This window comes from Marivita cryptomonadis (assembly GCF_002115725.1).
GTDB lineage: Bacteria > Pseudomonadota > Alphaproteobacteria > Rhodobacterales > Rhodobacteraceae > Marivita > Marivita cryptomonadis.
The window spans coordinates 1-56,284 of sequence record NZ_JFKD01000014.1; the positions used below are offsets into that span (position 1 = coordinate 1).

The following is a 56,284-nucleotide window of genomic DNA, read 5'->3' on the forward strand; positions in this document are numbered from 1 at the left end:
ACAATCACAGAAATTCAAAACACCAAAGATCACCAGCAAGCGGCGGCGTGTCTCTTGTGGGTTAGTGAATGTGTGATGGCCGAAAGTATGGGCCTGCATCCCCCAAAAAACGTCTCTAGTCCCGTAGGAAAGAGGGCCGCGAAACGCGCGCCCTCCCTTTCTTTTGCTGGTGACAGGGGGTCGCTCATGCCCGCGACAGATACTCGGTCAACGTGGCGCGCGCGCCGTTTTCCCAGATAAAGGACAGCCACCCGGCGAACGCAGTTGCGAAAGGTTCGTCTTGCGCGAGGTCGCCGTAGATCTGCGTCTGTTGCAGCCATGCGATCGGCTCTGTCCGTGATCGTTCTGCTGCGGCGACGAGATCGGTCCAAATCGGATCATTCGCTTCGATCATGCTGCCGTCCTCGCGGGTGCCGTGACACATCCGGGCCCAGAGCGCTTCGACCAAAGCCAGACCGGAAATGGTTGCTCCCGCCGCCAGCGCATCGCGCAGAATCGGAAGGATGAATCCCGCATGGCGCGATGACCCGTCAAAAGCGACACGTCGTGTGGTGTCGTGGATCTCGGGGTTGGAGAACCGACGTGTGATCAGGTCCAGATAAGCCTCGGGCGTGATGCCCGGCACTGCGGAGACATGAGGCGCGATTTCGTCGATCTGAACTTTGCGGAAGAATGGTGCGATTTGGGCATCGGACATGCAGGCGGCAATCGTCGGCAATCCAAGGATTTCACCGGCATTTGCCAAAATCTGATGACCGGCATTCAACATCCGGATCTTCATCGCCTCAAAACTGTGCACGTCTTGTGTAAACGTGGCCCCCACCTTGTCCCAATCTGGGCGGCCCTGACAGAACGCGTCTTCGATCACCCACTGGCGAAAGTTCTCGTGGGTGACGGGGACCGTATCGGCGATCCCGAGCTTCAATGCGCGCCTGCGCTCCGCGTCGCCGGTGGCGGGCACGATACAGTCGACCATGGAGTTGGGGAAACTGCCGGCGCTGTCGATCCAGTCTGCAAGTTCGGCGTCGATGCCACGGGCCAGCCCGATAAGGGTTTGCCGTAGAATGGTTCCGTTGCCTTGCAGGTTGTCGCAAGATTGTCCGGTAAAGGGGGCGTGTCCGGCCTGTTTGCGGTTGCGCAGTGCGGCCACCATCGCGCCAAAGGCCGTGCGGGGTGTATCCGGGTGTGCGATGTCATACACGATGTCAGGGTGTGCCATGTCTAGTGCGCCAGTCGCATCGAGGTAATAGCCACCTTCGGTCACAGTCAGCGATACAATGCGGATACGTGGGTCAGACATGGCGGCAATCAGTGCAGCATGGCCGTCTTCGACTGGAACGAAATCAATCATAGACCCAATGACTTCGGCCGAGATACCAGCAGGGTCCAGTTCGATCAGCGTTGTCAGGCAATCCTGTGCCAGCAGCCTGTCGCGCATTCGCGCGTCGCCGGGGCGCACACCGGCTCCGATGATGGCCCAGTCATGGGCCAGCCCCTGCTGCATAAGACGGTGGAGATACCACGCCTGATGTCCCCGGTGAAAATTTCCCAAACCGATATGCACGATTCCGGGCGTCAGGTCCGCACGTCTATAGGTTGGACGGCCAACACCGGCAGGCAACTGGTCCAGAGTGTCCAATGACAGCGCCACTGCGGTGCTTCGCGTGTCCTGTTTCAGCTCATCCATTGGCCACCATCCACGTTGTAGCATTGTGCAACGATGTACTCAGCATCGTCGCTGGCAAGAAAGACGGCCATTCCCGTCAGGTCATCAGCGGTCCCCATACGTCCGTAAGGAACTGAGGCTCCGACTTCGCGCTTCTTTTGCCCCGGGGCCTTATTCTCATACTTGGCAAAGAACGCATCCACACCGTCCCAGTGTTCTCCATCCACCACTCCGGGCGAGATGGCGTTCACGTTGATGCCGTGCTCGATCAGGTTCAGGCCCGCCGACTGGGTCAGCGAAATGATCGCCGCCTTGGTCGCGCAATAGACTGCAACCAGCGGCTCACCGCGACGTCCCGCCTGACTGGCCATATTGATGATCCGGCCCTTGATACGGTGGTCGATCATGTGACGCGCCACGGCTTGCAGGGTAAACAGCGCCCCCGCAACATTGATATCAAAGGTCCGCGCGTACTCGGCTCGGGTGATCTCGGTGATCGGGGCGGCGGTAAAGATCGCCGCGTTGTTGATTAAGATGTCAATCTGGCCAAGCTGTTCGACACTCGCAGCAACGGCGCTGTCGATGCTGGCCTGATCCGTCACATCCATATGAACGGCAACCGCTTGGTCGCCGATCTGGGATGCAGTTTCTTGTGCGCGGGGCAGGTCGATATCCGCGATCGCCACACGTGCGCCCTCCGCGACATAGCGTTCCGCGAAGGCGCGGCCGATGCCGCGCGCTCCGCCTGTGATCAATGCAGTTTTGCCGTTCAACCGCATCATTCGATCCGCAGCCCTTGCGCATCGAATTTGTGCATCTGGTCAAGCTGCGGCGTCAGGTAGATCGTGTCGCCATGCCGAACCGAGATGTCGCCGGTGATCCGGACGGTGACCATGTCGGCCAGACCGGTGTCATGCACGTGGATGAACGTGTCAGATCCCAGATGTTCGGCCACACCGACCTTGCCCTTCCATGTGCCGTCACTCATCGACACGTCGATATGCTCGGGCCGGATGCCAGCCGATGCGCCACCGTATTTCTGGGCTTCAGCACCACCGAAGATGTTCATTTTCGGCGACCCGATAAAGCCAGCCACAAACTCGTTGCGCGGTTTATGGTAAAGTTCCAGCGGGCTGCCGACCTGCTCGATATGACCGGCGCGCAGAACGACGATCTTGTCCGCCATGGTCATGGCTTCGACCTGATCGTGTGTCACGTAGATCATGGTTGTCTTGAGGCGCTCGTGAAGTTCGCTGATCTCAAGCCGCATGCCGACACGAAGCGCCGCATCCAGGTTCGACAGCGGTTCGTCAAACAGGAACGCGGCTGGTTCGCGTACAATCGCACGGCCAATCGCAACGCGCTGACGCTGCCCCCCAGACAACTGTCCCGGACGACGGTCCAGATAATCGGTGAGGTTCAGAACAGACGCCGCATTGGTGATCCGCTTGTCGATCTCCGCCGCGTCCATCTTTGCCATCTTCAGCGGAAAGGCGATATTCTTGCGCACCGACATATGCGGATAAAGCGCGTAGGATTGGAACACCATCGCGAGACCGCGTTTGGCAGGCACAAGGTCAGTGGCGTCCTTGCCATCGATCTCGATGTGGCCGGTGGTGATGTCCTCAAGCCCTGCGATCAGACGCAGAAGAGTGGATTTCCCGCAGCCAGAAGGTCCGACGAAGACTGTGAATTCTCCGTCACCGATGGTCAAATCCAGAGGTGGGATGACCTGTACGTCGCCAAAGCTTTTGGTGACCTGTTTGAGTGTAATTTGTCCCATGGGTCAGGTTCCTTGTTTCAGGTCTTTATTTGACGGCGCCGAAGGTCAGGCCGCGCACAAGTTGTTTCTGGCTGAACCAGCCAAGAATGAGGATCGGGGCGATGGCCATCGTCGAGGCCGCGCTGAGTTTTGCGAAGAACAAGCCTTCCGGGCTGGAATAGCTGGCAATGAATGCGGTCAACGGGGCGGCGTTGACGGCGGTGAGGTTCAGCGTCCAGAACGCCTCGTTCCAGGCCAGGATGAAGTTCAGCAACATCGTGGACGCGATACCGGGAATGGCCATCGGTGTGAGGATGTACAGCACTTCTTCCTTTAGAGTGGCCCCATCCATCCGTGCCGCTTCAAGGATTTCTGCCGGGATTTCGCGGAAATAGGTGTACAGCATCCAAACGATGATCGGCAGGTTGATGAGCATCATGACGACCACCAGACCGGCGCGGCTGTCGAGTAACCCAAGCTGGATGAACAGCAGGTAGATCGGGTAAAGCACACCGACCGCAGGCAACATCTTGGTCGAGAGCATCCACAGCAGGATATCTTTTGTCCTGCGTGACGGTACAAAGGCCATCGACCAAGCGGCAGGCACGGCCACGATCAGGCCAAGGATGGTCGATCCCCCGGCGATGATGATCGAATTCATCAGGAACCGGCCATAGTCCGACCGCTCCATGACGACGCCGTAGTTTTCGAGCGTCCAGTCAAAGCCGAGGAAGATCGGCGGGCTGGCAATCGCCTGTGCTTCGGTTTTGAAGCTCGTGAGGATCGTCCAGAGGATAGGGAAGAAGATCAGCAATCCAATCGCCCAGGCAAGGCCGGTATTGATCAGTTTGCGTTGGGGTGTAACAGCGCGGGCCATGATCAGTTGTCCAGGTTCTTGCCGACGATCCGCATAAGGAAGATCGCGACGATGTTAGCGAGGATGATGGCATAGACACCACCGGCTGAGCCCAGTCCGACGTTCTGACTTTCAAGCACACGCTGGAAGATCAGGTAGGACAAGGTACGGGTTCCGAACGCGCCGCCCGTTGTGACAAAGATCTCGGCAAAGATCGCCAACAGGAAGATCGTCTGGATCAAAAGCACAATGGTGATCGCGCGGCTCAGGTGCGGAAGGATGATGTAGAAAAAGCGCTTCAGATGCGGTGCGCCATCCATTTCGGCGGCTTCAAGCTGTTCGCTGTCCAGTGACTGGATCGCGGTTAGCAGGATGAGCGTCGCAAAGGGCAGCCACTGCCAGCTTACGATCATGATGATCGACGGCATCGCGGCGTCGGACAACCAACTGACTGGCTCGGCCCCGAAGAACCGCCACAAATGGGCGAACAAACCGTTCACAGGATCCATGAACATGTTCTTCCAGACCAGCGCGGACACGGTCGGCATGACAAAGAAGGGCGCGATGACAAGGATACGGACAATGCCCTGTCCCCACATTGGCTGATCCAGAAGGATCGCCAGAAGGATGCCAAGACAGACGGTGATCACCAGCACGCCCAGAACAATAACCAATGTGGTCTGAACGGCGGGCCAGAAGGCGCTGGAACTTACGAAGCGGACGTAGTTGTCGAACCCTGTCCAACCCTGATCTCCACCGCGCAGCGGCAGATAGGTTCGGAACGAGAACCAGAGGGTCATGATCAGCGGGACCAACATCCAGCCCAAAAGCAGGATAACCGCCGGGCCCATCATCAATCGGGCCGCTGATCGGGATGCTTTCGTCGCCATGGGATACATCTCCTCTGTTGCCAGCCCGCGTAGATTATCGCGCTGTCAGAATAGGGCCACGTTCAAAGTGATAGCTTTGGGGTGTTTGGGGGGAGAGGGCAGTGCGAAGACCGCCCTCTCCAACTCAAGCCGAAGGATTAACGGTAGCCAGCGGCTTCCATGACTTCGTTCGTGATCGCCTGCGCCTTGGCAAGCGCTTCGTCCACAGTCTGCTGACCAGCATAAGCGGCCGAGAATTCCTGGCTGACTTCAGTTGCCATACCAGCAAATTCGGGGATCGCCACGAACTGGATACCGACATAAGGCACCGGCTTTACAGTCGGGTTGGTCGGATCAGCTGCGTTGATCGAGTCGAGCGTCATCTGAGCAAACGGAACTTCCTGATACTCAGGTGTTGCGTAGAGCGATGTCCGCGCACCCGGAGGAACGTTTGCCCAGCCTTCCTTTGCTGCCACCAGTTCGATGTAGTCCTTGGAAGTGGCCCACTCGATGAACTCTTTTGCAGCAGCTTCTTTCTGAGTACCTGCCGGGATGGCAAGTGCCCAAGCCCAGAGCCAGTTGGCGCGCTTTTCGACGCCTTCTGCGTTCGGGGCCAGTGCGAAACCAACGTGGTCTGCAACGGTGGAGTCGTCGCCTGTGACAAAGGATGCCGCAACAGTGGCGTCAATCCACATGCCACACTTGCCTTGGTTGAACAGCGACAGGTTCTCGTTAAAGCCGTTTGTCGCGTAGCCCTCGGGGCCATAGTCGTTCATCAGGCTGACATAGAAATCCAGCGCGGCTTTCCATTCAGGCTGATCGAACTGAGCATTCCAGTCTTCGTCGAACCAGCGTGCGCCGAACGAGTTGCCTGTAACAGTGATGAACGCGCCGCCTTCACCCCAACCGGCCTTACCACGCAGGCAGACGCCGTTGATGTCTTCGGCAGGGTTATCCATTGCAGCCGCGGCTTCGCGGATGAACTGCCATGTCGGAGCTGTCGGCATTTCCAGACCAGCTGCTTCCATCAGGTCTGTGCGGTACATGACCATGGAGCTTTCGCCATAGAACGGTGCCGCGTACAGCGTGCCGTCATGGGACAAACCGTTACGCATCGCGGGCAGGATGTCGTCGACATCGTACTCAGCCGACAGATCGTTCAGCGGAACAAGCCAGTCGTTCGCACCCCAGATCGGTGTTTCGTACATGCCGATTGTCATGATGTCGAACTGGCCACCTTTGGTGGTGATGTCCGTTGTCACACGCTGGCGAAGCACGTTCTCTTCCAGTGTCACCCACTCGACTTCGTGGCCAGTCTTGGCCGTGAAGTCGTCGGTGTAACCCTGCATGCGGATCATGTCGCCGTTGTTGACTGTTGCGATGGTGATGGTCTCTGCCTGTGCGGCCCCGACCATGATGAGCGACAACGCCGTCGCCGCACGAAGTGCGTTACTAAGGTGCATCCGAATCCTCCCTGATTTTTGGATTACCTGAGGGCACTCAACAACAATTCATTTACTCGCGTCAATCAAAATTTTACCCGCGTAAATTTTATCAGGCGGAATCCCGCATGATCAAACGCGCTGGAAACAGACTTTCTGTCCTGTTTTCAAGGCGCCCACCACTTTCGATCAACCGAAACAAGGTTTCGACCGCATTGTCGGAAACCGCTGTGTAATCATGTGCTGCGGTGGTCAGTGATGGGCAGGTAAAGCGGGAAAACGGGTGATCGTCATGCGAGGCGACTCGCAATTGGCAATCCGGGCCACGCCCGACTCGTACACCGCTCTCGTAACAAGCCGATAGAAACCCGATCGCCAGACGGTCATTGCTGCATAGCACGGTATTGGTGGGCAGCGACTTTTCCGCCAACACCCGGAACCCGCCCTGGCGTCCGATCTCTTCAAAGCCCCAGCCGGTGCCGTCAATCTTGACCACATGAGGTTCAAGCCCCAGCCGTTCCATCATCGACAGATATGCTATGCGCCGTTTGTTGGCGTTCGGGTTGGCGGGGGTCCGCATCTCGAAGAAACACGGCGTCTCACCGGTACGGCTTAGATATTCGACGGTTTGCGACACAAAGCTGTGGTTGTCGGACCCGACAAACGCCTCGCCCATCCCTTCGATGTTGCTGTCGAACAGAACCGTTGGCACGTGTTTGCAAAAGGTCTCGATGGCCGATTTGTCGGATTGCCGCCCAAGCGGGGCCAACAAAACCCCTGCAGGTTTCATCGATCGCAAACTGTCGAGGATGTCATTCTCATGCGCCTGATCACCATGCGCGCTGAACAGTGACGGCGTGAAACCTGCTTCGATACAGCGCCCCTCGATCATCCGCACGATTTCACCAAAGAACGGGTCCGCAAGGTACGGCACCACGATGCCGATATTCTTGGTCAGCTTTCGGTTCTGGTTCATCGCATAGATGTTGGGCCGGTAGTCGTACTTCTCGAGCGCCGCCTCGATCCGCATCCGCGTGGTCTTACGCACGCTGCTGGGATCGTGAAAATACTTCGACACGGTAGGCCGGGAAATGCCGCTGATGGCGGCGAATTCTTCCATGTTCCGGATCTCGGATTGTGACATGGTGGGCCTCTGCTTACGTGACGGGTCTGGTTGTATCTGTTTGACAGTTTCTTATCGCGCGCAAAAAATCAATATTGCACGTAAAGAATGTGACCGGCATGCCAGCCGTGCTGCGCATTGCGGCAGGACGCACGGTTCTCGTTATTTTGAAGGCTGGCTTAACGGTTTGAGCGCGATGTAGAGCGCGCGGTAGGTCTGCAAACGGTCGCTCAGGTCGTGGACAGGCGCAGGCTCGAACCAATCTGCGACGTCGGGTTGCTGTCCCAGATCAGACAGGCTCAACGCACCCAAACCACACGCGGCCAACCGGGCCGCCCCCATCGCCGGACCAGCGTCGGACCCAGCCGTACGCCCAATCCGCTGCCCTGTTGCATTGGCGATGAGTTGCAGCAGAAACGGTGATTTGCTGCCGCCTCCAATCGCAGCCAGATGCGGAAGGTCAGCAATGGTATCACCAAAGCTCTCCACCGCGTCCGCAAAGGTAAAGGCCACCGCTTCAAGCACGGCACGACACAGCGCAGCGCGATCTGTGCTGTCCTCCAGCCCAAAAAAGCCCGCGCGGATATGCGGATCACCATGCGGGCTGCGTTCGCCGGTCAAGTATGGCAGGAACGTCGGCACACGTGCCGGGTCCGCACTTTCGGCCAGCGCCACGACGTCACCCGCGCTGATCCCCAACTGGCCTGCCAGCCACGCTATTGGTCGCGCCCCGTTCAGCATGGCCGCCATCTGATACCAACGCCCGGGCACAGTATGCGCAAAGGCATGGACGTATTTCGCAGGGTTCGGATGATAGGCATCGCCCGCAACGAACAATTGCCCCGATGTGCCAAGCGAGATGAACCCACGGCCCGGTTCCGTCGCACCCAGCGACACCGCTCCTGTAGCCGCATCGCCGCCACCGGCCACAACGGGAATGCCAGCGGGCAGCCCGGTCTCTGCAGCTGCGGCAGCCGTGACCTGACCCACCACCTCGTGGCCATCGGCAAGCCGTGGCAACCAGCCGGGATCGGTGTCGCTGGCCTCGGCCACCACATGGCTCCAATCGCGCGTCGCCTGATCCAGCCACAATGTCCCCGCCGCATCCGACCGATCCGTGGCAAGCTCACCATGTAGGCGCAGGCCGATGTAATCCTTGGGCAGCAAGATATGCGCAATCCGCGCATGAACGTCAGGCTCTTCCCGCGACACCCACATCAGCTTGGGCGCGGTAAAGCCGGGCAGGGGCAGCACACCTGCAATGGTCCCGATCTCTGGCAACGCCGCTTGCAACCGTGCGCAATCCTCGGTCGACCGGCTGTCGTTCCACAAGATCGCCGGGCGCAACACCTCACGCGCGCTGTCCAACAGCACCGCTCCGTGCATCTGCCCGGACAGGCCAATCCCGGTCACACCAGACAGCGGCATCGTTTCGGCAATCTCGGCCAGCGCCGCACGGGTCGCCATCCACCATGCGTCAGTCGTCTGTTCAGACCACCCCTGATGCGGCGATTGTACCGTCAGATCGGCGGTGGCTGTTGCGTGAATCGCCGTGCCATCGGTGCAGATCACCTTGACCGCCGAAGTGCCTATGTCGATGCCCAAAAACATGCCGCACCATTACGTCAGCGCTAACATCGACGCAAGCGGCCTGATCGCGTTCTGGAACTGGCACAACGCCGGAAGCCGGGCTAGATAGGAACCCAACACTAGGGAGGTGAGCATGAGCAGTCTTGACGCGAAATTCGCACGGCTGGGCGCAGACAACGCACCGGGGCAAGAGGTGCGCCAGAATGCGGACGATCTGAAATCGGTGATGCGCGGCGATATCCTGCCGGGAATGCCGGTGGATTTCTCGCATGGCGATGTCGATGCGTTTGAGCCAACACCAGGCGCACGTGCCGCATGGGAAGCCGGGTTCGAGGAAGGTGGCGCACAAGCCTATACCGAATATCGCGGGGCCGCTGCGATCCGCCAAGACGTGGCCGCCAGCCTTGCCGCCTTCACCGGCGCGCCAGTCGATCCGGTGGATGAGCTGATCATCACCCCCGGCACCCAAGGCGCGTTGTTCCTTGCCCTTGGTGCGGTGGTGGACCGGGGCACCAAGGTCGCGATCATGGAGCCGGATTACTTTGCCAACCGCAAACTCGTCGCCTTCTTCGGCGGTGAGATCATGCCGGTCGCGCTCCATTATCACGAAGACGCCTCCCGGCGCGGCCCGGACCTTGGCCAATTGGAAGCCGCGTTCAAAGCTGGGGCAGAGGTGCTGGTGTTCTCGACTCCCAACAACCCGACCGGCGTTGTGACCCCCGAAGACGCGATCACCGAAATCGCCCGCCTCGCGGCAGAACACAACGTGACGGTCATCGTCGATCAGCTCTATTCCCGCTTGCGCTACAGTGGCGAAAGCTACACCCACATGCGCGCCTGCGCGAAGAGGCCCGAGAACCTCATCACCATCATGGGGCCGTCCAAAACCGAATCCCTCAGCGGGTTCCGCCTTGGTGTCGCGTTCGGTTCGGCGTCCCTGATCGACCGGATGGAAAAACTGCAAGCCATCGTGTCCCTACGTGCCGCAGGCTACAGCCAAGCCGCGCTCAAGACGTGGTTCCATGAACCCGAGGGCTGGATGGACACCCGGATCGCGCAACATGAGGCGATCCGCGATGACCTTCTCAAGATCTTCCGCGACGCCGGTTTCCCAACGGCCAGCCCTCAGGCAGGCAGCTATCTCTTCCCGGAACTGCCAGAGCTGGTGGTTTCGCCCGAGGATTTCGTGCGCCTCCTGCGCCTTCAAGCCGGGGTCACGGTCACACCGGGGTCTGAATTCTCACCGCACACGCGGTCCAGCGTGCGGCTCAACTTCTCACAAGATCACGCGGCGTCGGTCGCCGCAGCACATAGAATTGTCGAAATGGTCGAAAGGTACCGGGCATGAAAATCGGAATAGCAGGACTGGGCGCGATCGGGCTGCACGTCGCACAGGAACTTGACCGGGGTGGTATCCCGGGTTGTGAATTGGGCGGCATCAGCGCCCGCAACGCAGACCGCGCGGCCGAGGCCAACGCGACCCTGTCAAAACCCGCCCCCGTCTATACGCTGCACGAAATTGCAGATCATTGCGATATCGTCGTCGAAACCCTGCCCCCGCAATTGTTCATGGATCTCGCGATCCCGACTATTGAGGCAGGCAAGGAACTGATCGTCCTTTCCGCAAGCCAACTCATGGGCCAGCAGGCGCTGTTTGATCGCGCGGCTGAAACCGGTGCCAAGATCCTCATCCCTTCGGGTGCCATCCTTGGTCTTGATGCAATCAAAGGTGCTGCGGTCGGTAATCTGGTGTCGGTGGTGATCGAAACCCGCAAACCCGTCGCTGGCCTCGCAAAAGCGCCTTATGTGATCGACAACAACATTGACCTTAGCAACCTGTCCGAACCGAAACTTGTGATGGGCGGGGCCGTGACTGATGTGGCCAAGGTCTTCCCGGCCAACGTCAACGTTGCCGTTGCGGTCAGTCTTGCCGGCTACGGCACCGACAAGACCCGAATGGAGGTCTGGGCTGACCCGTCTTTGGAAAAAAACCAGCACACGGTCCGTGTGGTGTCGGACTCGTCAGACTTCACAATGACGATCCAGAACCGCCCAACCGAAGAAAACCCAGCCACCGGTAAGATCACGGCTCTCAGCGTGATCGCGATGCTGCGCCAGAAAACGTCAGTGCTTCAGGTCGGAACCTGACGGATCAGTTGCCCAGACGCACATTGGAAGGGGAAGCGCCTTGTTCAGCGGCGCTCCACCCCATCTGATCCAGCGTATAATCAGCGCCAACGGCGATCACGGCGATGGCGACAAATCCAAAAAGCATGGCTTTCACTGCGAACTCTCCTCAGGCGCGGTTTCTTTGCGCAGATAGGTCACAAGATCGGCGCGGTCCTGCGCCCCCGTGATCCTCTGCATCGGCATCTTGGTGCCGGGAACATAATGCTCTGGTCCGATATCGAAAAGAGCATCAATCGTATCATCGTCCCAAATTATCTCGGACCCGTTCAAAGCGTCGGAATAGGTGTAATCCTCGACCGTTCCCGCCTGACGGCCGAACAGGTCATAAAGGCTGGGTCCGGCGCGGCGGGCGCTGCCCGGGGTCAACGTGTGACAGATCGAACATTTCCGCATGAACTGCCGTTCGCCATTTGGCATCGTATCGGCGGCCTGAAGGAAGGACGGTGATCCAGTGGCCATCGGGTCGGCATCGCCCATCGCGGCAATGGGCCATGAATACATGCGCGGGTCCAACCCGCCTGCGTGGATATTGGTGCCATCGTTCGAAAAGGCCAGCGCCCAAACCGGGCCGCGCTCTGTCGCGCGAAAGTCGCGGGCGATGCGCCAGTCGGGGGTTTCGACCACCATAATGTAGCCTTCGCCATCCCCAACGGCGAGCAGCGCCCCATCCGGGCTAACAGCCATCGACAGGATAGGACGACGCTCCAGCGTCAGGTCGGCCAGCGTATCGCCGGTCGCAATATCCAGAACCCGCGTTCCACCATCAACCGCGCCGTAAGCCAGCCATCCGGCGTCATCGTTCAGCTCCAGCTCGTTCACGCCAAACCCGTGTTCGATCACCCGCTGGCGTTCGCTATTGATGCTCAGATCCCAAAGCCGGATGCTCCCATCGGCTGATGCGGAATAAAGCCCCATGCCGTCACGGGTAAACGCCACATCATTCACCGGCCCGCTATGCCCGGTCAGAAACACTGGCGCGCTGCCGTCCACAGGCCAGATCCCGATGCTCCCGTCCCAACTGGCCGAGGCAACCGCCGTACCATCTGGTGAAAGCGCCAATGACACGACCTTGCCTTTGTGCCCTTCCCGAACTGCGTCCGCAGTCCCGTCGGCACCCCAAACCCGCAACGTGAAATCGTCACCCGCAGAGTAAATCCGACCATCCGGCGCAAAGAGCACGGCGTTGACCGCTGCCTCGTGCCCGTCGAACCACACAGGTGTCTCATCCGACCAAAGCCCCACCGCGTTGTCGAAACTCACGGTGGCGATTTGGTCGGTGTCGGCCACGGCGATCCCCATGATGGGGCCGCCGTGGCCTTGCAACGTAAAGAAATCGCCTGCGGCCCCAGAGGTTGCCCAAAACAGGGCCGCAGATGTGGCCAAAGCCTTACGCATGTTACTCGGCAGGGGTGGCACCGCTTGGTGCCTTGCCTTCGCGCTGCTTGACCTCTTCGACCCACAGGCTGTGGTGCTCTTTCGCCCACTGTTCCTCGACCATGCCAGAGCCCATCGCGTCATAGGCGCCTTCCATGCCGACCGAGCCGATATAGATATGCGCCAGAATGATCGCCATCAGAACAAAACTGACAATGGCGTGCCAAAGCTGCGCATATTGCATCTCTTCATGCGGGGTCATGTTTTCGGGCAACACGCCAAAGCCCAGCATTTCGGGCAGACCAGTACTGTTGAGAATAACGAACGTCTTGGCAAACATCGGCAGTTCGAACGGGAACAGCAGCGACAGCCCCGAGACCGAGATCGACCCGCCCAGTACAATCACCGACCAGAAGATCAGCTTTTGACCCGCGTTGAACTTCTTGGCCGGGGGATGCCCGCCACCGAACAGCCCGCCACCCTTGGCCAGCCATTTGATGTCGGTGCGGTCCGGCAGGTTGTGGATGACCCACATCACGAATATCATGATCAAAGCCAGCATGAACGCCCAGGACACGTTGTTGTGCACCCATTTAGACACGGTGGCCAACCAAGCATAGCTTTCATGTCCGAAGGCCGGGATCAGGAACTTTCGACCCATCAGTGACACAAGACCCGTGATGCCCAGCAAGATGAACGATCCCGCCAAAAGCCAATGGCCAAATCGTTCAAAATTCTTGAACCGCTCGATCCGGCGTCCGGTCTTTTCTCCGTCGATCTTGACCCGACCACGCAGCAGGAAGAACAACACCAGTGCACCGATCGTCCCCAAAAGTAGATAGCCGCCATAGGTCAGCAAGGGGCCTTCGCGGAAAATGACCCACCACATGCCGCGATCCTGAATCAGCACTTCTGCCGCGGGTCCGCGCACCTGTGTGGTCACGTCTGCCGCATTAAACCGCATCCCGCGCCAAAGATCGGGATCGGACGCGCCGCCAAGGGTTCCCAACTGGTCCGTGATCCCAGCTGCCGCCTCGGGACTGCCCACGTTTTCGGCCCGGAATGTGTTGTCCACCGGCAAGCCCTGCTGTCGGCGCATGATGTCCTCGAGCGTGGTCGCACCGCCTGTGGCAGAGCGATCAATCTCGGTCTCGGCTGCAACGGATCCGGCTTCTTGTGCGTTGGCTTGTCCTGGGGCCACCCATGACGCCAGAACCACAACGGCCATTGCGGCCATAATGCAACCAAGGATGAAGTGTCGAATGTCACGCATATCCCTGCGTCCTCCCTTATGAGCGATCAAAACGCTCGGCCTTGCGAAATGCAGTCTTTTTGGGTCAGGTTTGACCGTATCTGATGGCGAACATGCCCTTAAAAAGATGGGCGATCGATACACCTTAGTCAGGATACTCAAGATGATGCCAACAGCAAGCCAATACGCTTGGAAAAAGGTCTCGGATCGCCAGACTTATGGCTGATTTTCTGACCGCCACAAACGCCGCCATCGCAGCAGGTCTCGCGGTCCTTGCTTTGGTGGCCTCGTACCGCGCGCTGTTGACCTCGCGCACGCCGCAGGGCGCGACCGCGTGGATTCTGCTGATCCTTCTTTTGCCCATTTTCGGTACGCTGCTGTACCTCGTGTTTGGCCATGCCAACTACAAAAGCTTTGAACGCGAACGCCGCAAGTCGGATGAAGACATGTTCGATATGGCCTCTGAGGCCAGCGTCACACTCGAACCGTCTCGGCTTGATACCTTTGCTCGCATCGCGCGCCTGCCCGTAACCGAGGGCAATGACATGTCACTGCTTGTGGATGGGAAAGCCACCTATGACGCGGTGCTGGGCGCAATCCGGGGCGCGCAGCACACGCTCTTCGTGCAATTCTACACGATCAAGGACGACGATATCGGGCGTGACCTGCGCGATGCGCTGATCGACCGGGCCAAGGCGGGGGTGTCGATTTGGCTTCTGCATGACGAATTGCCGTTCTTCGGCCTGCCAAGCGGCTTCAAGACCAAGCTCGAAGAGGTTGGCATTCGGCTTGCCCGACCCAAAGGGCCGAAACGGCTATTGGGGCCGTTCCAGTTCAACTACCGCAACCACCGCAAACTGGTGGTGGTCGACAACAAGCTGGCCTTCACCGGCGGGCTGAACGTGTCGAAAACCTATGTCGGGCGCAATCCGTCCATCGGTCCGTGGCGCGACACCTTTGCCAGCTTCCGTGGGCCTGTTGTCGCCCAGCTTGCCCTGCATTTCTCGTCCGACTGGATGTGGGCCACAAGCGAAGACCTGAGCGAAATCGCAGCCGCCACGCCAGCGCCAAGCGGCCCGCTGCGGGCAGTCGCTCTTGCCCCATCCCCAGCCGAAGATATCGCGGCTGGCAATCTTTACTTTATCGCACTGGCCCATGCCGCGCGAAAGCGGCTCTGGATCTCCAGCCCCTATTTCGTGCCCGACCGCGACGTGCTCACCGCACTGCGCTTTGCCGCGCTGCGCGGGGTCGACGTTAAAATCCTCGTTCCGGGGCGGGCCGACCACTACATCACGTATTTCGCCGCGATGGCCTATTTCGACGACTTGCGTTCGGCCGGAGGTGAGGTCTGGACCTATGATCCGGCGTTCATTCACCAGAAAGTCGCGTTGGTGGATGACGACATCGCCTCCATCGGGTCAATCAATCTCGACATCCGCTCGGGGCTGCTCAATTTCGAACTGACCGTGCTTATGGAGGGCAAGAGCGCGGCTTCTGCGGTCGATCATATGCTGACCACCGATTTCGGACACGCGACCCGTGTCGACATCGACCTGCCGGATCGCAACCTGATCGTCGGTATGCTGGCGCGCATCGCGCGGTTGTTTGCGCCAGTGCTGTGATGCGGATCGCCAGCTACAACATCCGCAAGGCGGTGGGGCTTGATTGGCGCCGCGATCCGCTGCGGATCATTCGCGTTCTGGCCGATCTCGATGCCGATGTGGTGGCGTTGCAAGAGGCGGACAAACGGCTTGGTGCACGGCCCGCCGTGCTGCCCGAAGATGCGCTGTTCGACCAGACTGGGTTGCGTGTTCTCAATGTCACCAATGGCCCAAGCTCTGGCTGGCATGGCAACGCGCTTTTGGTGCGGGACGGGTGGCGTGTGGGCGCGACCGAAAGGCTCAGCCTGCCGGGGATCGAACCGCGCGGGGCATTGCTGGCCGATCTGGAAGGGCCGGGCCAAAGCCTGACGCTTGTGGGCACCCATCTGGGGTTGCGACGGGGATGCCGGCAGTTGCAACTGGCGCATCTTTTGGAAGAGCTGGAGGCGCGGACGGACCGCGCGGTGATCGCAGGGGATTTCAACGAATGGTCGCCGCGCATCGGCTTTGATATTCTGGAACACGCCTTTGACGTGATCAGCCCGGGGCGCAGTTTTCACGCCTCGCGCCCGATCGCACCGCTGGATCGCTTTGCCGTCGGGCGCGGGTTGCAGGTGGCCGGGGCAGGGGTGTTCGAGCAGGGCGAGGCGCGGCGCGCGTCAGACCATCTTCCGGTGTGGATGGATCTCGACCTTTGAGGTGGCGCCGCATTTTCAGAAATGCGGTTCAGAGCCTTTGAAGGCTCTGAACAAGACCTTTCGAAAGGTCTTGGCACCGCACGCACCGTTTGTCGCTCCTTAACCAACTCTCCGCCATACCCGCCCCCACAAAAGCTTTTGAGCGGGAAGGGTCACTCCCATGCCGCGTAGACGACACTGACTCGCGAGGTTTGCGAAAAACAAACACTGTGTGTTGCCAATGTCCCGAGAGCGCGCAGCGCGGCAGGGTATTGGCGATCCATGATTTCGCAAAACTCGCATTTCTCTCGTATGCCGAAAGGCTGACCTTGAGAGACCGGTCTGAACAGGCTTCGGCACCCCCGGAGTACAGGTCACGCGTTAAATCGCGGACGCGAGAGAACCGTCAGGCCCACGGGGCGGCGCCGCTTCTTTCTTGAATGACGATCACATGCCGGGCAAATGCCCGGCCTACACCAAGACCACCCGGCGGGATGACACCTGACCGGACGCACCTGCGTAGGCCGGAGCTTGAGTCCGGCACACCCCAACGAAAAAGCCCCGGAGCGAACTCCGGGGCTTTTCTTTGGTCAATCGTGTGAAACGACGATCAGCCGTCTTTCTGGTCGTAGGCCGTACCCCAGCCCCATGCGCCAGAGCCGAAGCCACGGGCGACAACGCGCTCGCGGTAGATCGACGCGACGATGTCGCCGTCACCGGCCAGCAGGGCCTTGGTGGCGCACATTTCCGCACAGATCGGCAGCTTGCCTTCGTCGATCCGGTTGCGACCGTACTTGGCGAACTCGGCTGTGGAGTGGTTCTCTTCCGGGCCACCGGCGCAGAAGGTGCACTTGTCCATCTTGCCACGGCTGCCGAAGTTGCCCGCTTGCGGGTACTGCGGTGCGCCGAACGGGCAGGCATAGAAGCAGTAGCCGCAGCCGATGCACAGGTCCTTGGAGTGCAGGACCACACCTTCTTCGTTCTGGTAGAAGCAATCCACCGGGCAGACGGCCATACAGGGCGCGTCCGAACAGTGCATACAGGCCACCGAAATCGACCGTTCACCGGGGCTGCCGTCGTTGATCGTGACCACCTTGCGGCGGTTGATCCCCCACGGAACCTCGTGCTCGTTCTTACAGGCTGTGACGCAGGCGTTGCATTCAATGCAGCGTTCGGCGTCGACAAGGAATTTAGCTCGTGCCATGTCTCATGTCCTCCTTAAGCTGCCATGATCTTGCAAAGTGTCGCTTTGGTTTCCTGCATCTGGGTCACCGAGTCATACCCGTAGGTCTGCGCGGTGTTGGTCGATTCACCCAAGACATAGGGGTCTGCACCCTCCGGATACTTGGACCGCTGGTCCTCGCCCTGGTAGTGCCCACCAAAGTGGAAGGGCATGAACGCCACCCCAGGTGCGACCCGTTCGGTCAGCATGGCCATAACCTTGACCTTGCCGCCCTCTGGGCCTTCGACCCAGACCTGTGCACCGTCACGCACACCAAGGTTGTTGGCGTCGCGCGGGTTGATCTCGATGAACATGTCCTGCTGAAGCTCGGCCAACCATGGGTTCGACCGGGTTTCGTCGCCGCCACCCTCGTATTCGACCAACCGGCCGGAGGTGAGGATGATCGGGAAGTCTGCCGAGAAGTCTTTGGCCTGGATCGACTTGTACATCGTCGGAACGCGCCAGAACTTCTTGTCCTCGTAGGTCGGGTAGTCGGCCACGAGATCGTAGCGGTTGGTGTAGAGCGGTTCGCGGTGCACCGGCACCGGATCCGGGAAGGTCCACACGACGGCACGGGCCTTGGCATTGCCGAAGGGCGCACATTCGTGCTTGATCGCCACCCGCTGGATGCCGCCCGAAAGGTCGGTTTTCCAGTTGGTGTTCGGTCCCGCCACAGCATCGATCGCTGCACGTTCCTCGGCGGTCAGATCGCCATCCCAGCCAAGGTCCATCAGCATCTGCATCGTGAATTCAGGGTAGCCGTCCTGAATTTCCGAGTTCTGCGAATAAACACCCTCGGCCAGCAGGTTGTCGCCATCTTTTTCCACACCAAAGCGGGCGCGGAAGGTCAGGCCACCTTTGGAGACGGGCAGCGACATGTCATAGAGGTTCGCTGTTCCGGGATGGTTCATCTCGGGTGTGCCCCAGCAGGGCCACGGCATCCCGTAGTAATCGCCATCAGCCGGACCGCCATTGGCCCGCAATGTGGTGCGGTCAAAGGTGTGCTGGTTGGCCATGTGCAATTTCATCCGCTCTGGCGACTGGCCGGTATAGCCGATCGTCCACATACCGCGGTTGAATTCGCGGGTGATGTCTTCGATCACCGGGGTCACGCCATCGTCTTCCAGTGCGATATTGCGGAAGATTTTGTCGTGGAAGCCGAATTTCTGCGCAAACAGGCCCATGATCTCGTGGTCGGTCTTCGACTCGAACATCGGAGCCATGACCTGATCCCGCCACTGCAGCGACCGGTTCGAGGCGGTGACAGAGCCACGCGTTTCGAACTGCGTCGTTGCCGGCAGCAGGTACACGCCATCGGTGCGGTCATGCAGAACGGCGGAGACTGTCGGGAAGGGATCGATCACGACCAGCGTGTCGAGCTTTTCCATCGCCGTCTTCATTTCCGGCAGACGGGTCTGCGAGTTGGGCGCATGCCCCCACAGAACCATCACGCGGGTGTTGTCCGGCTGATCGAGGTTTTCCTTATCTTCCAGAACACCGTCGATCCAACGAGACACCGGGATACCCGTCAGGTTCATCATCGGGGTTTCCCCGACTGTTTCCTGCGAGAAGCGGCCCTTGAGGTAATCAAGGTCTTCTTCCCAGACGCGCGCCCAGTGAGCCCACGATCCCGGAGCCAGACCGTAGTAGCCGGGCAGGGTGTCCGCGAGAACGCCAAGGTCGGTTGCGCCCTGCACGTTGTCGTGGCCACGGAAGATGTTTGTGCCGCCGCCTTCGGTGCCCATGTTGCCAAGGGCAAGCTGCAGGATGCAGTAGGCGCGGGTGTTGTTGTTGCCGTTGGTGTGTTGCGTGCCACCCATACACCAGATCACGGTGCCGGGACGGTTGTTCGCCATTGTCCGCGCGACGCGCTCAAGCTGCGAACCAGGTGTGCCGGTGACGCGCTCGACCTCATCGGGGTTCCACTTGGCGACTTCTTCCTTGATCTGGTCCATGCCCCAAACGCGGGTGCGGATGAACTCTTTGTCTTCCCAGCCGTTTTCGAAGATGTGCCAGAGAATACCCCAGACCAGCGCCACGTCGCTGCCGGGACGGAAGCGGACATATTCATCGGCATGGGCTGCGGTGCGGGTGAACCGCGGGTCGCAGACGATGAGCGGTGCGTTGTTCTGCTCTTTCGCCTTGAGGATATGAAGCAGGGACACCGGGTGCGCTTCGGCAGGGTTGCCACCGATCAGGAAGATCGCGCGCGACTTGTGGATGTCGTTGTAGCTGTTGGTCATGGCGCCGTAGCCCCATGTGTTCGCCACACCTGCCACAGTCGTCGAGTGACAGATCCGCGCCTGGTGGTCGATGTTGTTCGTGCCCCAATAGGCCGCGAACTTGCGCATCAGGTAGGCTTGTTCGTTGTTGTGCTTGGCGGAACCCAGCCAGTAGACCGAATCCGGGCCGCTTTCGTCGCGAACCTCAAGCATCTTGTCACCGATCTCGTTGATCGCCTGTTCCCACGAGATACGCTTCCACTCACCACCCTCTTTCTTCATCGGGTATTTGAGGCGGCGTTCCCCATGGGCGTGTTCGCGAACAGCAGCCCCTTTGGCGCAGTGCGCACCAAGGTTGAACGGGCTGTCCCAGCCGGGCTCTTGCCCGATCCAGACGCCATTGCTGACTTCGGCAACAACGGTACAACCGACCGAACAGTGCGTGCAGACCGATTTGACGGTCTCGACCGCGCCGTTGACGGCGGATTGCGCGCTGGCTTGCGTGACCGCACCACCTGTGGCGCTGATCGCGGCAAGGCCACCGATGGCAAGGCCCGATCCACGCAGGAACGAGCGTCTGTCGACAGATTTATTGGAAATCTCGGAAATCAGGCCTGTCCGCGCAGTGCGCCGTGTCAGCCCTCCGGTTTTCTTTCTTAGCATGGTATCCCTCTTAAGCTACCTGTGGCGCGTCGCGCCGTCGGCTGGGTTGCGATCTGTATCCGAGGCGACCCGGATCACAGAGGAGGTGATGTACGAGGTCTTAGAACCGGGTACTGGCGAGGTAGGCGCGCGTATGTGCAGTGTCCTGCATCCGACCGTCTGCCTTGGGCGTTTCCGCCGCTTCGGCTTGGGTGCCGGACACGGCAACTGCCGCGACAGCAGCCGGGGCTGCGGTGCCTGCCAGTTTCAGAAAATCACGGCGACTTGCGGACGCCTCGGTTTTCTCAGTCATGGAAGGTTCCTCCCTTCTTCCTGTTTGGTGCGGCGCGTGTGCCGCAGGGCGACGGTTGCCCGTCAGGTGCAATCCCGGTTTAGGCCGGGGTCAGTCTGAACGCTTCGCGTTCGATGGTCATGAATGCCTTTCCCACAGATCCGACGGCGCTATAGAGCATCGCGGTTTTTGCGGTTTCCAGATCGGCATAGAAATGTCCCGCCCAAGGCGCGATGTGCCGGTTGAAGAACGTCTTTTGATCTTCAAGCGAGGACGATGTGGAAAAACGCCCGACAATCAAACCGCCCATCACTTCCATCAGTGTGGCGATGTTGTCTTCGGGTTCATAGACATTGGGCGCGCGTTCGATCCGGCGCGCCGACAGATCACTGCGCAGCACGGCAAGCGGCTTTTCGTGCAGAAAACCCGTCAGGTAAAAGCTGGCATAGGGCAGCAATTCGCCCCTGCCCAAACCGATGAACAGTTTGTTGAATTCGCGTTCCGCCTGTTGCGGTTTCGTGGTCCGGGCGCAATCTGCAAGCCGCGTGATCGCCTGACCCAATTCGGTATCGTCGCCAGTCAGACCCGCAGTTTGGGCCAGCAAAAGCTCATCGGGCGGCGCCGACAGGATCAGGCCAAGATAATTGTAAAGGTCCGCGCGAAGGCGGTCTTCTTCTGACACCGATGGCGAGGTCTGAGCCGCGCTCATTGTCATCCTGTCTCACTTTCAATTCTGAATCGCATCCGTCGTGGACGCATAGGTTCCTCGGATACTGTATCCAACGGTGTGCCGTTGGCATATTCAGACCCGTCGCTCAGGCCTACGACCATGGTCGCAGATGCGGGTGCGGCAATTGCATCTTCCTGCATAATTTCCGGAATAGATTCATTTTCCGCAGATGTTTTGCAGTCTGTCTCGGCCAGACTGATTTCCGACAGATTCTGTGGGGTATCAACGTGTTCGCCAGACTGCGCCGCGATTTTGGCCCGCTCCTGTTCCTCCAAAGCCTGCACATGGCGCAGCAATCCCTTGCCCACCTGATAGGCGGTTTTGACCCCCGGCGCGTCGGTCGCGGCATTGGTGAAATCGCCATCGTAATCGTTCAGACCGTCCAGATTGGCCAGCACCGGATTGAGCCGCCACAACTGCCGCATCGCGCGGCGGCGCAGGCGTTCGGGGACTGCCTTGTTCATGAAACCCGCGATGTCCTGACCGGGTTCGAGGTTGTCCGGATCGGGGAGGCCGAACTCTTCTAGGATCTCGGCGTCTGTCTTTTCTTCAAGCTGCTTCTGCTGCGCCTCGACTTCGACAGCTTCGGCGCGGCGGGCCTCTTCGGCTTGCTCTGCTTCGACCCGCGCCTTGCGGCGGGACCAGAAATCCGACCCGCGGCTCATGACTCGCGCGCCTTCCGGGCGCTGGACGGCGCGCGATAGACGTCGCTGACCTGTGCAATGCGCGGATCGCCTTTGCCGTCTTCGACCTTGTCTTCGAGATACCGCTTGCGCTTGCGTTTTACGAACGGCTCTTCCACGAAATGCAGGTCGGTCCACTCCTGCACCCACGCCACAAGGGCAGGGGGCATCGGGACTTTTTCGACGACGTCCTCGCCGCCATCGGTGTATTGCATCGCCTCATGCGGATTGGCTGTGATCAGCTTGACCTTGTAGGGCCATTCGTCGTCGGAGGGTTGCAGCACGACATACGCGCAGACCACTTGCTCTGCGAGGCCGATGCGGTAGGCTTCGGCATCGGTGCGCCAGAGTGTCAGCGTGCGGGTGCCCACATGATATTCGGAAATATCGCCTTCTTCGCGCAACATTTTCCAATGCGCAGGCCCGGCACCGGGCAAAAGTGCGATGGGCGCATAGGCCCATTTCTGCCATCGGGTCACACCGGGGCGGCGCTGCATCACAACGCCCACCGGCATGTCGATGGAACGGGTGTCTGTCGTGGTCAAACTCTTGTCCTCCCAATCCGGCTTCACGGGCGCGGTTGACATCTGCCTAGCATAGCCCTTGGGTATGTCCAAATATCAACCAACGAAAAGAGACCACGCGGGCAACCGCCGCGAAAGGGCCAACATGGGAACCAGACTGCTTCTTTGTGACTGCCTTGGCAGCCAGACCGTCGACGCCACCGCCATTGGCGGCGTCGCATCGCTTGATCCGTCAAAGGTGTATACCAACCTTTGCGGCACCCAGACCGAAGCCGCCGCCAAGGCGATCGAGGCCGGGGACGTCATGATCGCCTGCGCGCAGGAAAGCGCATTTTTCGAGATGCTGGCCGAAGAGCTGGGCGTCGATGCGCCGGGCTTCGTCGATATCCGCGACCGCGCCGGGTGGAGTGATCAGGGCGCCAAGGCCGGGCCGAAACAGGCAGCGTTGGCGGCCGAAGCGGCACTGACCCTTCCCGCACCCAAGGTCGTGGATGTCATCAGCGAAGGCACATGCCTGATCGTCGGCGCGGGCGAGGCGGTGTTCGCCGCCGCGGCGCAACTGTGTGACACGCTTGCCGTGACCGTTTTGCAAACGGACACATCGGATGTGCCGCTCGACCGTCGGTTCGACGTCGTGCGCGGACAGGTGCGCAATCTGAACGGAGCGCTTGGGCAGTTCGAAGTGCGGATCAACGGGTTCGCGCAACTGTTGCCCGGCGGGCGCGGCGCGTTTGCGTTCAGCGATCCCAAGGACGGCGCGGTGTCGGAATGCGACGTGGTGGTCGACCTGACAGGTGATACCGCCATGGTGCCCGCGCCACACAAGCGCGAAGGGTATCTGCGGGCCGATCCGCGCCAGCCCGTTGCTGTTGCAGCGGTTCTGGCCGAGGCGGCGCAGATGGTCGGCACGTTCGAAAAGCCGCTTTATATCGCGTTGGAGCCTGCTTTGTGCGCCCACAGCCGAGCCGAACAGACAGGCTGTTCCAAATGTCTCAACATCTGCCCCACGGGTGCGATCACATCGGACGGTGATCATGTCGCCATCGACCCGATGGTCTGCGCGGGCTGCGGCGCCTGTGCTGCGTTGTGCCCGTCCGGGGCCATCGCCTATGATGCGCCGCCGGTCTCGGCGGTGTTCCGGCGCTTGGATGCGCTGTCCTCGACCTATCGCAAGGCGGGTGGAACCGCGCCGCGTCTACTGGTCCATGATGCCGATCACGGCGGCGAAATGATCAGCCTTTCCGCGCGGTTTGGCCGGGGTCTGCCTGCGGACGTGATTCCCTTTGCCATGGACAGTCTGGCCGCCTTTGGCCATGCCGAGATGATGGCCGCGCTCAGTTGTGGCTTTGCGTCGGTCGATGTTTTGCTCGCCCCGCGCACCGAACGGGATACGCCAGAACATGAGGCGATGCTGGCCAATGCTCTGTCTGGTGGCGGCCGCGTGCAGGTGATCGACATGGTCGATCCCGACGCGCTGAGCGATCACCTTTACGTCGGTGCTGCGCCGAAGCCCGTCGCATCCCCCAGCCTGCCCATCGGGACACGTCGTCAGGTGGCGCGTGTGGCCGCCAAGGCGATGATGCCCGAGGCCGAGATCCTGCCACTGCCGGAAAACGCACCCTACGGTGCGGTACTGGTCAACACAGATTCCTGCACATTGTGCCTGAGCTGTGTGTCGCTTTGCCCATCCGGTGCTCTGGGCGACAACCCGGACCTGCCGCAATTGCTGTTCCAAGAGGACGCCTGCCTGCAATGCGGGATCTGTGCCACGATCTGTCCCGAGACCGCGATCACGCTCGAGCCGCGGATGAACCTCACCGATGCGGCGTTCAGCCAGGTGGTGCTGAACGAAGAGGAGCCATTCGCTTGTATCGAATGCGGCGCGCTGTTCGGGGTGAAATCGACCATCGAAAAGATCACCGAAAAGCTGGCGGGCAAGCATTCAATGTTCGCCACCAGCGACGCGGCGAAGATGATCCAGATGTGCGACAATTGCCGCATTCAGGCGCAGTACCATTCGAAGAACAACCCGTTCGCACTGGGCGAGCCGCGCATTCCACGCACGACGGATGATTACCTGAAAGAGACGCCGTACTCGAAACGCAAGGATCATTGAGCGGGGAAGCCGTTTCGAAACGGCTTGGCAAGCGCGTTTGAACGCGCTTCACCCGCGATTTCGAAATCGCGGGTGAAGTGCCCTTCGAAGGGCGCTTCCTTGCCTGTCAGTCCTGCATTGACTGAACCGGCCGACCGAGATCCGCTGGCGCGATGCCCTGCACGAAGGCCATGATGTTCTCCAGATCGTCCAGCGTCATTTCGACGGCCGCGATGGGTGACGGGCGTGTTGGATCGAACGGCTCGGTCACGTCTTCGATCTGGGTAAAGGCGGGGTGCGGTTTCAGCACATAGAAGGCCTGAAAGCGGTCCTCCCAATCGCGCAGCGTGCGCAGCACGGCGAAGGACGGGGTGGAACCAATGGAGTTCATGCGGTTCTTGTCGCTCACCACATGGCAGCGCCCGCAATGTGACAGCGAGACTTCCTCGCCGCGCAGCACGTCGCCGTCATAGGTGATCTGGACCACCACTTTTTCGACCTTGATCTCTGAGTTGAAGGGCGCAACCCCGTCCACCTGATAGCTGTCGACCGTGTTGCGCCCCACATCCGAGCGCAACCAATCGGCAAAGCGCTGGGCGTCCGGGTCGTCGCCCGCGTCGAACTTCCAAACTGTGTCCAGCCCCGCAAACGCGATAATCCCCAGATCCCCGAACTGTGCATCGGCGGGGGTGCCTGGCTCTGCTAACGTGATCCGCGTTTGGGTCTTGAGCGAAAACCGGGGCAGGATGAATTTGAGCAATCCGCTGTCTAAAAGCGCATCCGGCGCGGCCAGAGTGAAGGTTTTGTCCTGCGCTTGGGCAGGTTGCATCAGCAACACGGCGGCAATCGCGCCGAGGCTGAAACGCCAAAGATGTATGGTCGCGGTCATTCTACAGCGCCTCCTCGCTTGAAAGCCTACTTGCGCTGGCTTACACCCGTCAACGCTTCACCTCGCAAAGAACGAGGGGACGCCCAAGGGAGAATACCGATGAGCGATGATTTCAACATGTCCATGCGCAAGTTTCTCAAGCAGGTTGGGGTCACGTCCCAGCAGGCGATCGAAGAGGCGATGCGCGACGCAAACACCAGCGGCAAGACCTTTGATGCGAAGGTCGTGCTGACGATTGACGGGCTCGATTTCGAGCATGTCGTAACTGGCACGATCAAGGGACAGGACTGACCGTGGCGCTGACACGTGACGCGGTTCTAGCCGCGCTGAAAGCTGTGACTGACCCTGCTTCGGGTCAGGATATCGTGGCCGCAGGCATCGTGCGTGCGCTCAACGTCGATGGTGACGCGGTGCGCTTTGTCGTCGAGGTGGCCCCGGATCAGGCAACGGCCTATGGCCCGGTCCGGCAGGCTGCCGAGGACGCGGTCAAGGCGCTGGGCGCGTCTTCCGTATCGGCGGTGATGACCGCGCATTCCGCGCCAAAAGCGCCGCCTGACCTCAAAGGCGGGGCCAAGCCGAAACCGGCCGGGCCCGAGAAAATTCCCGGTGTGGATCGCATTCTGGCGATTGCTTCGGGCAAAGGGGGCGTGGGCAAATCCACGGTCTCTGCCAACCTCGCGTGTGCGCTGGCCGCCGAAGGCCGCCGCGTTGGCTTGCTCGACGCGGATGTCTACGGTCCGAGCCAGCCGCGCATGCTGGGTGTGTCGGGGCGTCCCGCCAGCCCGGATGGCAAGATCATTCTGCCGATGCGCAATTTCGGCGTGACGATGATGTCGATGGGGTTGATGGTCAATGAAGGTCAGGCGGTGGTCTGGCGTGGTCCGATGCTCATGGGTGCGTTGCAGCAGATGCTGATGCAGGTGCAATGGGGCGCACTGGATGTGCTGCTGGTTGACCTGCCGCCGGGCACCGGTGACGTGCAGATGACCCTATCGCAGAAAGCCTATGTGGACGGTGCCGTTGTGGTGTCCACGCCGCAGGACGTCGCGCTTCTGGATGCCCGCAAGGGGATCGACATGTTCAACCAGATGAACGTGCCGATTGTCGGTCTGATCGAAAACATGTCGACGCATATCTGCTCCAATTGCGGCCACGAAGAACACATCTTCGGCCATGGCGGTGTGGCGGCAGAGGCGGCCAAGATCGGGGTGCCGCTTTTGGCGGAAATCCCGCTGCATCTTGATATCCGCAAGGCGGCAGACGGGGGCGCGCCCATCGTTGTGTCCAAGCCCGACAGCGCACAGGCCGGAGCGTTCCGCGACTTGGCCCGCACGCTGATCGCCGCTGGCAAGGCATGACCTCTGGCCCGATGTTCCCGCCGCTGATGCAGGGCATCAATGCGGCGGGGGCGGACCCGTTCGAGGCAGCCTGTTCCGAGGCGGCAAATGGCTGCGATGCAGGGACAATCCTTTACGACGTGACGCCAGAACGGTTGAGCGCTGCCATCGTGCTGGCCCCCGAAGTGGCGCTTGCGGACGCGGCGGCGATGCTGCCGCTGACCGGGGTGGCGCTGCAGAACGCGCTGGGTGCCTTGGGGCCGTCTGAACTTGCCGTGCATCTGTGCTGGGATGGGCCGATCCGGGTGAACGGGGCGGTGTGCGGTGGGCTGCGCGCAGCGACGGATACCGCTGACACGGGCGCTGAGCCGGGATGGCTTGTCACCGGGTTCGAACTTGTCTTTGCCCGGCCGAACGTGGCGGGCGGCGACACGCCGGACGAGACCGACCTGATGAGCGAAGGCTGCGGTGACCTGACGCCGACTGACCTGCTGGAAAGCTGGTCGCGGCACCTGCTGAACTGGATCAGCCGGTGGGAAGACGAGGGCATGAGTCCGCTTCACACCGAATGGTCCGGTCTGGCGCATGGGATGGGGCAGGACGGCACCTTCCTTGGCAAATCCGGGCACTTTCTGGGGCTTGATGAAAAGCTTGGCCTCTTGCTTCGGACCGACGGGCAGACCATGCTCTTGCCGGTGACCGACCTTTTGGAGATCCGCAAATGAAACTTGCTCGTGCCATTCATTTCGACGAAAGCGACCAGCGCGTCTTTCATTCTCCGGCCCGTACCGGCGAATGGTGCGTCTCGGGAGGGTTCGAGTTTTCCAACTGGTCCGAAGGCGATCTGGTGGGCCGCGCGAAACAGGCGTTTTCCAATGGCTGGCTTGGGGCGGAAACCTATGGTCGGGTGAGCTTTGTTGCCGTGACGCAGATGGAGCCGGCAGAGCATGAGGCTCTGGTGCAGGGACTCGCGCAGCATTTCGTGGATATGTATGGCGCTCCGTCGATTGACGCCGCGCGTCCGGTGGCCGAGGCTGAGATCGCGCATATGGCCGAACTCTGTGATGAACATGCGCCGAATACGTTGCTTACCGTCAGCCGCGAGTTGACTGAAGCGGGTGTCAAAGAAGCGTTCCGTGTGATCGAACCACAAGAGGCGGACATGGCGCTGCTGGCTGTGCACGGGTCGCTGGACGAGTAAAGCGTCTTCGAAGAGGCTTGCGCTGCGATTTCGAAATCGCGGTCTAAGGCTCTTCGAAGAGCCTTTGCGCCTCTGCCACCTCGCGCGACGGCATTTCGCCCGAAATCTCCAGGATCAGCTTGCGTTTGACCGCCTCGGCGAATGAATCGCGATTTTCGGCTGTCACGACAAATGCACCCAACCCGCCGATGATCTGCGCCTCGTATTGCGCCTCAAGCCCGCCTTGCGCGCGGCCCGGATCGTCAGGGCGCAGGATCGGCAGGGCGTTGATGGTCACGCCAGCGGCCACCACGGTTGCACGGGCTTCGGCAATGGACGGGCCGGAATAGCTGCGCACGGAGTCGCCGGAAAAGTCGATCACCCGCCGCCAGCCGTCGAAGTCGTTGGTGTCCATCAGCCGCAACCCTTCGAGCAGCGCCGCCCCGATGGCGTTGCGCCCATAGGCCTGTCGCGGTTTGTTCAGCAATTCAGCGGCGAAGAGCGTTGCACTCTCCGGCCCGTCGATGCGCGTCCAGTCGGCGACCACCGCCTGATTGGCGGCCCATTCAACATAGGTGACGGCAATGCTGCCATAGGCGGTGTTGGCAATGGCTGCGAGCACTTCGGGATCAGTGATTGCCTGCGCGTAGCCCTGGCGTTGAAAGTCGATCTCGCGCTGGTCGATGGAGCCCGACGCATCTGCAAGCAGCACCAGTTCAAGGTCGGTGTCTTGCGATATGGCCGGGCTGGCAAGGCTTAGAAGAAGGATCAAGAACAGGCGACGCATGGCAAATCCTCGTGCTGCAATGGTCTAAAGCTAGAGCGTTTGAGCCAGACCTCAAAAGGATTGATCCGGATCAACGCGGGATTGCAGCATCTCGTGCAGGATTGCGTTATCTTTCGTCAGACGGAGTGTTTTCCATGCGACGTTCTTTTGCCTGCCTCACCCTACTTGCCCTGACTGCTGCGCCTGCCGTGGCGCAGGATGTCGATCACGGGCGCGCATTGTTCCAGACCCATTGTGCCACTTGTCACGGTGCCGATGCCAAGGGGCAGGGGCCATTGGCAGGTGCGTTGGTTTTGCAGCCTGTCGACCTTACCGCGCTGGCGTCGCGCAACGGGGGCGCCTTTCCGCTGGAGCGGGTGCTGAAACGGATCGACGGGACCGACCCTCTGGTCAGTCACGGATCGCCCATGCCGGTCTATGGCCCTTATTTCGAAGGGGTCGCCAATACCCCGATGAAACTTCCCAACGGGCAGCCGATGCTGGTGTCCGAACCGATCGCTGATCTGGTGGGCTATTTGCAATCGGTGCAGAGCGGAGACTAAGCGCGCTCAACGCATGGTGTTTTCGCGCATCGCTGTGCTTCGCTATCGGAAGGGGCGGGTTGCATTGCCCTGCGTCCCGGCGGATGGTGCCGATCAATTGTGATTGGTGAGAAAATTCCATGTCGATACCGGATACGTTGGGCACGTTGCTGATCGAAACCGTCAAGGGACATCAGCTTGGCGGGGCGTTTCTCATGTTGGGACGACAAGGCTTTGTTGGCAGCCGACGGGGGCAATCGGCCAAGGATTTCGAAGCGGCGATCGCCACCCATCTGCCGGGCCTGACCGAGGATGATCTGCGCAACCCGGACAATGCCTACAGCGAGACGTTTTTTGCGAAGCTGGGTTTCGACAGCGTGGATTCCCTCGATTTCTCGGATTTCGAGAACGCGAGTGTCATCCACGACCTGACCCAACCTGTTGGTGAGGACCTGACCGCGCGGTTCGATGTGATCTATGACGGGGGCACCTGCGAACATGTGTTCGAACTGCCCACCGCCTATCGCAATATCGACCGGATGCTGCGCCCCGGTGGTGTTCTGATCGGGCATTCGCCCTGCAACAACTGGATCAATCACGGCTTCTACCAGATCACACCCGAAATGGTGTACGGGTTCTGGCAAAAGGCGATGGGGTACGAGGTGCTCGACCTGTTGTTGCAGCCGATCCGCCCAGCTCATGCCGCCAAGACGGCGCGGACGACGAACCCGAACGAAACTGGCGTGCGCCCGCGTATCCGGGGCGAACTTCCTGCCGGGTCTCCGGTGATCCTGCACTACGCCGTGCGCAAGCCGTTGACCGAACAGGCGCAAGGCGGCGTGTACCAGACCGACTACATGAAGCGCTGGTCAGACGACGATTAAGTATCCTTAGTCAGTCTGCGCCGCACGTTCCGCAATGCGCAGGCACAGGTCCGTGGCTTTCGTCATGTCCTGAACGGACACCCATTCAAGTGGTCCGTGCACGTTTTGCATGCCGGTAAAAAGGTTTGGGCAAGGCACCCCCATTTCCGTCAGTCGCGATCCATCGGTCCCTCCGCGGATGGGGGCCGAAATTTCGGGGATGTTCAGATCGGCCAATGCCTCTCGGGCCAGCGTGACCGGTGTCATGTCATTCTCCAGCCAATAGCGCATATTGCGGTATTGCGGGGTGATGGTGCAGGTGATCTGGGCGCGGGGTTCGGTGGCGGCGATGGTGTCACAGACCTGCCGCAAAAGCGCGCCTTTGGCGTCCAGCGCGTCGCGTTCGAAATCCCTCAGGATAAAGCGCAGCTCCATGTGGTCGGCGCTGCCTTTCATGTCGACAGCGTGGATAAAGCCTTGGGTCCCATCCGTGGTCTCGGGCGTCATGGTGACTTGTGGCAGGGTGTCGATGATCTTGGACGCAAGGTGAATGGCGTTCACCAGTTTACCTTTGGCCCAGCCCGGATGGATCGACACGCCGGTCACAGTCACCACGGCGAAATCGGCTGAGAAGGTCTCATAGGTGACTTCGCCCAGATCGCCGCCGTCGAAGGTGTAAGCGAAATCGACACCCAGATCGACGGGCAGCTTGGGATCGACGCCACGCCCGATCTCTTCGTCCGGGGTAAAAGCCACCCGGATCGTGGGGCGTTTGATCTGTGGGTTCTGCAACAGATGCCGCGCGGCTGTCATGACGATGGCGACGCCCGCCTTGTCATCCGCGCCCAGCAGGGTCAGGCCGGAGGCGGTGACGATGTCATCCCCGACCTTGTCCGCGAGATAGGGGAAGTCGTCTGGCGACAGCAGCAGATCGGGATCGTCGGGATAAGTGATCACCCCGCCGTTGTAGCCTTCGATCACGCGGGGTTTGACACCCGTGGCGTTGAACTGCGGGGCGGTGTCCACATGGGCGAGGAACCCGAGGGTCGGGCCGGGGGCAGTGCCGGGGATCGTGGCGATTACGGTGCCATAGGCTGTTTTGGTCACGTCCTGTGCACCCATCCCGGTCAGTTCGGTGACCATCAGGTCAAGCATGTCGTGCTGGCATTCAGTGGATGGAGCCATGCGGCTGTCCATGTCCGCCTGACTGTCGATGGCGCAATAGCGCACGAGGCGTTTTTTCAGCTCATCGTGAAACGGGTGCATGAATGGCTCCTATGAGGTTTGGAGCGAAGGGGCCGGAGGACGCGGGAAGAGTCAAGAGAGTGGCGATGCGAAGACCTGCCAATTTTGAGCGGATGGCAGCCTTGTCGCCTACGGTGCCCACGTTGCATTGCAGGATTGCCTCAGGGCGCAGGACCACTGACAACGCGAGGCCCAGTGTTGCCCTGACCTGATCCAGGTCTTCACCCGCCGCCATCTGGAGCAAAACGCCAAGCGCCCGAGCATTGCCCTGTACGCTTGGTCGATCTTTGATCGAGGTGAGCTTTGCGGTCACCTGATGCTGTCGATGGCCCGTCGTGCAATCGTCGCGATGAAACCGAAGAGAAGCCCGAGCACATATTTCAGAAAGCCAAGGGTCAAATCTTCTGCCGTGTTTATTGCACGACCGAGAAAATGCGAGATGCCACTGATCAGTTTCCGAACCGCGTCTGCCACGAGCTCCCCCAACTTGATCCCCTTGTGGATCATCTGCGCGATACTATCCACCAGCGTAAGGCCAGCGGTCACAACGCCGCCGACTGCGGTCCCCATGAGGCTGAGTATACCTTTAATGGCGTTGCCCAATGCCCAGATGCCCAGTGTGCTCATCGGCAGGGCGGAACAGGCTTTGCCAACCCAGAAGTCGATGCTTTTCTTGTCTTCAATCTGCGCACTGTCAGAGGTGAGCTCGTTCCAGTTTTTCAGGAACACCGCTGGTTTATAGTTCGACATGAAGTGTGAGTTTATCGAAAGAAGTTGCCCACCGCGGTCAACACGAAGTCCTCCGGGGTTCATTGGAGCGTGATAAAACGGAAAGATCGGCAGCATCGGGACGACATCCGACATGGCGTAAACACGCTTGATGTTGCCGTTGGGAATCGCGGTGTGCATACGAAACACGAAGGGGGGTGTTCCCGGACGAGGCGCGCCAAACGTGTAAAGGCAAATATTGGCGCGTTTCTGCAAGGCAAAGCGCATGGCAAAAAGGTTTGCAATAGCGCCACCAAGTGAGTGACCGACTACGTGGATCGTGCTTGGGTTGCTGCCGCGCAAGGCATTTTCAATTCCCTCGACCATAGAGTTGTAGACACGGCAAAACCCCGTATGCACGGGTAGGCCACCCGGACCAACAGACACAGCAGCGTTGAAGTTTGACAACCAGTCCTGATTGATGGCGGTGCCCCGGCAGACAACTGCGATGTCGCCCGAGTGTTTTCCTTTGCCCGGCACAACCATTCCAAACCCTGTTTTGGAGGCAAACATTCCGGCGCCAGAGCGCCCGGCCACTGCACTGCCGGACAGATCAAAGCTGTCAAAGGTTTCGACTGCGCCAGTGGGTTGCGGCCCTTCAAGACCGGGGGTCACAGCGCCAAGCCGTTCCGCCGTGCCTTGGCGAACATCGGCAACTTGACGTATCCCGTAGACGGCATCAGCCAGCGTGGACGCAATGGTGGGTGTGATCAATAATCCTGACGACATAATGTGTTCCTATGAATAAAACTGTGGATTTCGAATTTATGGATCGTACTCGCAAGTCCCCCAAAAGAAACCGCGGGCATCTGGCTCCAGATCTGTGCGGCAAGCGATGCGCAGCGGCTTCCCGCCCAGTTCGCCATTCGTCTCGTAATTCGACTTTTGCAGGCTCAAGAGCGTCAGGCTGCCCCCCGGCAATTCGGCTGTGATTTCCTGACGCACGTTGGGTTCATGTGGGACGAATTTTGCAGTGAGGCTGCGACCGACGACCTCTTGAAACCGAAACCGTCCCTCGGAATCTGTCACGGTTTCGTCTGAGCCCTCGCGATTGGTCCAGGCCCACGACCAGTTCCGCTTGATCGTTACGCCGGACACCGGGTGCCCACCCTCACCGTCGAGAAGGCGTCCTTCGAGCGCTGAGGCCAGAACGAGTGAACCGCCAAAAGCCATGCTGGGACCTCCTGTGAATATTAAAAGAGCGAGTGAAATCGCTTTGAAGAATTTTAACAAATAGCTCCTCCCGACCCAGTCCTCTGACAGGCCCGTAGAAAAGGGCTTCAGGGTCGCGTGCAATTGCCCTTTGGTCAAGCAAAGTTTTGGATCAGCGCACATGTGCTGAAAAGACAGGGGCGCCAAACGGAAAAAAGCCCCGCATTGCGGGGCTTTTCCTGTTCAAGACCTGTGCGCCCCGATCAGTTCGGGATGTCGCCGGTGATGCCTTCGACGTAGAAGTTCATGCCCAGCAGAGTGCCGTCATCAGCAGTCTCGCCTTCGGCAAGCCAAGCAGAGCCATCCTGCTTGTTCATCGGGCCGGTGAACGGGTGGTATTCGCCAGCGGTGATGGCGTCGATCATTGCCTGCGCCTCGGCTTTCACATCATCTGGGATGGCATCGTTCATCGTGCCGATGACCACTTCACCCTCGGGCATGCCCGCCCAGCTGTCGATCTGCTCGTAGGACCCGTCCATCAACTGGCCCACGCGCTTGACGTAGTAGGGCGACCATTCGTCGATGATAGAGGCGATGCGGGGGCCGGGGGTGCCGTCATCATTGGTGGTGAAGGCCGCCATGTCAGATGCCTGACCAAAGCCCCATGCAGAACCACCTTCCTTGGCGATCTCGGCCAGCGGCGCGGTGGAGTCGGTGTGTGCGGTGATTACGTCGACACCCTGATCGAGCATGGCGCGTGCCGCATCCGCCTCTTTCGCGGGGTCAAACCATGTGTAGGCCCATGTCACCACCAGCTCTACATCCGGGTTCGCCAGCTTGGCGTGGTGGTAATAGGAATTGATGCCCATGATTACTTCGGGGATCGGGAAGGAGCCGATGTAACCGATCTTGTTGGTCTGGGTCATCTTGCCAGCGATGTGGCCAACTACGGCACGGCCTTCGTAGAACCGCGCGTTATACGTCGATACGTTCGGATGCTCGCGCTTGTAGCCGGTGGAATGCTCGAACTTCACGTCCGGGAACTTGGCCGCGACATTGTTGGTCGGGTCCATGTAGCCAAAGGACGTGGTGAAGATGATATTGCAGCCCGACAGCGCCATCTGGGTGATAACACGTTCGGCGTCGGCGCCTTCCGGCACGCTTTCCTGCCACGCGATTTCGACCTTGTCGCCGTACTCTTCCTTGACGGCCAACGCGCCCTGGTGGTGCTGATAGGTCCAGCCACCGTCGCCGATGGGGCCGACATAGACAAAGCATGCCTTGGTCACGTCTTGCGCCATGGCGGGTGCGCCAAAGGCCAATGTCAGGCCTGCGGCGGCTGTCGCAAGTAAGGTTCTGCGGATCATAGGTAGTCTCCCGGTTGGTGGGGCGGCAGCGGCCCCGTTTGAGTAAGTACGCCCGATTTTATCACCGGGTCGCATGGAAGGTCTGTCCAAGGTTTGCGGGCGCATCATGGCTGCTGCGGCTGCGGTTGGACGAGATGAAAACAAGCACAAGGATCGTTATCAGATATGGCGACATGGACAAGTACTGCACCCCCCATGTCATTCCAGCGGCTTGCAAATTCAGCTGCAACACGGTGATGCCGCCGAAAAGATATGCGCCGATCAGAACACGTCCCGCGCGCCAGCTTGCAAAGACCACGATGGCCAGTGCGATCCAGCCTGCGCCTGCCGTCATGCCCTCGGTCCATTGCGGAACGCGCACAAGGCTTAGGTAGGCGCCGCCTAGCCCGGCACAGGCCCCGCCGAACATGATGGCCAGCAGGCGCACGCGGATCACCTTGTAGCCCAAGGCATGCGCGCTTTCGTGGCTTTCACCGACAGCCCGCAGGATCAGACCTGCGCGGGTGTATTTCAGGAATGCCCAGACGGCGACCACGATGCACAGGCTGATATAAACCATGATGTCATGCGAAAAAAGCATCCGGCCCACCACGGGCAGGTCGCTCAGGATTGGGATGTCGAGCTTGGGCAGAGTGACGGTCTTCTGCCCCTCGTAGGGTTTGCCCAGCAACGAAGACAGGCCAAGCCCCACAAGTGTCAGGCCCAGCCCGGTGGCAACCTGGTTCGACAGGAACACCTGCGTCAGCACGCCAAAGGTCAGCGACAGCAGAGCGCCCGCAATCGCGGCGGTGGCAAAGCCCAGCAGCGGCGCGCCGGTGTTGATTGCCACGATAAAGCCGATCACAGCGCCGGTGATCATCATGCCTTCGACACCGAGGTTCAGAACTCCCGACTTTTCGACCACCATTTCCCCGATGGCGGCCAGAAGGATCGGAGTGGCCGAGATCATGATCGAGGCGATCAGAAGGACGGGGTTGATGTTGCTCAGGTCCATACGGGAGCTCCGTGTGTCAGGTGAATGACAGCGGCAGTAAAAACCGCCACACCCGACATCAGCCAGATATGTCGCCACGACGGGCGATGGCGCAACACACGCGCCAGCACAGGCCAGCGCCGATGCAGTCCAAAGGCGACGCCCACCGCGGCCAGCCCGAACACCGCCACATGGGCAAGCACAAAAAGCAGGCCCGATGCGCCACCGTCGCCGGTCAACACGCCATGCAGCATCATCAACACCATCGCACCCATCATGATCCCCATGCCTATTGGCATCATATCCGTGCGTTTCATGTTGACACCTCTCCCTTGCCGATCCGCACACGGTAGTTGGTCAAAACATCCACCCCGAGCAGGAAGAACAGCAGCATCCCTTGGAACAACTGGATCGACGCGCCCGGTACGCCCAGCATCAACTGCGCCAACTCACCGCCAATATAGGTCAGCGCCATGAGCAGCCCTGCCAGCAGGATGCCAACCGGGTGAAGACGGCCCAGAAAGGCCACGATGATCGCGGTGAACCCGTAGCCCGATCCGAAGTCGATGCTGACTTGGCCCGCCGGCCCCGTCACTTCGAACAGTCCAGCCATCCCGGCCAATGCGCCCGCAAGGCCGAGGCAGAACAGAATGGTACGTGCGGGTGACACACCTGCGAATTTCGCGGCACGCGGGGCCTCTCCGGTCAGGCGGATGTTGAAGCCCTGAATATGCCTGGTCAGCAGCACATAGGCGAGGATCACCGCAATAAAGGCTGTCAGCACACCCAGATGCATGCCCGTGTTCGGGATCAGTTCGAGGTTCTGTGACGACGACCATTGTGACAAGTTGCGCGAGCCGGGAAACCCCATGCCTTCGGGGTTGCGCAGGATGCCGGACGACACTGAGGCCAGCAGGTTCTCGGCCACGTAGACCAGCATTAGGGACACAAGAATCTCATTGGTGCCGAATTTGACTTTAAGCAACGCGGGTATCATCGCCCAGGCCCAACCGCCCAAGGCACCCGCAACGATCATCAGCGGCAGGATCAGCACCGAGTCCATCGGATAAAGCGCAAGTCCTGCACCTGCCCCGCAGATCGCACCCATGATGTACTGGCCTTCGGCCCCGATGTTCCAGATGCCAGCCCGGAACCCGATGGACAGGCCGATGGCGATCAGGATCAACGGTCCTGCCTTGACCAGCAGTTGCGGTCGCGAGAAATTCGCGAACTGCGGGTGGAACAGGGGATCCCAGAAGATTGTCCGGATCGCCTCGAAAGGCGATGTGCCGATCAGGCCGAACATGATGCCACCAAAGATCATCGTCAGGATCACCGCAAGGATCGGCGTTGCGACGGTCCAGGCTTTCGACGGCTGCGGGCGTTTTTCGAGACGGATCATCTGCACCTCTCCCGTGTCGCGAGGTGGCTGTCGTTGGAATGTGCATATTTGGAAAAAGAAGAAGCGGGCAGGATAGAGCAACCTGCTGGCTTCTTCTTTTCAAAAATATGCAAAAGCACGGATGTCCCGGTACGCCGAATTTCGGCAAGGGCGTCACGCATCAACATGGGCCACCTCCATATCATGCGCACCGCCCATCATCAGGCCGATCTCTTCCATATTCAGGTCAACAACCGGCTTGAGGGCCGAAAGGCGTCCTTCGTTGAGAGCGCCAAAGCGGTCCGAGATTTCCAAGAGCTCGTCCAAATCCTGACTGACCACAAGGATCGCGGCACCTTTCGACGCCAGATCGAGCAATGCTTGTCGGATCGCGGCTGCGGCCGCGGCATCCACGCCCCAAGTCGGCTGATTCACAACGAGGATATCAGGATCCTGCGCCACCTCGCGCCCGATGACGAACTTTTGCAGGTTGCCACCCGACAATGCGCGCGCGGCCACATGGGTGCCTGGGGTGCGCACGTCAAAGCGTTTGATCACGTCTTCGGCAAACCGATCCGCGCGGCCCCAATTGATGAAGCCCTTTTTCACCAGATGTTGGCGGCGTCCTGCGGTCAGAACCGCGTTTTCCGTCAGGCTCATATTGGGTGCTGCAGCATGGCCCAGACGTTCCTCAGGCGCGGTCAGAAAGCCCGCTGCGCGTCTGTCTATCGGCCCGTCGCGGCTTATGTCCGCACCCTTGACCCAGATCGTGCCGCGTTTGGTGGTCCGTTCGCCCGACAGCGCCAGCAAGAGTTCATCTTGCCCGTTGCCAGCAACCCCACCAAAGCCCAGAACTTCGCCCGCGCGCAGTTCAAAGCTGATGCCGCGCAACGGGGTGCCGAACGCGCCGGGGGCGGGCATGGTCAGGTTGTCGACCCGCAAAAGCACCTCGCCCGGTGTGGTGTGTTTGGCGGCTGGGGATGCAAAGCTCGACCCGATCATCATTTCCGCCATTGCGCGCGCGGTGGTCTCGGACGGTGTGCAGGTGGCGACCTTCTTGCCCAACCGCAGGATCGTCGCGTGATCGCAAAGCGCGCGAATTTCCTCGAGCTTGTGGCTGATATACAGGATCGCTGTGCCCTCGGATTTCAGCTTGCGCAGGGTCTGGAACAGGATCTCCACCTCTTGCGGGGTCAGAACCGAGGTCGGCTCGTCCATGATCAGCAGCTTCGGATCTTGGAGAAGACAGCGGATGATCTCGACCCGTTGCCGTTCACCTGCCGAGAGCGTGCCGACGGTGCGGGACGGATCAAGCGGAAGGCCGTAGGTTTCCGAAACCTCGCGGATCTGTTTGGCCAGATCGCGGCGGGGTGGCGGGTTCTCCATCCCCAGCGCCACGTTCTCGGCCACGTCGAGCGCGTCGAAGAGCGAGAAGTGCTGAAACACCATCGCGACCCCGGATTTGCGCGCGGCACTGGGCTCTGATGGCGCATAGGGCGCGCCGCGCAGCGTCATGCTGCCCTTGTCCGGTTTCACCAGCCCGTAGATCATCTTGACCAGCGTGGATTTTCCTGCGCCGTTCTCGCCCAGCAACGCGTGGATTTCGCCTTCGCGGATGTCGAAGGACACGTCGTCATTGGCGACGACGCCGGGATAGGCTTTGGTCAAGCCTGAAAGGCGAAGGAGGTCGTCGGGCACAGGGCACCTGCTTTGGTCGTTGAAAGGCTCAATAGTTGTGCTGCGACCCCAACTGCAATCGCCTGAGGATGCTTGCCAAGGGACTTTTGCCCAATCGGACAGCAAATGCGAGAAATTTGGGCGTCTGGGTGCCCCATCTTGCGAAGTCGGGATGTGAACCGCGCCCATTTCGTGTCGGACCCGATCAGACCTGCGAATTCGAACCCGTGACGCATCAGAGCATCACACAGGCTCAGGTCCAGCGCGTGGGAATAGGTCAAGATAAGATGTGCAGCGTTGCCTGGCGCATGCGGGACGACGCGCAGCGGATCGCTGGCGGGCAGGGCGTTGACACGCTCTGGGATCGTGTCGGGAAAGCGGTTGGGGGCGGTATCGACCCAAGTGATTTCGATCTCGGGTACCGGATGCAGCACATCGACCAAGGCCCGCCCGACATGTCCCGCCCCCCAGATCCAAAGCGGTGTCGTCGGCTGTGCCACAGGCTCCACGAACCAGCCCTGCACCATGCGCGGGCGCAGGTCCACGCCCTGATTGCGGGCGCAGGTGGTCAGGCGTTTGACAGCCAGAGGCATCTCGCTCGGGCCACGGGCAATGACAGTTTCGCCGTCCAGTGTGGCAAGGCGGTTGGCATCGTAGATCTCGGTCAGGAGCGTTACTGCACCGCCGCAGCATTGGCCCAGTTCCGGCCCCAACGGATGTCGGCTGAACCCCTCTCGGGAAAAGGCCTGTTGCGCCGCCTGATATTCCAACGCGCCGCCGCCGATGGTGCCCGATTGGCCACCGTCCCAGACCAGCATCGCAGCCCCCACCTCGCGCGGGGACGAGCCCTGCACCTCGGCGATCACCACGCGGGCGACTTGGCCATGTGCCGCGATGGCGGCGTGCAGGGAAGTAAGATCAAACGCCATCACGCACCCTTTCGATGGCCGCCAGCACCCGTTCTGGTGTCGCAGGCGCGTCGAGCGCCGGGTAGCCGTCACCGCAAGACCCCACAGCGTCTGACAGGGCCAGAAACACCGACATGCCCAGCATGAAGGGTGGCTCTCCCACCGCCTTGGAGCGATAGATCGTCTCCTCGCGGTTGGCCCCGCCCCAGAGGGCCACGTTGAACACATCAGGCCGATCCGAGCAGGCGGGGATCTTGTAGGTTGAAGGCGCATGGGTGCGCAAACGACCGGTCGCGTCCCAGACCAGTTCTTCTGTCGTCAGCCAACCCGCGCCCTGCACAAACCCGCCTTCGATCTGCCCGATGTCGAGGGCCGGGTTCAACGACGTTCCGGCGTCATGAAGAATGTCGCTGCGCAGGATGCGGTATTCGCCGGTCAGCGTGTCGACCGCCACTTCGCTCACCGCAGCGCCGTAGGCGAAATAGAAGAACGGGCGACCCTGTCCCTTGATCCGGTCCCAACTCAGCTTTGGCGTGCGATAAAAGCCTGTCGCCGACAGGCTGATCCGCGCCTCATACGTCATCTGCGCGACCTTTGCGAAGCTGTAGCTTTCGCCCTGAACAGTCACCTGCCCACCTGCAAACACCACATCGCGCGCACCGCATTGGTGCAGGCTGGCCAGATGGTTCGCCATGCGGTCGCGGATCGTGTCGCAGGCCGCTTTGACCGCCATACCGTTCAGATCAGACCCGCTGGAGGCAGCGGTCGCAGACGTGTTCGGCACCTTGCCGGTGTCGGTCGCGGTGATCTTGACCATCTCCAGTGGCACGCCAAACCGATCGGCGGCCACCTGCGCCACCTTCTGGAACAAGCCCTGTCCCATCTCGGTGCCACCATGGTTCATGTGGATTGAGCCATCCTGGTAGACATGCACCAGTGCCCCTGCCTGATTGAGATGGGTCAGTGTAAAGCTGATCCCGAACTTTACCGGAGAAAAGGCGAGGCCCTTCTTGATGATGGCATTGCTTGCGTTCCAGTCAGACACTGCCGCACGTCGTGCATCGTATTCACACGACGAAAGCAAGCGGTCGGTCATCCGGTCAAGAATGAAATCTTCGACCACCTGCCCATAAGGCGTGGTCTGCCCTGCAATAGCGCCTGTCGCGCCCGTGTTCTCAACCAATTCCTCGGACCCGCGCGAGGCGATGTCCTGCTGCTTCATCTTGCCCGGTAAACTCCGGGGGGGCGCCGAAGGCGTGGGGGGCTGGCCCCCCTCGACCTCGGCCGCATAGTAATTCGCCCGCCGCACCGCGACCGGGTCCATCCCCAGATCATGGGAGATGTGGTCCATCACTCGCTCCATGCCCAGCATCCCTTGCGGGCCGCCAAAGCCGCGAAAGGCGGTGGCGCTTTGGGTGTTGGTCTTGAGCCGGTGGCTTTCGATCCGCGCGTGGGGCAAGTGATAGGCGTTGTCGGCGTGCAGCATGGCGCGGTCGGCCACTGGGATCGACAGATCCTGTGCCCAGCCGCAGCGTGTGTATTGCTCGAACTCGATGCCGGAAATCACGCCGTGATCATCGAATCCGACGCGGTAGGCGATGCGGAAATCATGGCGCTTGCCGGTGATCATGAAATCATCGTCGCGGTCGTAGCGCATCTTGGCAGGTTTGCCGGTCGCGGACGCCACTACGGCGCAGGCAATCGCCAGCGCGTTGCCTTGGCTTTCCTTGCCGCCGAACCCGCCGCCCATGCGCCGGGTTTCGACCCGGACACCGTGCATGGGCAGGTGTAGGGCGTGCGCGACCTTGTGCTGAATTTCGGTCGGGTGCTGGGTTGAGGCATGTACGACCATGTCACCGCCTTCCTGCGGCAGGGCCATGGCAGATTGGCCTTCGAGGTAGAAATGCTCTTGCCCACCCATTTCGATCACGCCGCTGATCTGGCGCGGGGCAGTGTCGATGGCTTCGCCCGCATCGCCTTTTTCCCAGATGCGGGGGCCGTCCTCGAAACGGCTGTCGGCGGCCAGCGCCTCGTCGATGGTCAGGATCGCGTCGCGTTCGGCAAAGCTGATCTGACCCAGTCTTGCTGCCTTGCGGGCGGCAAGATGGCTGGTGGCGGCGACAAGGAAAACGGGCTGGCCGAGATAGTGGATCGTGGCCCCCGACAGCATCGGCTCATCATGGTTCGACGGCGAACAATCGCAGTCGCTGGGCAGGTCCTTGGCTTCCCAAACACCCACCACACCTGGGGCGGCGCGCACCGCTTCGAGGTTGATCGCGGTGATGCGACCTGCAGCGATGGTGCTTAGGCCAAAGGCCAGATGCAGCGTGTCTTTCGGCGTTGGGATGTCATCCACATAGCGGGCTTGTCCGGTGACATGCAGATGTGCGGCGTCATGGGGGAGGGGTTTTGCGACTGTCATGCCGTCACCTCCAACACATTGGACGCGATCCCCTGATCCTCGTGCCAGTAGCGCAAGAGCATGTTTTCCGCTGCGTGCAGACGGTAATCCGCAGAGGCGCGCATGTCCGACAGGGGCGCGTAGTCTTCGGCCATCTTGGTCATCGCAGCGCGTATTGTGGTCTCGGACCACGGCAAGCCAATCAAGGCGGCCTCAACGGTGCGGGCGCGTTTGGGGATGCCAGCCATGCCGCCAAAGGCGATGCGGACGTCTGTGATTGTGCCATCAGAAACGGTGATGTTGAACGCGCCGCAAACGGCGGAAATGTCCTGATCAAAGCGTTTGGACAGTTTGTAGACTTTCAGCCCCGGCGCGTGGCGCGGGATTGTGACGGCCTCGACAAATTCGCCTTTGGCGCGGTCCTGTTTGCCGTAGTCGATGAAGAAGTCTTCAAGTGGCATATCGCGGCTGTGATCGCCTGCGCGAAGATGCAGCGTCGCCGCCATCGCGATCAGCGCGGGCGGATTGTCCCCGATGGGCGAGCCATTGGCGATGTTACCACCGATGGTCGCCGCCGCGCGCACTTGCGCAGAGCCATAGCGGCGGATCATTTCGGCGTAAGATGGGTGCAGGTCTTGGACGGCGCCCAGAACCCGGTCCATCGTTACACCTGCGCCGATGCGCAAGCTTTCGTCGGTTTCGTCGATCTGTTGCAGGTCCGTACAGCGGTTGAGGAAGATCACATCGTCCAGATCGCGCAGCGATTTGGTCACCCAAAGCCCTACATCCGTCGCGCCTGCGATCAAAGTTGCGTCCGGGCGGGCGGCGTAGGCGGTGGCGAGATCGTCCAGCGTTTCAGGGGCGGATAGGCTGGGGGGCTGTCTGCCCCCCAGACCCCCCGAAGGTATTTTCGAGCCCAAAGAAGCAGGGGGCGTGTCTGTCATCCAGGTGGGCACGGGCTGGTCACTGGCGGCTTGTGCAGCGCGGATGATCGGGGCGTAGCCGGTGCAGCGGCACAGGTTGCCGGCCAGCGCATCGTCATGGTTCTGGTCACCGTTAAGATGCGCCACGGCCATCGACACGACGAACCCCGGCGTACAAAAGCCGCATTGCGAGCCGTGATGGTCGATCATCGCCTGTTGCACCGGGTGAAGGTGGCCATCCGGGCCGCCGATGCCCTCGACCGTGCGCACCGCGCACCCGTCAAGTTGGGGCAGAAAGAGGATGCAGGCATTGAGGGCGCGAGCGCTGCGGGCGTCGGTGACCATGACGGTGCAGGCCCCGCAATCGCCTTCGTTACAGCCTTCCTTGGTGCCGGTGAGTCCGCGCTCGTCGCGCAGCCAATCGAGCAGCGTTGCCGTGGGGGACACGTCTCGCAGCTCCACGCTCTCTCCGTTCAGAAGAAAGGTGATATCCATGTGAAAAAACCTGCCGCCTTACCATTATGCCCCGTGATGTGCGCGCCCTCGATGCGGCGTAGAAGATGCGCGGGGTGTTCCCTGTCGTTCATCGAAGCTAGGCAAGCGGGGCGCGGTTTGGCAAGAGAATTTGTGCAGAAGTCGCGAGTGGTTCTGTTCCAGTGCCTGTTTCAAAGGCGTTGAGCAAGCGCTGCCAACTGCTCGAGAGTGGTGCCCCATCCGTCGAAAAAGCCCATTTTTTCGTGTTCGTCACGCTTTTTCGAATCGGAGTGCATGACATGAGCAGCGTAAAGCGTGCCGCCGTCCTGTGGGATCAGGCGAATGTCGGCGGTCATGAAGGCGGGGTTGGGGGAGGGGCGAAAACCGGACAGAACACCGTCGGTGAAGACCAGCCGGGTGTACCGATCGGCCAGCAGGAAACACCCGTCGTTTTCCATCAGCGTCCCATCGGGCAGCTTCATCACGTTGAAGGCGCGCCCACCGGGGCGCAGGTCGTTGTCGACCTCGGTCACTTCGACAGGATGCGGCACGAACCATTGTTTGAAAAGCTCCGGTTCGGCCCAGCAGCGCCAGATGGTTTCGGGCGCGGCGTTTATCAGGCGTTCGATCTTGAGATCTGTGTCGGGGTTGAAGGTCATGCCAGCGTTCCTGTGCTGATGAGATGCTCCAGCCGGGCGAGGCCGCTGGTCCAGCCAGATTGGAAATCGTCCTGCATGTCGTCGCCGGTCATCGAGGCGACCGCGACATCGACTGTGAGGGTTGTGGCCGGGCCGTCTGCCTCCAGCACATAGGTGACCAGCGACACGCCGAACCGTTGCCCACCTGCCGTTACCGTCTCGCTGAAACAGGCCCGGGTAGGGCTTTCGATGTGATACCAATGGGTGTCGACGGTGAATTCCGGGTTGTCCGCGGGCCCGCAGCGGTGGCGTTCCTGCCCGCCTTCGCGCAGGTCAGTGATTTCCAGCACCAGCACAACGTCGTCTGACGGTCCACCCCAGAGTTCACGTGACTTGGCGTCGGTTAAAAGGTGCCAAAGGCGGTCTTGCGCTGCGGCGATGGTGCGGGTCAGGCGGAAAGTGGCGATGGGGGCGGTCATGTTTTGGGCCTTTCAAGGGCTTCGGCCAGCGCCTGCAACCGGTTCAGACGACCCTCCCACAGCTTGCGCTGTCGGGCGAGCCAGTCTTCGGCGGCGGCCATGGGGGCGGCTTCGATGTGCAGGACACGGGTACGACCGGTTTTTTCCGACCGCACCAGACCGGCGCTTTCAAGCTTGCCCAGATGTTTGAGGAAAGAGGGCAGCGCCATGTCATGTGGTCTGTGCAGGTCAGAAACACTGGCGGGGCCGTCGAGCAGGCGTTCGATCACCGCCCGGCGGGTCGGGTCGGCCATTGCAGCGAAGATAGAGTCGAGATGGTTAGCCATGTGGCTAAGTAATTCTGCTTGCAATCGGCTGTCAAGATTAACTTAGCCATACGGCTAACAATTGGGAGTGGTCAGATTTCAAGATTGCAATGCTACTGTGCTTTTCGCTGACCTGTGGCACACACAAATATCTGGAAAGAAATGGTTTTCGGAGTTCTCAAACGATCACGCGCCAAACGCGAAGATTGCCAGTGGCACGGGCAAAACGGCAATCGCAACAGTGAGCAGGAAGGCAGGCACAGAGAATACGCCGCTCATTCCGGCGGCAAAGGCGAGCCCACCCCCACCTCCGATCACGGCATTTCCCGGCACGTTGATCAGGACGGCAAGTGCGACGTATCGGTGCCGTGCCAGCCGCCGCAGCGCCGGCTGGCCTGTCATGGCGATCAGCATGTCGGGGCGATCCTTGCGGTCGATTGCGCAGAGCTGTTCCAGAAATTCGGCAATTCGCACGATACGCAGCGCGCGCAGGGTCCGGGCCGCTGCATCAAGCGGCACCAGACGGCCCACACCATAGGCCAGCGTCAGGCTGAGGATTGTCGCCAGATAGATGAACGGTGCCATCTGCGCGCCGAACACGGTAAGCAGAGTCATGCCGATTTCGGCTCCGGGTACGAAGGGCAGTGCTGTGATCAGGACGTAGCTGAGCAGCCCCAACAGGATCATCTTGTGCATCAACGCTTCGTTGTGCGGCATGACCTCGAACCCGAGGGCGTCCTTGACCTGCGCCGACAGGTGCACGGCCCCCAGCAGGACAGCGATCAGCACTGCAAGGCGCAGCGCCAGACCAAGGTAAAAGCGCAGGTCCGCCGTCTGGTCGTCGGTCATAGGTTGGTCAACACCTCAACGGGCTGATCCGACAAACTTCCCTTGAACTCAAGCACCTGCTGCGTGTCCCAATACCAGCGCGACACAGTCCACGTGACGGTGCCATGAACCGTGTCATCCCGGACCGTTCCGCGCCAGACCATGGTTGTGTTTTTGGTGGGACAGTAGGCTTCGACGATGAAATCCGTGCCGCCTTCGACCTCGCGCACCAGATAGGCGCTGGGCGGGTAGTTGCACCGATCGGTGCATTCGCGTGACATGAACAGCCCGTGGCTGAATTGCACATAGTCCTCAAGTTCGGGTGGTTTGCCCTGCAATCCCATGACTGTGTCGAACCGCTGGCCGTCCAGTGGCCCTGTGCCCGACGGATCGCGCAGCGCCATGAGCATCGCGCGCGGGGTGGCAGCCGCGTGATCGGCATCGCTTGGTTCCTTCAGGATGAGCGTTGTCACACCGCCGAGCATCAAGCATCCGATGAGGGCAAAGATCCATTTCATGCACGATTCCTTTGTGGGGCAGCTTAGGGCCTTGTTCCGCTTAAGGATACAGCCAAGCCTTTGTGCTGTCTTTCAGGGAGGCTTGAGCCGGTCACATGTAATCCTGTGGAAAACCGAGATCTGGGGCTTTCACACAGGCCGACCCCAGCATATCGTGGACGTCATGGCTGATCCCCGATTCATTCACCTGCGTGTCCATTCCGAATATTCGCTTTTGGAAGGGGCGGTGCGGCTCAAGAAGCTGCCCGATCTGTGCACGGCCAAAGGTATGCCAGCGGTGGCGCTGACCGATACCAACAACCTCTTTGCGGCGCTGGAGTTTTCGGTTGGTGCGGCGGGGGCGGGTATTCAGCCCATCATCGGCTGTCAGGTCGACCTGCGGGTGGCTGACCCCGTGCCGGGCGAGCGGGCAAAGCCGCCTGCGCCTGTGGTTCTGCTGGCGCAGAGCGAAGTCGGGTACGAGCATCTCATGAAGCTCAATTCCTGCCTTTACCTGCGTCGGGATGGGGAATTGCCGCATGTGACGCTGGACGAGCTGGAACAGCACAGCGACGGAGTGATCTGCCTGTCCGGTGGGCCGGATGGGGCGGTGGGGCGTGTCCTGCAACAGGGCAACCGTGGTGCCGCCGAGGCGGTGATGCAGCGGTTGGCCGGGATATTTGATGATCGGCTTTACGTCGAGTTGCAGCGGCATCCGGGGGAGAACGGTCTGCCGGAAAATGAACGCCTGACAGAACGCCCTTTTGTCGAAATGGCCTATGCGATGGGTCTGCCCTTGGTGGCGACCAACGATGTATATTTCCCCAAATCTGACATGTACGAGGCGCATGATGCGCTGATCTGTATTTCCGAGGGTGCCTATGTCGACCAGCAAGAACCGCGCCGCCGTCTGACGCCGCAGCACTACTTCAAGTCGCCGCAAGAGATGGCGACGCTGTTTGCCGATCTGCCCGAGGCGATCCAGAACACGGTTGAGATCGCCCGGCGTTGCGCCTTCATGGCCTATCGCCGCGATCCGATCCTGCCGAAATTCGCGGATGACGAGGTCGAGGAACTCAAGCGGCAGTCACGTGCGGGTCTCAAGGATCGCCTTGCCGTAATCCCGCACGCCGCGTCGGTCGAAGAGTATGAAAAGCGGCTTGAGTTTGAGTTAGGCATTATCGAAGGCATGGGCTTTCCCGGATACTTCTTGATCGTTGCCGACTTCATCAAATGGGCCAAGGATCAGGACATCCCGGTGGGGCCGGGACGGGGCTCGGGGGCTGGCTCTCTGGTGGCTTATGCGCTGACCATCACCGACCTCGACCCATTGCGCTACCAGCTTCTGTTCGAACGCTTCCTGAACCCGGAACGTGTGTCGATGCCGGATTTCGACATCGACTTCTGTATGGACCGCCGTGAAGAGGTTATCCGCTATGTTCAGGACAAGTATGGCACCGACAAGGTGGGCCAGATCATCACCTTTGGTGCGCTTTTGTCCAAGGCGGCGGTGCGCGATGTGGGGCGGGTGTTACAGATGCCCTATGGGCAGGTGGACCGCCTGTCCAAGATGATCCCGGTCGAAGGGGTCAAACCTGTCAGCATCCAGAAGGCGCTGATCGACGAGCCGCGCCTGCGCGAGATGGCGCGCGAGGAAGAGGTGGTGGACCGGCTTCTGACATATGGTCAGCAGGTCGAAGGGCTGCTGCGGAACGCCTCTACCCACGCCGCCGGTGTGGTGATCGGGGACCGCCCGCTGGACGCGCTGGTGCCGCTGTACCAAGACCCCCGCTCGGACATGCCGGCGACCCAGTTCAACATGAAATGGGTGGAACAGGCCGGGCTGGTCAAGTTCGACTTCCTCGGCCTCAAGACGCTGACCGTGATCCAGTATGCGCTGGACATGATCTTCAAGACCGGGCGCGACCTGCACATCGCCGCCGATGGGACCGAGCTTTACCAACCCGCCAAAGGCGCAGAAAACGACGTCAGTCATATCCCTCTGGATGACGAGAAAAGCTACAAGCTCTACGCCGCCGCCAAGACTGTCGCGGTGTTCCAGGTGGAAAGCTCGGGCATGATGGATGCGCTCAAGCGCATGAAGCCAACCTGCATCGAGGACATCGTGGCACTTGTGGCGCTGTATCGTCCCGGTCCGATGGAGAACATCCCGACCTATTGCGAAGTCAAGAACGGGCTGAAAGAGCGCGAGTCGGTGCATCCACTGATCGACCACATCCTTGAGGAAACGCAGGGTATCATCGTCTATCAGGAACAGGTGATGCAGATCGCGCAGGTCATGGCGGGCTACAGCCTTGGCGGTGCCGACCTGCTGCGTCGGGCGATGGGCAAGAAGATCAAAGAGGCGATGGACGCCGAACGCCCGAAATTCGAAAAGGGCGCGGCAGAGAACGGCGTTGAGGCGAAAAAAGCCTCCGAGGTGTTCGACCTGCTGGAGAAATTCGCCAACTACGGCTTTAACAAATCCCACGCTGCGGCCTATGCCGTGGTCAGCTACCAGACAGCATGGCTCAAGGCGAACCACCCGGTCGAGTTCATGGCAGGGGTGATGAATTGCGATATTCATCTGACCGACAAGCTGGGTGTGTTTTTCGAAGAGGTGAAGAAGGGGCTAAGCCTGCCTTGGGTGCCGCCTTGCGTGAACCGGTCGCAGGCGATGTTCGATGTACAGGACGGGGCGTTGGTTTATGCGCTGGGCGCTTTGAAGAACGTTGGCGTTGAGGCGATGAAACTGGTCGTCGACGGGCGCAATGATAAACCATTTGTTAATCTGTTTGACGTCGCCCGACGGGTTGATCTGAAGCGCGTGGGCAAACGCCCGCTGGAAATGCTTGCGCGCTCTGGTGCCTTCGACCAGTTGGACCGCAACCGCCGCCGCGTGTTCGAAAGCCTGGATGCGCTGGTCGGCTATTCCGCCGCGATCCACGAACAACGCGCCTCGGCGCAGGTGTCGCTGTTTGGTGAGGCGGGTGACGACCTGCCAGAGCCGCGCCTGTCGCCGGTAACCGATTGGCTGCCCGCTGAACGCCTTTCAGAAGAGTTCAAGGCTGTGGGCTTCTACCTTTCTGGTCACCCGCTCGACGATTACATGACCGCGCTCAAACGCAAAGGCGCGATGACGCTGGATGATGTGCTGGCCAAGGCACAGAACGGGCCGTGTGTGGTCAAGATGGCGGGGGTCGTGGCGGGGCGACAGGAACGCAAGTCAGCACGCGGTAACCGCTTTGCCTTTGCGCAGCTCAGCGATCCAACCGGGGCGTACGAGGTCACGCTGTTCTCGGACACGCTCGAGGCGGCACGTGATCACTTGGAAACCGGATCGAAGGTCATGGTCACCGTTGAGGCGACGCTTGAATCTGATCAGCTTAAACTGCTTGGGCGGTCCGTGGCGCCCGTGGATATCGCCGTGGCTGACGCGGTGAGCATGGGGCTGCGCATTTTTGTCGATGAGATCGAAGTTGTCCCGCACGTGGCCTCGGTGCTGAGCCGTGCGGCGGATCAATTGCCCAAGGCCGGCAAGGGGCCGATCCGTATATGCTGCCTGAACGCGCCTGGCTTGCCCGGTGAGGTTGATGTGGCGCTGGCGCGCGAGTTCCCTGTGACGCCGGAAATCAAGGGCGCAATCAAGTCGCTGGGCGGTGTACTCGACGTCGAAGAATTGTGATCCTCGCACAGCGGAAAGTCGCGTGCGGCTTGCTGGACGGGAAGAACGCGCGTCGCTAGGGTGCCGCATCGGAGTTGGGGGAACAGATGATCCGTATCGCGGCAATCCTGATCGTGTGCAGTCTTGTGGCCGGATGTGCCAGCGATCCTCTCAGCGGTGTGCCGCGTTTATCCGAAACCGACGTGACCGACAGCGACATCCAAGCGGCATTGCGCAGCGATGCTGACATCGTGGACGACGCAGGTGTCGCGCCAGAGGCAAAGCCCACAGGCTTTTTCGGACGCCTTTTCGGAGTGGGCGATGGGGCGTCGCAACCAGCGGTGGCCGAAGCAGCGGCTGACGTGGACGCCACGATTGTAGAGTCCGAAAATGCAGATGCGACAGCCGAAGTACCCCAACCTGCCAGCGAGCCTGCGCCGCGCCGTGGCTTGCTTGGGTTCTTGAGCCGGGCTGCGCAGACGGCTCAGGCAGATGATGGCACCCAATTGGCCGCCGCCCCGCCGCAGACGCAGAGTGATGCCGCTCCTGCGGTGGAAATCGCACGGGCCCGAGGCCCAAAACCAGACGCGCCGGATTACCGGATTGTCCCGATGGGCACCGCTCTGCCTTACGGTGTGCTTGCACGGGTATGTGACGTACCGGATCGGCAGCTTGGTACTCGGGTCGAGAGATATCCCGAGTCGCGGTCTGTTTATGCGCTTTACGATTCACAACCCGGCAACACCGCCCCGCACACATTCTACGTGACTGGGTTTGATGATGGATGTGCGCGGCAGTTTACGGCGGCGTTGGCCTTGTTCGGCAGCCCCGAAACACACGAGCAGTTGCGCTATGGTTTGCCGTCCAAGGTTCAGCCCTATTCGTCGACCGATGCCGCATACGAGACCCTGAAGTCGCGTGTGTGTCGTGTCGGAAAGGGCAAGCCGTGCGGGTCGTCCATGTCGCAACTTGCGCGCACGACAGCTTTTGTCAGCGTCTATGAAACGTTTGGATCGAACCCAGAATGGAAGACGATTTTGCTGCATGACGGCGAAGTTGTGGAAACCGACATTCGCAGCAATTAAGCTGCGGTCTAGTAATGTGGCGGGCGTTCATCGCCAAGCACCATACCGCCAGATCCTTCGGCTTCGCGTTCTGCCTCGCGCATCAACAACATTTCGACCCGCGCCGTCAGGCGGTCGATTTCCTTGGCCTGTCGCGCCACGGTGTCAGACAGGTCGTCGGTAATGCGCATCAGATGCGCGATGCGTTCTTCGAGGGCGGTGGTATCCATGTCCCACAGATGTGCCGACTAAGCGGCGATGGCAAGAGGCAATGGGTCCGCAAAGTGACCTATTGTTTCGCGCGCGAAACATTGGGTCCGATCCGGCCCATTTAACCTTTTGTTAACCAACGCGCCTATACGGGAGGTGCGGCTCTGCTTGCCCCCTCGGGTTCCAGCGTTTAGAGGAGGCGCGACACTCAAGCCCAGGCGGGAATTGACCATGGCCAAAGAGAAAAAAGCCCCCAAGCCCAAGGCGCAGACGCCCAAGGGCTTTCGCGACTATTTCGGCACGGAAGTAACCGAACGCGCCGAGATGTTGGCGCAGATCGCAGGGGTCTATCATCGCTATGGGTTCGACGCTTTGGAAAGCTCTGCGGTTGAGACCGTTGAGGCGCTGGGCAAGTTCCTTCCCGATGTGGATCGCCCGAACGAGGGCGTGTTTGCGTGGCAGGAAGATGAGGACGGCGATAAGGGCGATTGGCTTGCGCTGCGCTATGATCTGACAGCGCCTTTGGCGCGGGTCTATGCACAACACCGCAATGATCTGCCGCTGCCCTACCGGCGTTATGCTATGGGGCCGGTGTGGCGCAATGAAAAGCCGGGGCCGGGGCGGTTTCGCCAGTTTTATCAATGTGATGCGGATACGGTTGGGTCCGGGTCTGTTGCCGCGGATGCAGAGATTTGTGCGATGCTGGCGGATACTTTGGAAGTCGTGGGCATTCCGCGCGGAGATTACATTGTTCGAGTGAACAACCGGAAGGTTTTGAACGGTGTGCTTGAAGCCATGGGCCTGAATGACGACGCCCAACGCGACGCAGTTCTGCGCACCATCGACAAGTTCGACAAGGTGGGTGAAGCCGGTGTGCGCGAGTTGCTGGGCAAGGGTCGGTTGGATGCCTCAGGTGCTTATATTGACGGTGTGGGTCTGAGTGATGCGCAGGCCGAGCCTGTTATCGCGTTCTTAACCTCCAAGGGCGAAACTGCGGCGCAGACGATTCAAAATCTGAAGGCGGCGATTGGTGATAGCACGATTGGGGCAGAAGGTGTGGCAGAGCTTGAGCAGATCGCTGATCTGCTGGCTGCTGGCGGCTATGGGCCGGATCGCATCGTCATTGATCCATCCGTGGTGCGTGGTCTTGGCTATTACACCGGCCCGGTGTTCGAGGCCGAGCTTACCTTTGAAATCCTCGATGAAAAGGGCCGAAAGCGGCAGTTCGGGTCGGTCGCTGGCGGCGGGCGGTATGACGATCTGGTCAAGCGCTTTACCGGCCAGCCGGTCCCCGCCACAGGGGTCAGCATCGGTGTGGATCGCCTTTTGGCTGCCCTGCGTGAAAAAGGCCGGATCGGCAGCCAAAGCGCGGGTCCGGTGGTGGTTACCGTCATGGATCGCGACCGGATGGGTGACTATCAGGCGATGGTGGCCGAACTGCGCAGCGCAGGCATCCGGGCCGAGGTCTATCTGGGGAACCCGAAGAATTTCGGCAACCAGCTGAAATACGCGGACAAGCGCAATTCGCCCGTAGCGGTGATCGAAGGTGGTGACGAAAAGGCCAATGGTGTGGTGCAGATCAAGGACCTGATCCTTGGGGCCAAGATCGCGGAAAGCGCGAGCCTTGAGGAATGGCAGGACCGACCAAACCAGTTCGAAGTGCCGCGTGATCAGCTTGTTTCCAAAGTGCGCGAGATCCTCGAAAGCTATTCCTGATGGCGCAAGACATTCCTTATAAGTCCCGCGTCCGGATCGAGGCCGAAGCCATCTGCGACGGCTTTGTGGCTGCTGGGGCAGCACGGTTTGAAACCGACATCCTGCTGTCCGCCGAGGTTCTGTTGGACCTATACGGTGAGGACATCCGGGCGCGAGCCTATGTGACGACAGACCCGGAGCGCGGCGAGATGATGTTACGCCCGGATTTCACCGTGCCGGTGGTGCAGTATCACATGTCGGGTGATGGCCTGCCTGCCAGCTACACCTATTTCGGAGAGGTTTTCCGCAAACAGGAAGACCACCCGGACCGCCGCAGCGAATACATGCAGGTGGGGTACGAAGAATTTGGTGGCGCCAACGCGGCGGCGGCGGATGCTGATGTGTTTGGGCAGTTTTCTGACGCTTTGGCGCCGCTTGGCCTGCGCGCGGCGACTGGGGATATCGGTATTCTTATCGCCATGGTCGAAGGTCTGAACACCACCGAGGACCGCCGCGCGGCGTTGATGCGGCACATCTGGCGGCCTGCGCGATTTACCGCTTTGGTCAAACGCTTTGCAGGTCTGACACCGGTGCCACCGTCACGGGCGGCACTGCTGGCCTCGGATGTAGGATTGCCGGAAGACGGCGTGATGATCGGGTTGCGCAGCGAACGCGAGATCGCAAACCGGATTGACGCCTTGCGCGCGGATGCGGCACAGGCACCGATGTCGTCCGAGATTGTTGATCTGATCGCAGCAGTTCTGGCGGTGTCGGAAACCTGCCCGAACGCGTTGGAACACTTGCGCGATATCGCGGTTGATCTGCCCGGATTGCTGCCCGCTCTCGACCGGTTCGAAGCACGCTGCGAGGCGATGGTGCAGCGCGGCATCGACGTGGATGCGCTGCCGTTCGAGGCGTCTTATGGGCGCACGTCGATGGAGTATTATGATGGGTTCGTGTTCGGCTTTTACAGCGAAACACGGCCTGACCTGCCACCCGTCGCCACGGGTGGGCGCTATGATGCGCTGACCCGGCGGTTGGGGCAGGGGCGCGAAAACCCTGCAGTGGGCGGAGTCATCCGGCCTGACGTGGTTCTCGAACTTGGGGGGCTGCGATGACGATCAAGCTGGGTGTGCCGTCCAAGGGGCGGCTGATGGAAAAGACCTTTGACTGGTTCGGTGCGCGGGGTGTGACGCTTTCTCGGACGGGATCGGACCGCGAATATGCGGGCGCGGTCGAGGGCGTGGACGGTGTCGATCTGGTCTTGCTGTCGGCTGGCGAGATTCCGCGCGAGCTGGCTGCGGGGCGCATTCACCTTGGAGTGACGGGCAACGATCTGATCCAGGAAAAGCTGGTGCAGTGGGATCAGAAGGTTGAACCGCTGGCCCCCTTGGGCTTTGGCCACGCGAACCTGATCGTGGCGGTGCCGCATTGCTGGGTGGATGTAGATACGCTGGATGATCTGGACGGTGCGGCCGCCGCATTTCGCGCGCGGCACGGATTTCGGATGCGGATTGCCACCAAGTATCATCGGCTGGTGCGCGATTACCTGCGCCGGGGCGGCGTGGCGGATTACCAATTGGTGGACAGTCAGGGGGCAACCGAAGGCACGGTCAAGAACCTGACAGCCGAGGCGATTGCCGACATCACTTCGACTGGAGAAACGTTGCGGGCAAACCACCTCAAGATCTTGGACGAACCACCTGTGCTGGAGAGTCAGGCGACGCTGTTCCGCAGCCGGGTGGCCGACAAGACCGATGCGGATCGTGTGGTTCTGCGGGCGTTGATCGAGCGGTTGGGTGTATAACGCAGGGCATTCCGTCGCCGGATAGACCAAACCGGCCCGCGCGTTTTGCGCGTCATATTTGCCGTTGGAACAAATCCCGCAGCGTGATGTGCGCGCGCAGGCGCGTGGCCAGCAGGAACAGCCCGGCGGCTTTGCGTTGCAGGTACAGCACCTCGGTCGGAGGAATATGCTGGATTGACCGGTCACGGCCCAAGGCCATGCCACGGTCGCGCAGGTCGGACACCAGAGTGGTGTCGCCGAAATCGAACCCATCGGGATGCAGCATCGGTGCGTTTGCCATTTCGACCATGGCTAGAATCTCGAGGCGCGTCTTTTCAGGCAGGGCATCTGACAACAAACCCAGCCCGCGCAGGGCGTCGGCGATGCCGGTCAGGTCGTTGTCCAACGACGGCCGCAGGATCGCGCGGGACTGTGCCACGAGGTTTGGTGACAGAACCCGGGTCGCGCCGAAGTCGAGCAGTACCAGTTTGCCTGTGTCGGGTTGCCAGCGGAAATTGGCGAAGTTGGGGTCGGATTGAACGAGGTGAAATTCGAACACTTCGCGCATCATCAGGGTGATCAGCCGTTCGGCCATCTGGTTGCGCGTGATCTGGTCCGCGTCTTCCAGCGTGTCGATCGGATCGGAGGGGATGTATTCCATCGCCAGGATATCGCGCGTGGAGAGGTCGTCGTGATAGGCTGGGACGATGAAATCGGGGTCGTCGCTCAGAAGGTCGCCGAAACGGACAAGGCTGCGGGCCTCTTGGTCGTAGTCGGCCTCTTCGTGCAGTTGTGCGCGGGCGTCCTCGAGCAGAGGTTTGAGGTCAAGGCCTTTGGGCATCATGCCGGACAGACGCATGAGGCTGGCAAGGTTGCGCAGGTCGCTGTCGATGCTGTCGCGGATGCCGGGATATTGCACCTTGATCGCCAGATCGCGCCCATCGCGGGTCTGGGCGCGGTGGACTTGCCCGATGGAGGCGGCGGCGATGGGGCGGACATCGAATTTTTTGAACCGTTTGGTGAAATCTGCGCCCCATGCCTTGGTCAACACGTGTTTGAGTTGCGCCGGGGGCATGAAATGGGCCTGCGCTTGCAACGGTCGCAGCACGGCAGCCAGTTCGGGTGTGAGCAGATCGCCCGCTTCGAGGGACAGGAGTTGGCCCATCTTCATCGCCGCGCCGCGCATCTGGGACAGTTGTTGCGTCAGGCGATGGGCGTTTGATGGGGTCAGGAACATATCGCGGGGCGACGGGCGTTGTCCGCGCAGCAAATGCTTTGCGCCTTCGGCCGCGGCAGAGGTCAGGAGTCCACCAGCCAGACCGCCCATACGGACGGCTCGGGAGGCGCGTCCTGTGGGGACGGCGCGGCTGCGCGGGTCGATGTCATCTTTCATGCGGGAGAGGTAACGCCCAGTTGGGCCGGGGCAATGCGGGCGCGCGCCAAAATTCGAGTTTGGCGCG

The 56,284-nt window shown here is 60.6% G+C and carries 53 protein-coding genes; 16 read left to right on the forward strand and 37 right to left on the reverse strand.

Translation table 11 applies throughout. The features are described from left to right. Window positions 1-184 precede the first annotated feature (184 nt). The 8 genes from MCRY_RS15245 to xylB form a co-directional block, all read right to left on the reverse strand. Window positions 185-1,687, reverse strand: a complete 1,503-nt coding sequence (locus MCRY_RS15245) for a mannitol dehydrogenase family protein (protein WP_085631425.1) — start codon at window positions 1,685-1,687, stop codon at window positions 185-187. After that, window positions 1,675-2,448 (reverse strand): L-iditol 2-dehydrogenase, encoded by a 774-nt coding sequence (locus tag MCRY_RS15250; protein ID WP_085631427.1) that lies wholly within the window; start codon window positions 2,446-2,448, stop codon window positions 1,675-1,677. The genes MCRY_RS15245 and MCRY_RS15250 overlap by 13 nt, the downstream gene beginning before the upstream one ends. Continuing rightward, the gene (locus tag MCRY_RS15255; protein ID WP_085631429.1) at window positions 2,445-3,449 is read right to left on the reverse strand and encodes an ABC transporter ATP-binding protein; all 1,005 of its coding nucleotides are present in this window, start codon (window positions 3,447-3,449) and stop codon (window positions 2,445-2,447) included. The genes MCRY_RS15250 and MCRY_RS15255 overlap by 4 nt, the downstream gene beginning before the upstream one ends. A gap of 25 nt (window positions 3,450-3,474) precedes the next feature. Next, entirely contained in the window at window positions 3,475-4,305 is an 831-nt protein-coding gene (locus MCRY_RS15260) for a carbohydrate ABC transporter permease (RefSeq protein WP_085631431.1), read from the reverse strand. Window positions 4,306-4,307: 2 nt separating this feature from the next. Then, window positions 4,308-5,174: a carbohydrate ABC transporter permease gene (locus MCRY_RS15265; RefSeq protein WP_085631433.1), complete on the reverse strand. Its 867-nt coding sequence runs from the start codon at window positions 5,172-5,174 to the stop codon at window positions 4,308-4,310. Window positions 5,175-5,311: 137 nt separating this feature from the next. After that, window positions 5,312-6,616, reverse strand: a complete 1,305-nt coding sequence (locus MCRY_RS15270; protein WP_085631435.1) for an ABC transporter substrate-binding protein — start codon at window positions 6,614-6,616, stop codon at window positions 5,312-5,314. A gap of 91 nt (window positions 6,617-6,707) precedes the next feature. Further along, window positions 6,708-7,739 carry a LacI family DNA-binding transcriptional regulator gene (locus tag MCRY_RS15275; RefSeq protein ID WP_085631437.1) on the reverse strand — a complete coding sequence of 344 codons (1,032 nt, stop codon included), beginning with the start codon at window positions 7,737-7,739 and terminating at the stop codon, window positions 6,708-6,710. A gap of 141 nt (window positions 7,740-7,880) precedes the next feature. Then, on the reverse strand, window positions 7,881-9,329 hold the full coding sequence (xylB, locus tag MCRY_RS15280) for a xylulokinase (protein ID WP_085631439.1): 1,449 nt from the start codon (window positions 9,327-9,329) through the stop codon (window positions 7,881-7,883). 112 nt (window positions 9,330-9,441) lie between these two features. Here xylB and MCRY_RS15285 point away from each other — a divergent pair, with 112 nt between their 5' ends. Together MCRY_RS15285 and MCRY_RS15290 are read left to right on the forward strand one after the other, a co-directional pair. Further along, window positions 9,442-10,656, forward strand: a complete 1,215-nt coding sequence (locus tag MCRY_RS15285; protein ID WP_085631441.1) for a pyridoxal phosphate-dependent aminotransferase — start codon at window positions 9,442-9,444, stop codon at window positions 10,654-10,656. After that, complete coding sequence (locus tag MCRY_RS15290) at window positions 10,653-11,456, forward strand: aspartate dehydrogenase (protein ID WP_085631443.1); 804 nt, start codon at window positions 10,653-10,655, stop codon at window positions 11,454-11,456. Before MCRY_RS15285 ends, MCRY_RS15290 begins: the two co-directional genes overlap by 4 nt. 4 nt (window positions 11,457-11,460) lie before the next feature. On the opposite strand, the gene MCRY_RS23535 is transcribed toward MCRY_RS15290, so the two are convergent. From MCRY_RS23535 to MCRY_RS15300, 3 genes are read right to left on the reverse strand one after another with little or no spacing between them, the layout of a single operon-like run. Further along, window positions 11,461-11,592, reverse strand: coding sequence for a hypothetical protein (locus tag MCRY_RS23535; RefSeq protein ID WP_275296650.1), 132 nt, complete (start codon window positions 11,590-11,592; stop codon window positions 11,461-11,463). Further along, window positions 11,589-12,893, reverse strand: a complete 1,305-nt coding sequence (locus MCRY_RS15295; RefSeq protein ID WP_085631445.1) for a c-type cytochrome — start codon at window positions 12,891-12,893, stop codon at window positions 11,589-11,591. Before MCRY_RS15295 ends, MCRY_RS23535 begins: the two co-directional genes overlap by 4 nt. A 1-nt stretch (window position 12,894) precedes the next feature. Next, window positions 12,895-14,109 (reverse strand): formate dehydrogenase subunit gamma, encoded by a 1,215-nt coding sequence (locus MCRY_RS15300; protein WP_085631638.1) that lies wholly within the window; start codon window positions 14,107-14,109, stop codon window positions 12,895-12,897. Between the two features lie 233 nt (window positions 14,110-14,342). Here MCRY_RS15300 and cls point away from each other — a divergent pair, with 233 nt between their 5' ends. Both cls and MCRY_RS15310 read left to right on the forward strand, forming a co-directional pair. After that, a complete protein-coding gene (cls, locus tag MCRY_RS15305) occupies window positions 14,343-15,746 on the forward strand; it encodes a cardiolipin synthase (protein ID WP_085631447.1) in 1,404 nt (467 codons plus the stop codon). Continuing rightward, window positions 15,746-16,423, forward strand: a complete 678-nt coding sequence (locus MCRY_RS15310; protein WP_085631449.1) for an endonuclease/exonuclease/phosphatase family protein — start codon at window positions 15,746-15,748, stop codon at window positions 16,421-16,423. The genes cls and MCRY_RS15310 overlap by 1 nt, the downstream gene beginning before the upstream one ends. Window positions 16,424-17,012: 589 nt before the next feature. Here MCRY_RS15310 and fdh3B read toward each other — a convergent pair. From fdh3B to MCRY_RS15340, 6 genes are all read right to left on the reverse strand, one after another. Further along, window positions 17,013-17,606, reverse strand: coding sequence for a formate dehydrogenase FDH3 subunit beta (fdh3B, locus tag MCRY_RS15315; RefSeq protein ID WP_085631451.1), 594 nt, complete (start codon window positions 17,604-17,606; stop codon window positions 17,013-17,015). A gap of 14 nt (window positions 17,607-17,620) precedes the next feature. Further along, a complete protein-coding gene (locus MCRY_RS15320; RefSeq protein WP_085631453.1) occupies window positions 17,621-20,509 on the reverse strand; it encodes a formate dehydrogenase subunit alpha in 2,889 nt (962 codons plus the stop codon). 100 nt (window positions 20,510-20,609) lie between these two features. After that, window positions 20,610-20,801 (reverse strand): ubiquinol-cytochrome c reductase iron-sulfur subunit N-terminal domain-containing protein, encoded by a 192-nt coding sequence (locus MCRY_RS15325; protein ID WP_085631455.1) that lies wholly within the window; start codon window positions 20,799-20,801, stop codon window positions 20,610-20,612. Window positions 20,802-20,880: 79 nt separating this feature from the next. Beyond that, entirely contained in the window at window positions 20,881-21,495 is a 615-nt protein-coding gene (locus MCRY_RS15330; RefSeq protein ID WP_085631457.1) for a TorD/DmsD family molecular chaperone, read from the reverse strand. Next, entirely contained in the window at window positions 21,492-22,175 is a 684-nt protein-coding gene (locus MCRY_RS15335) for a DUF3306 domain-containing protein (protein ID WP_085631458.1), read from the reverse strand. Before MCRY_RS15335 ends, MCRY_RS15330 begins: the two co-directional genes overlap by 4 nt. After that, entirely contained in the window at window positions 22,172-22,738 is a 567-nt protein-coding gene (locus tag MCRY_RS15340) for a DUF3305 domain-containing protein (RefSeq protein WP_238939864.1), read from the reverse strand. The genes MCRY_RS15335 and MCRY_RS15340 overlap by 4 nt, the downstream gene beginning before the upstream one ends. A 124-nt stretch (window positions 22,739-22,862) precedes the next feature. Here MCRY_RS15340 and MCRY_RS15345 point away from each other — a divergent pair, with 124 nt between their 5' ends. Continuing rightward, on the forward strand, window positions 22,863-24,833 hold the full coding sequence (locus MCRY_RS15345) for a 4Fe-4S binding protein (RefSeq protein ID WP_085631460.1): 1,971 nt from the start codon (window positions 22,863-22,865) through the stop codon (window positions 24,831-24,833). A 106-nt stretch (window positions 24,834-24,939) separates the two neighbouring features. Here MCRY_RS15345 and MCRY_RS15350 read toward each other — a convergent pair whose 3' ends face one another. Next, entirely contained in the window at window positions 24,940-25,701 is a 762-nt protein-coding gene (locus MCRY_RS15350) for a hypothetical protein (protein ID WP_238939739.1), read from the reverse strand. Window positions 25,702-25,800: 99 nt separating this feature from the next. On the opposite strand from MCRY_RS15350, the gene MCRY_RS15355 reads away from it, so the two are divergent. The 4 genes from MCRY_RS15355 to MCRY_RS15370 are packed head-to-tail and all read left to right on the forward strand — an operon-like array spanning window position 25,801 to window position 28,239. Next, window positions 25,801-25,992: a DUF6494 family protein gene (locus tag MCRY_RS15355; protein WP_085631462.1), complete on the forward strand. Its 192-nt coding sequence runs from the start codon at window positions 25,801-25,803 to the stop codon at window positions 25,990-25,992. Window positions 25,993-25,994: 2 nt separating this feature from the next. Further along, on the forward strand, window positions 25,995-27,059 hold the full coding sequence (locus tag MCRY_RS15360) for an Mrp/NBP35 family ATP-binding protein (protein WP_085631464.1): 1,065 nt from the start codon (window positions 25,995-25,997) through the stop codon (window positions 27,057-27,059). Continuing rightward, window positions 27,056-27,763: a biotin/lipoate--protein ligase family protein gene (locus MCRY_RS15365; protein WP_085631466.1), complete on the forward strand. Its 708-nt coding sequence runs from the start codon at window positions 27,056-27,058 to the stop codon at window positions 27,761-27,763. Before MCRY_RS15360 ends, MCRY_RS15365 begins: the two co-directional genes overlap by 4 nt. Beyond that, window positions 27,760-28,239: a DUF6505 family protein gene (locus MCRY_RS15370; protein ID WP_085631468.1), complete on the forward strand. Its 480-nt coding sequence runs from the start codon at window positions 27,760-27,762 to the stop codon at window positions 28,237-28,239. Before MCRY_RS15365 ends, MCRY_RS15370 begins: the two co-directional genes overlap by 4 nt. A 43-nt stretch (window positions 28,240-28,282) precedes the next feature. On the opposite strand, the gene MCRY_RS15375 is transcribed toward MCRY_RS15370, so the two are convergent. Continuing rightward, on the reverse strand, window positions 28,283-29,005 hold the full coding sequence (locus MCRY_RS15375; protein WP_085631470.1) for a DUF1194 domain-containing protein: 723 nt from the start codon (window positions 29,003-29,005) through the stop codon (window positions 28,283-28,285). A 134-nt stretch (window positions 29,006-29,139) separates the two neighbouring features. Here MCRY_RS15375 and MCRY_RS15380 point away from each other — a divergent pair, with 134 nt between their 5' ends. Continuing rightward, window positions 29,140-29,547 carry a cytochrome c gene (locus tag MCRY_RS15380; protein WP_085631472.1) on the forward strand — a complete coding sequence of 136 codons (408 nt, stop codon included), beginning with the start codon at window positions 29,140-29,142 and terminating at the stop codon, window positions 29,545-29,547. Window positions 29,548-29,666: 119 nt separating this feature from the next. Further along, a complete protein-coding gene (locus tag MCRY_RS15385; RefSeq protein WP_085631474.1) occupies window positions 29,667-30,410 on the forward strand; it encodes a methyltransferase domain-containing protein in 744 nt (247 codons plus the stop codon). Between the two features lie 6 nt (window positions 30,411-30,416). On the opposite strand, the gene pepT is transcribed toward MCRY_RS15385, so the two are convergent. From pepT to MCRY_RS15470, 16 genes are all read right to left on the reverse strand, one after another. After that, window positions 30,417-31,655, reverse strand: a complete 1,239-nt coding sequence (gene pepT / locus MCRY_RS15390; protein WP_085631476.1) for a peptidase T — start codon at window positions 31,653-31,655, stop codon at window positions 30,417-30,419. Between the two features lie 288 nt (window positions 31,656-31,943). Further along, complete coding sequence (locus MCRY_RS15400; RefSeq protein ID WP_085631480.1) at window positions 31,944-33,131, reverse strand: lipase family protein; 1,188 nt, start codon at window positions 33,129-33,131, stop codon at window positions 31,944-31,946. Between the two features lie 36 nt (window positions 33,132-33,167). Then, window positions 33,168-33,575 carry a DUF6795 domain-containing protein gene (locus MCRY_RS15405; RefSeq protein ID WP_085631481.1) on the reverse strand — a complete coding sequence of 136 codons (408 nt, stop codon included), beginning with the start codon at window positions 33,573-33,575 and terminating at the stop codon, window positions 33,168-33,170. A 242-nt stretch (window positions 33,576-33,817) separates the two neighbouring features. Continuing rightward, complete coding sequence (locus tag MCRY_RS15410) at window positions 33,818-34,921, reverse strand: BMP family ABC transporter substrate-binding protein (RefSeq protein WP_085631483.1); 1,104 nt, start codon at window positions 34,919-34,921, stop codon at window positions 33,818-33,820. A 61-nt stretch (window positions 34,922-34,982) separates the two neighbouring features. Next, window positions 34,983-35,915 (reverse strand): ABC transporter permease, encoded by a 933-nt coding sequence (locus tag MCRY_RS15415; protein ID WP_171046002.1) that lies wholly within the window; start codon window positions 35,913-35,915, stop codon window positions 34,983-34,985. Then, window positions 35,906-36,211 carry a hypothetical protein gene (locus MCRY_RS15420; RefSeq protein ID WP_085631484.1) on the reverse strand — a complete coding sequence of 102 codons (306 nt, stop codon included), beginning with the start codon at window positions 36,209-36,211 and terminating at the stop codon, window positions 35,906-35,908. The genes MCRY_RS15415 and MCRY_RS15420 overlap by 10 nt, the downstream gene beginning before the upstream one ends. Then, a complete protein-coding gene (locus MCRY_RS15425; RefSeq protein ID WP_085631486.1) occupies window positions 36,208-37,296 on the reverse strand; it encodes an ABC transporter permease in 1,089 nt (362 codons plus the stop codon). Before MCRY_RS15425 ends, MCRY_RS15420 begins: the two co-directional genes overlap by 4 nt. A gap of 153 nt (window positions 37,297-37,449) precedes the next feature. Beyond that, window positions 37,450-38,973 (reverse strand): ABC transporter ATP-binding protein, encoded by a 1,524-nt coding sequence (locus MCRY_RS15430; protein WP_085631487.1) that lies wholly within the window; start codon window positions 38,971-38,973, stop codon window positions 37,450-37,452. Continuing rightward, the gene (gene xdhC, locus MCRY_RS15435) at window positions 38,940-39,881 is read right to left on the reverse strand and encodes a xanthine dehydrogenase accessory protein XdhC (RefSeq protein WP_085631489.1); all 942 of its coding nucleotides are present in this window, start codon (window positions 39,879-39,881) and stop codon (window positions 38,940-38,942) included. Before xdhC ends, MCRY_RS15430 begins: the two co-directional genes overlap by 34 nt. After that, complete coding sequence (gene xdhB, locus MCRY_RS15440) at window positions 39,871-42,282, reverse strand: xanthine dehydrogenase molybdopterin binding subunit (RefSeq protein WP_085631491.1); 2,412 nt, start codon at window positions 42,280-42,282, stop codon at window positions 39,871-39,873. The genes xdhC and xdhB overlap by 11 nt, the downstream gene beginning before the upstream one ends. Further along, entirely contained in the window at window positions 42,279-43,679 is a 1,401-nt protein-coding gene (gene xdhA / locus MCRY_RS15445; protein ID WP_085631493.1) for a xanthine dehydrogenase small subunit, read from the reverse strand. Before xdhA ends, xdhB begins: the two co-directional genes overlap by 4 nt. Window positions 43,680-43,849: 170 nt before the next feature. Next, complete coding sequence (locus MCRY_RS15450; RefSeq protein ID WP_085631495.1) at window positions 43,850-44,317, reverse strand: SRPBCC family protein; 468 nt, start codon at window positions 44,315-44,317, stop codon at window positions 43,850-43,852. Continuing rightward, on the reverse strand, window positions 44,314-44,775 hold the full coding sequence (locus MCRY_RS15455) for an SRPBCC domain-containing protein (RefSeq protein WP_085631497.1): 462 nt from the start codon (window positions 44,773-44,775) through the stop codon (window positions 44,314-44,316). The genes MCRY_RS15450 and MCRY_RS15455 overlap by 4 nt, the downstream gene beginning before the upstream one ends. Beyond that, window positions 44,772-45,101 (reverse strand): ArsR/SmtB family transcription factor, encoded by a 330-nt coding sequence (locus tag MCRY_RS15460; protein ID WP_085631499.1) that lies wholly within the window; start codon window positions 45,099-45,101, stop codon window positions 44,772-44,774. Before MCRY_RS15460 ends, MCRY_RS15455 begins: the two co-directional genes overlap by 4 nt. 165 nt (window positions 45,102-45,266) lie before the next feature. Continuing rightward, on the reverse strand, window positions 45,267-45,929 hold the full coding sequence (locus tag MCRY_RS15465; RefSeq protein WP_085631501.1) for a hypothetical protein: 663 nt from the start codon (window positions 45,927-45,929) through the stop codon (window positions 45,267-45,269). Next, a complete protein-coding gene (locus tag MCRY_RS15470; RefSeq protein ID WP_085631503.1) occupies window positions 45,926-46,426 on the reverse strand; it encodes a hypothetical protein in 501 nt (166 codons plus the stop codon). The genes MCRY_RS15465 and MCRY_RS15470 overlap by 4 nt, the downstream gene beginning before the upstream one ends. 163 nt (window positions 46,427-46,589) lie before the next feature. Here MCRY_RS15470 and dnaE point away from each other — a divergent pair, with 163 nt between their 5' ends. Together dnaE and MCRY_RS15480 are read left to right on the forward strand one after the other, a co-directional pair. Further along, a complete protein-coding gene (dnaE, locus tag MCRY_RS15475) occupies window positions 46,590-50,090 on the forward strand; it encodes a DNA polymerase III subunit alpha (protein WP_085631505.1) in 3,501 nt (1,166 codons plus the stop codon). Between the two features lie 86 nt (window positions 50,091-50,176). After that, window positions 50,177-51,154, forward strand: coding sequence for a hypothetical protein (locus MCRY_RS15480; RefSeq protein WP_138487524.1), 978 nt, complete (start codon window positions 50,177-50,179; stop codon window positions 51,152-51,154). 8 nt (window positions 51,155-51,162) lie between these two features. On the opposite strand, the gene MCRY_RS15485 is transcribed toward MCRY_RS15480, so the two are convergent. Continuing rightward, the gene (locus tag MCRY_RS15485; protein ID WP_085631509.1) at window positions 51,163-51,363 is read right to left on the reverse strand and encodes a SlyX family protein; all 201 of its coding nucleotides are present in this window, start codon (window positions 51,361-51,363) and stop codon (window positions 51,163-51,165) included. A gap of 211 nt (window positions 51,364-51,574) precedes the next feature. Here MCRY_RS15485 and hisS point away from each other — a divergent pair, with 211 nt between their 5' ends. From hisS to hisG, 3 genes are read left to right on the forward strand one after another with little or no spacing between them, the layout of a single operon-like run. Further along, window positions 51,575-53,059, forward strand: coding sequence for a histidine--tRNA ligase (gene hisS / locus MCRY_RS15490; RefSeq protein ID WP_085631511.1), 1,485 nt, complete (start codon window positions 51,575-51,577; stop codon window positions 53,057-53,059). Then, window positions 53,059-54,156 (forward strand): ATP phosphoribosyltransferase regulatory subunit, encoded by a 1,098-nt coding sequence (locus MCRY_RS15495; RefSeq protein WP_085631513.1) that lies wholly within the window; start codon window positions 53,059-53,061, stop codon window positions 54,154-54,156. The genes hisS and MCRY_RS15495 overlap by 1 nt, the downstream gene beginning before the upstream one ends. Continuing rightward, on the forward strand, window positions 54,153-54,845 hold the full coding sequence (gene hisG / locus MCRY_RS15500) for an ATP phosphoribosyltransferase (protein WP_085631515.1): 693 nt from the start codon (window positions 54,153-54,155) through the stop codon (window positions 54,843-54,845). The genes MCRY_RS15495 and hisG overlap by 4 nt, the downstream gene beginning before the upstream one ends. Window positions 54,846-54,897: 52 nt before the next feature. Here hisG and MCRY_RS15505 read toward each other — a convergent pair whose 3' ends face one another. Next, window positions 54,898-56,217, reverse strand: coding sequence for an ABC1 kinase family protein (locus MCRY_RS15505; protein ID WP_085631517.1), 1,320 nt, complete (start codon window positions 56,215-56,217; stop codon window positions 54,898-54,900). Window positions 56,218-56,284 lie beyond the last annotated feature (67 nt).

Bases quoted from the DNA above. Each gene is read 5' to 3' on its own strand.
- MCRY_RS15245 (WP_085631425.1), bottom strand. From the start codon at position 1,687: ATGGATGAGCTGAAACAGGACACGCGAAGCACCGCAGTGGCGCTGTCA.
- MCRY_RS15250 (WP_085631427.1), bottom strand. From the start codon at position 2,448: ATGATGCGGTTGAACGGCAAAACTGCATTGATCACAGGCGGAGCGCGC.
- MCRY_RS15255 (WP_085631429.1), bottom strand. From the start codon at position 3,449: ATGGGACAAATTACACTCAAACAGGTCACCAAAAGCTTTGGCGACGTA.
- MCRY_RS15260 (WP_085631431.1), bottom strand. From the start codon at position 4,305: ATGGCCCGCGCTGTTACACCCCAACGCAAACTGATCAATACCGGCCTT.
- MCRY_RS15265 (WP_085631433.1), bottom strand. From the start codon at position 5,174: ATGGCGACGAAAGCATCCCGATCAGCGGCCCGATTGATGATGGGCCCG.
- MCRY_RS15270 (WP_085631435.1), bottom strand. From the start codon at position 6,616: ATGCACCTTAGTAACGCACTTCGTGCGGCGACGGCGTTGTCGCTCATC.
- MCRY_RS15275 (WP_085631437.1), bottom strand. From the start codon at position 7,739: ATGTCACAATCCGAGATCCGGAACATGGAAGAATTCGCCGCCATCAGC.
- xylB (WP_085631439.1), bottom strand. From the start codon at position 9,329: ATGTTTTTGGGCATCGACATAGGCACTTCGGCGGTCAAGGTGATCTGC.
- MCRY_RS15285 (WP_085631441.1), top strand. From the start codon at position 9,442: ATGAGCAGTCTTGACGCGAAATTCGCACGGCTGGGCGCAGACAACGCA.
- MCRY_RS15290 (WP_085631443.1), top strand. From the start codon at position 10,653: ATGAAAATCGGAATAGCAGGACTGGGCGCGATCGGGCTGCACGTCGCA.
- MCRY_RS15295 (WP_085631445.1), bottom strand. From the start codon at position 12,893: ATGCGTAAGGCTTTGGCCACATCTGCGGCCCTGTTTTGGGCAACCTCT.
- MCRY_RS15300 (WP_085631638.1), bottom strand. From the start codon at position 14,109: ATGGCCGCAATGGCCGTTGTGGTTCTGGCGTCATGGGTGGCCCCAGGA.
- cls (WP_085631447.1), top strand. From the start codon at position 14,343: ATGGCTGATTTTCTGACCGCCACAAACGCCGCCATCGCAGCAGGTCTC.
- MCRY_RS15310 (WP_085631449.1), top strand. From the start codon at position 15,746: ATGCGGATCGCCAGCTACAACATCCGCAAGGCGGTGGGGCTTGATTGG.
- fdh3B (WP_085631451.1), bottom strand. From the start codon at position 17,606: ATGGCACGAGCTAAATTCCTTGTCGACGCCGAACGCTGCATTGAATGC.
- MCRY_RS15320 (WP_085631453.1), bottom strand. From the start codon at position 20,509: ATGCTAAGAAAGAAAACCGGAGGGCTGACACGGCGCACTGCGCGGACA.
- MCRY_RS15325 (WP_085631455.1), bottom strand. From the start codon at position 20,801: ATGACTGAGAAAACCGAGGCGTCCGCAAGTCGCCGTGATTTTCTGAAA.
- MCRY_RS15330 (WP_085631457.1), bottom strand. From the start codon at position 21,495: ATGACAATGAGCGCGGCTCAGACCTCGCCATCGGTGTCAGAAGAAGAC.
- MCRY_RS15335 (WP_085631458.1), bottom strand. From the start codon at position 22,175: ATGAGCCGCGGGTCGGATTTCTGGTCCCGCCGCAAGGCGCGGGTCGAA.
- MCRY_RS15345 (WP_085631460.1), top strand. From the start codon at position 22,863: ATGGGAACCAGACTGCTTCTTTGTGACTGCCTTGGCAGCCAGACCGTC.
- MCRY_RS15350 (WP_238939739.1), bottom strand. From the start codon at position 25,701: ATGACCGCGACCATACATCTTTGGCGTTTCAGCCTCGGCGCGATTGCC.
- MCRY_RS15355 (WP_085631462.1), top strand. From the start codon at position 25,801: ATGAGCGATGATTTCAACATGTCCATGCGCAAGTTTCTCAAGCAGGTT.
- MCRY_RS15365 (WP_085631466.1), top strand. From the start codon at position 27,056: ATGACCTCTGGCCCGATGTTCCCGCCGCTGATGCAGGGCATCAATGCG.
- MCRY_RS15370 (WP_085631468.1), top strand. From the start codon at position 27,760: ATGAAACTTGCTCGTGCCATTCATTTCGACGAAAGCGACCAGCGCGTC.
- MCRY_RS15375 (WP_085631470.1), bottom strand. From the start codon at position 29,005: ATGCGTCGCCTGTTCTTGATCCTTCTTCTAAGCCTTGCCAGCCCGGCC.
- MCRY_RS15380 (WP_085631472.1), top strand. From the start codon at position 29,140: ATGCGACGTTCTTTTGCCTGCCTCACCCTACTTGCCCTGACTGCTGCG.
- MCRY_RS15385 (WP_085631474.1), top strand. From the start codon at position 29,667: ATGTCGATACCGGATACGTTGGGCACGTTGCTGATCGAAACCGTCAAG.
- pepT (WP_085631476.1), bottom strand. From the start codon at position 31,655: ATGCACCCGTTTCACGATGAGCTGAAAAAACGCCTCGTGCGCTATTGC.
- MCRY_RS15400 (WP_085631480.1), bottom strand. From the start codon at position 33,131: ATGTCGTCAGGATTATTGATCACACCCACCATTGCGTCCACGCTGGCT.
- MCRY_RS15405 (WP_085631481.1), bottom strand. From the start codon at position 33,575: ATGGCTTTTGGCGGTTCACTCGTTCTGGCCTCAGCGCTCGAAGGACGC.
- MCRY_RS15410 (WP_085631483.1), bottom strand. From the start codon at position 34,921: ATGATCCGCAGAACCTTACTTGCGACAGCCGCCGCAGGCCTGACATTG.
- MCRY_RS15415 (WP_171046002.1), bottom strand. From the start codon at position 35,915: ATGGACCTGAGCAACATCAACCCCGTCCTTCTGATCGCCTCGATCATG.
- MCRY_RS15420 (WP_085631484.1), bottom strand. From the start codon at position 36,211: ATGAAACGCACGGATATGATGCCAATAGGCATGGGGATCATGATGGGT.
- MCRY_RS15425 (WP_085631486.1), bottom strand. From the start codon at position 37,296: ATGATCCGTCTCGAAAAACGCCCGCAGCCGTCGAAAGCCTGGACCGTC.
- xdhC (WP_085631489.1), bottom strand. From the start codon at position 39,881: ATGGCGTTTGATCTTACTTCCCTGCACGCCGCCATCGCGGCACATGGC.
- xdhB (WP_085631491.1), bottom strand. From the start codon at position 42,282: ATGACAGTCGCAAAACCCCTCCCCCATGACGCCGCACATCTGCATGTC.
- xdhA (WP_085631493.1), bottom strand. From the start codon at position 43,679: ATGGATATCACCTTTCTTCTGAACGGAGAGAGCGTGGAGCTGCGAGAC.
- MCRY_RS15450 (WP_085631495.1), bottom strand. From the start codon at position 44,317: ATGACCTTCAACCCCGACACAGATCTCAAGATCGAACGCCTGATAAAC.
- MCRY_RS15455 (WP_085631497.1), bottom strand. From the start codon at position 44,775: ATGACCGCCCCCATCGCCACTTTCCGCCTGACCCGCACCATCGCCGCA.
- MCRY_RS15460 (WP_085631499.1), bottom strand. From the start codon at position 45,101: ATGGCTAACCATCTCGACTCTATCTTCGCTGCAATGGCCGACCCGACC.
- MCRY_RS15465 (WP_085631501.1), bottom strand. From the start codon at position 45,929: ATGACCGACGACCAGACGGCGGACCTGCGCTTTTACCTTGGTCTGGCG.
- MCRY_RS15470 (WP_085631503.1), bottom strand. From the start codon at position 46,426: ATGAAATGGATCTTTGCCCTCATCGGATGCTTGATGCTCGGCGGTGTG.
- dnaE (WP_085631505.1), top strand. From the start codon at position 46,590: ATGGCTGATCCCCGATTCATTCACCTGCGTGTCCATTCCGAATATTCG.
- MCRY_RS15480 (WP_138487524.1), top strand. From the start codon at position 50,177: ATGATCCGTATCGCGGCAATCCTGATCGTGTGCAGTCTTGTGGCCGGA.
- MCRY_RS15485 (WP_085631509.1), bottom strand. From the start codon at position 51,363: ATGGATACCACCGCCCTCGAAGAACGCATCGCGCATCTGATGCGCATT.
- hisS (WP_085631511.1), top strand. From the start codon at position 51,575: ATGGCCAAAGAGAAAAAAGCCCCCAAGCCCAAGGCGCAGACGCCCAAG.
- MCRY_RS15495 (WP_085631513.1), top strand. From the start codon at position 53,059: ATGGCGCAAGACATTCCTTATAAGTCCCGCGTCCGGATCGAGGCCGAA.
- hisG (WP_085631515.1), top strand. From the start codon at position 54,153: ATGACGATCAAGCTGGGTGTGCCGTCCAAGGGGCGGCTGATGGAAAAG.
- MCRY_RS15505 (WP_085631517.1), bottom strand. From the start codon at position 56,217: ATGAAAGATGACATCGACCCGCGCAGCCGCGCCGTCCCCACAGGACGC.